This is a genomic window from Achromobacter sp. HZ34, from assembly GCF_002209485.1.
Lineage (GTDB): Bacteria > Pseudomonadota > Gammaproteobacteria > Burkholderiales > Burkholderiaceae_B > Bordetella_C.
Genome location: NZ_NJIX01000007.1, coordinates 227451 through 285121, shown reverse-complemented (window position 1 = coordinate 285121; position 57671 = coordinate 227451). Strand labels below are relative to the sequence as shown.

General features: G+C 65.7%; 45 protein-coding genes and 1 tRNA gene (2 of these 46 cut by a window edge). 23 read left to right on the top strand and 23 right to left on the bottom strand.

Translation table 11 applies throughout. The features are described 5' to 3' along the window. Positions 1–677 carry the 5' portion of an SMP-30/gluconolactonase/LRE family protein gene (locus CEY05_RS25620; protein WP_088600109.1) on the bottom strand. Its footprint begins 217 nt before the window's first position, so the window shows 677 of its 894 coding nt (coding positions 1–677); it begins with the start codon at positions 675–677; its stop codon lies off the left edge, out of view. 14 nt (positions 678–691) lie between these two features. After that, on the bottom strand, positions 692–1423 hold the full coding sequence (locus CEY05_RS25615; protein ID WP_088600108.1) for an RraA family protein: 732 nt from the start codon (positions 1421–1423) through the stop codon (positions 692–694). Positions 1424–1577: 154 nt separating this feature from the next. Between CEY05_RS25615 and CEY05_RS25610 the strand changes: the two genes are divergently transcribed. The 11 genes from CEY05_RS25610 to CEY05_RS25560 all read left to right on the top strand — a co-directional run bounded on the left by CEY05_RS25610 (position 1578) and on the right by CEY05_RS25560 (position 14280). Next, a complete protein-coding gene (locus CEY05_RS25610) occupies positions 1578–2384 on the top strand; it encodes an IclR family transcriptional regulator (protein ID WP_088600107.1) in 807 nt (268 codons plus the stop codon). A gap of 133 nt (positions 2385–2517) precedes the next feature. Continuing rightward, positions 2518–3330 carry an IclR family transcriptional regulator gene (locus CEY05_RS25605; RefSeq protein WP_088600106.1) on the top strand — a complete coding sequence of 271 codons (813 nt, stop codon included), beginning with the start codon at positions 2518–2520 and terminating at the stop codon, positions 3328–3330. A gap of 254 nt (positions 3331–3584) precedes the next feature. Further along, positions 3585–4865: an MmgE/PrpD family protein gene (locus tag CEY05_RS25600; protein ID WP_088600105.1), complete on the top strand. Its 1281-nt coding sequence runs from the start codon at positions 3585–3587 to the stop codon at positions 4863–4865. Positions 4866–4915: 50 nt separating this feature from the next. Beyond that, positions 4916–5398, top strand: a complete 483-nt coding sequence (locus CEY05_RS25595; protein ID WP_088600104.1) for a Zn-ribbon domain-containing OB-fold protein — start codon at positions 4916–4918, stop codon at positions 5396–5398. After that, positions 5395–6546 (top strand): thiolase family protein, encoded by a 1152-nt coding sequence (locus tag CEY05_RS25590; protein WP_088600103.1) that lies wholly within the window; start codon positions 5395–5397, stop codon positions 6544–6546. Before CEY05_RS25595 ends, CEY05_RS25590 begins: the two co-directional genes overlap by 4 nt. Beyond that, complete coding sequence (locus CEY05_RS25585; protein ID WP_088600102.1) at positions 6543–7772, top strand: CaiB/BaiF CoA-transferase family protein; 1230 nt, start codon at positions 6543–6545, stop codon at positions 7770–7772. The genes CEY05_RS25590 and CEY05_RS25585 overlap by 4 nt, the downstream gene beginning before the upstream one ends. Before the next feature lie 39 nt (positions 7773–7811). Further along, positions 7812–8792, top strand: a complete 981-nt coding sequence (locus CEY05_RS25580) for a tripartite tricarboxylate transporter substrate binding protein (RefSeq protein WP_233161706.1) — start codon at positions 7812–7814, stop codon at positions 8790–8792. Between the two features lie 44 nt (positions 8793–8836). Continuing rightward, positions 8837–9850, top strand: a complete 1014-nt coding sequence (locus CEY05_RS25575) for a tripartite tricarboxylate transporter substrate binding protein (RefSeq protein WP_158219425.1) — start codon at positions 8837–8839, stop codon at positions 9848–9850. 201 nt (positions 9851–10051) lie between these two features. Further along, a complete protein-coding gene (locus tag CEY05_RS25570; protein WP_198952905.1) occupies positions 10052–10570 on the top strand; it encodes a sigma-70 family RNA polymerase sigma factor in 519 nt (172 codons plus the stop codon). Further along, positions 10563–11564 (top strand): FecR domain-containing protein, encoded by a 1002-nt coding sequence (locus CEY05_RS25565; protein WP_088600099.1) that lies wholly within the window; start codon positions 10563–10565, stop codon positions 11562–11564. The genes CEY05_RS25570 and CEY05_RS25565 overlap by 8 nt, the downstream gene beginning before the upstream one ends. A 325-nt stretch (positions 11565–11889) precedes the next feature. Then, positions 11890–14280: a TonB-dependent siderophore receptor gene (locus tag CEY05_RS25560; protein WP_158219424.1), complete on the top strand. Its 2391-nt coding sequence runs from the start codon at positions 11890–11892 to the stop codon at positions 14278–14280. A 2-nt stretch (positions 14281–14282) separates the two neighbouring features. On the opposite strand, the gene CEY05_RS25555 is transcribed toward CEY05_RS25560, so the two are convergent. The 8 genes from CEY05_RS25555 to CEY05_RS25520 all read right to left on the bottom strand — a co-directional run bounded on the left by CEY05_RS25555 (position 14283) and on the right by CEY05_RS25520 (position 24958). Continuing rightward, the gene (locus CEY05_RS25555; protein ID WP_088600097.1) at positions 14283–15752 is read right to left on the bottom strand and encodes an amidohydrolase family protein; all 1470 of its coding nucleotides are present in this window, start codon (positions 15750–15752) and stop codon (positions 14283–14285) included. Then, the gene (locus CEY05_RS25550) at positions 15752–17359 is read right to left on the bottom strand and encodes an ABC transporter substrate-binding protein (protein WP_088600096.1); all 1608 of its coding nucleotides are present in this window, start codon (positions 17357–17359) and stop codon (positions 15752–15754) included. The genes CEY05_RS25555 and CEY05_RS25550 overlap by 1 nt, the downstream gene beginning before the upstream one ends. Positions 17360–17464: 105 nt before the next feature. Then, positions 17465–18712: a D-amino acid dehydrogenase gene (locus tag CEY05_RS25545; RefSeq protein ID WP_088600095.1), complete on the bottom strand. Its 1248-nt coding sequence runs from the start codon at positions 18710–18712 to the stop codon at positions 17465–17467. A gap of 3 nt (positions 18713–18715) precedes the next feature. Then, positions 18716–19405 (bottom strand): TetR/AcrR family transcriptional regulator, encoded by a 690-nt coding sequence (locus CEY05_RS25540; RefSeq protein WP_088600094.1) that lies wholly within the window; start codon positions 19403–19405, stop codon positions 18716–18718. Next, complete coding sequence (locus CEY05_RS25535) at positions 19392–20393, bottom strand: hypothetical protein (protein ID WP_088600093.1); 1002 nt, start codon at positions 20391–20393, stop codon at positions 19392–19394. The genes CEY05_RS25540 and CEY05_RS25535 overlap by 14 nt, the downstream gene beginning before the upstream one ends. Positions 20394–20489: 96 nt before the next feature. Beyond that, complete coding sequence (locus tag CEY05_RS25530) at positions 20490–21122, bottom strand: PQQ-binding-like beta-propeller repeat protein (protein WP_088600092.1); 633 nt, start codon at positions 21120–21122, stop codon at positions 20490–20492. Positions 21123–21154: 32 nt separating this feature from the next. After that, entirely contained in the window at positions 21155–22510 is a 1356-nt protein-coding gene (locus CEY05_RS31840) for a helix-turn-helix domain-containing protein (RefSeq protein WP_088600091.1), read from the bottom strand. A gap of 168 nt (positions 22511–22678) precedes the next feature. Beyond that, positions 22679–24958: a TonB-dependent siderophore receptor gene (locus tag CEY05_RS25520; protein WP_233161705.1), complete on the bottom strand. Its 2280-nt coding sequence runs from the start codon at positions 24956–24958 to the stop codon at positions 22679–22681. A 160-nt stretch (positions 24959–25118) separates the two neighbouring features. On the opposite strand from CEY05_RS25520, the gene CEY05_RS25515 reads away from it, so the two are divergent. Beyond that, positions 25119–26090, top strand: a complete 972-nt coding sequence (locus CEY05_RS25515) for an AraC family transcriptional regulator (protein WP_088600090.1) — start codon at positions 25119–25121, stop codon at positions 26088–26090. On the opposite strand, the gene CEY05_RS25510 is transcribed toward CEY05_RS25515, so the two are convergent. Both CEY05_RS25510 and CEY05_RS25505 read right to left on the bottom strand, forming a co-directional pair. Continuing rightward, positions 26087–27199, bottom strand: a complete 1113-nt coding sequence (locus CEY05_RS25510; RefSeq protein WP_088600089.1) for an HPP family protein — start codon at positions 27197–27199, stop codon at positions 26087–26089. The genes CEY05_RS25515 and CEY05_RS25510 overlap by 4 nt on opposite strands. Before the next feature lie 204 nt (positions 27200–27403). Beyond that, positions 27404–28048 carry an FMN-dependent NADH-azoreductase gene (locus CEY05_RS25505; protein ID WP_088600088.1) on the bottom strand — a complete coding sequence of 215 codons (645 nt, stop codon included), beginning with the start codon at positions 28046–28048 and terminating at the stop codon, positions 27404–27406. Positions 28049–28169: 121 nt separating this feature from the next. Between CEY05_RS25505 and CEY05_RS25500 the strand changes: the two genes are divergently transcribed. Further along, entirely contained in the window at positions 28170–29810 is a 1641-nt protein-coding gene (locus tag CEY05_RS25500) for a PLP-dependent aminotransferase family protein (RefSeq protein WP_088600087.1), read from the top strand. Positions 29811–29899: 89 nt separating this feature from the next. Here the strand turns inward: CEY05_RS25500 and CEY05_RS25495 are convergent, their stop codons facing one another. Then, on the bottom strand, positions 29900–30853 hold the full coding sequence (locus tag CEY05_RS25495) for a LysR substrate-binding domain-containing protein (protein ID WP_088600086.1): 954 nt from the start codon (positions 30851–30853) through the stop codon (positions 29900–29902). Between the two features lie 170 nt (positions 30854–31023). Between CEY05_RS25495 and CEY05_RS25490 the strand changes: the two genes are divergently transcribed. Then, positions 31024–34605, top strand: coding sequence for an ABC transporter ATP-binding protein (locus CEY05_RS25490; RefSeq protein ID WP_088600085.1), 3582 nt, complete (start codon positions 31024–31026; stop codon positions 34603–34605). A 60-nt stretch (positions 34606–34665) separates the two neighbouring features. Here the strand turns inward: CEY05_RS25490 and CEY05_RS25485 are convergent, their stop codons facing one another. Beyond that, positions 34666–36039 carry a DUF2167 domain-containing protein gene (locus CEY05_RS25485; protein WP_158219423.1) on the bottom strand — a complete coding sequence of 458 codons (1374 nt, stop codon included), beginning with the start codon at positions 36037–36039 and terminating at the stop codon, positions 34666–34668. Between the two features lie 354 nt (positions 36040–36393). Here CEY05_RS25485 and CEY05_RS31835 point away from each other — a divergent pair, with 354 nt between their 5' ends. The 3 genes from CEY05_RS31835 to CEY05_RS25470 all read left to right on the top strand — a co-directional run bounded on the left by CEY05_RS31835 (position 36394) and on the right by CEY05_RS25470 (position 41851). After that, entirely contained in the window at positions 36394–40242 is a 3849-nt protein-coding gene (locus CEY05_RS31835; RefSeq protein WP_088600083.1) for a hydantoinase B/oxoprolinase family protein, read from the top strand. A gap of 312 nt (positions 40243–40554) precedes the next feature. Then, the gene (locus tag CEY05_RS25475; RefSeq protein WP_088600082.1) at positions 40555–41523 is read left to right on the top strand and encodes a tripartite tricarboxylate transporter substrate binding protein; all 969 of its coding nucleotides are present in this window, start codon (positions 40555–40557) and stop codon (positions 41521–41523) included. A 252-nt stretch (positions 41524–41775) separates the two neighbouring features. Then, positions 41776–41851, top strand: a tRNA-Gly gene (locus CEY05_RS25470). A 491-nt stretch (positions 41852–42342) separates the two neighbouring features. On the opposite strand, the gene CEY05_RS25465 is transcribed toward CEY05_RS25470, so the two are convergent. Beyond that, positions 42343–43422: a zinc-binding dehydrogenase gene (locus tag CEY05_RS25465; protein ID WP_088600081.1), complete on the bottom strand. Its 1080-nt coding sequence runs from the start codon at positions 43420–43422 to the stop codon at positions 42343–42345. Between the two features lie 114 nt (positions 43423–43536). On the opposite strand from CEY05_RS25465, the gene CEY05_RS25460 reads away from it, so the two are divergent. Continuing rightward, a complete protein-coding gene (locus tag CEY05_RS25460; RefSeq protein WP_088600080.1) occupies positions 43537–44310 on the top strand; it encodes a helix-turn-helix transcriptional regulator in 774 nt (257 codons plus the stop codon). Positions 44311–45048: 738 nt separating this feature from the next. Here CEY05_RS25460 and CEY05_RS25455 read toward each other — a convergent pair. From CEY05_RS25455 to CEY05_RS25445, 3 genes are read right to left on the bottom strand one after another with little or no spacing between them, the layout of a single operon-like run. Next, positions 45049–46434, bottom strand: a complete 1386-nt coding sequence (locus CEY05_RS25455) for a DHA2 family efflux MFS transporter permease subunit (RefSeq protein WP_088600079.1) — start codon at positions 46432–46434, stop codon at positions 45049–45051. Continuing rightward, entirely contained in the window at positions 46431–46739 is a 309-nt protein-coding gene (locus CEY05_RS25450; protein ID WP_088600078.1) for a hypothetical protein, read from the bottom strand. The genes CEY05_RS25455 and CEY05_RS25450 overlap by 4 nt, the downstream gene beginning before the upstream one ends. A gap of 39 nt (positions 46740–46778) precedes the next feature. Next, positions 46779–47228 carry a MarR family winged helix-turn-helix transcriptional regulator gene (locus CEY05_RS25445; RefSeq protein ID WP_088600077.1) on the bottom strand — a complete coding sequence of 150 codons (450 nt, stop codon included), beginning with the start codon at positions 47226–47228 and terminating at the stop codon, positions 46779–46781. 417 nt (positions 47229–47645) lie between these two features. Here CEY05_RS25445 and CEY05_RS25440 point away from each other — a divergent pair, with 417 nt between their 5' ends. Next, entirely contained in the window at positions 47646–47894 is a 249-nt protein-coding gene (locus CEY05_RS25440) for a type II toxin-antitoxin system prevent-host-death family antitoxin (RefSeq protein WP_088600076.1), read from the top strand. Between the two features lie 145 nt (positions 47895–48039). Here the strand turns inward: CEY05_RS25440 and CEY05_RS25435 are convergent, their stop codons facing one another. After that, entirely contained in the window at positions 48040–48921 is an 882-nt protein-coding gene (locus CEY05_RS25435; RefSeq protein ID WP_088600075.1) for a hypothetical protein, read from the bottom strand. After that, positions 48914–49987 (bottom strand): type IV toxin-antitoxin system AbiEi family antitoxin, encoded by a 1074-nt coding sequence (locus tag CEY05_RS25430; protein WP_158219422.1) that lies wholly within the window; start codon positions 49985–49987, stop codon positions 48914–48916. The genes CEY05_RS25435 and CEY05_RS25430 overlap by 8 nt, the downstream gene beginning before the upstream one ends. A 389-nt stretch (positions 49988–50376) precedes the next feature. Here CEY05_RS25430 and CEY05_RS25425 point away from each other — a divergent pair, with 389 nt between their 5' ends. The 4 genes from CEY05_RS25425 (at position 50377) to CEY05_RS25410 (ending at position 54993) form a co-directional block, all read left to right on the top strand. Continuing rightward, positions 50377–51324, top strand: coding sequence for an N-carbamoyl-D-amino-acid hydrolase (locus tag CEY05_RS25425; RefSeq protein WP_088600073.1), 948 nt, complete (start codon positions 50377–50379; stop codon positions 51322–51324). A gap of 115 nt (positions 51325–51439) precedes the next feature. Beyond that, positions 51440–52399 (top strand): LysR family transcriptional regulator, encoded by a 960-nt coding sequence (locus CEY05_RS25420; RefSeq protein WP_088600072.1) that lies wholly within the window; start codon positions 51440–51442, stop codon positions 52397–52399. Between the two features lie 337 nt (positions 52400–52736). After that, the gene (gene hydA, locus CEY05_RS25415) at positions 52737–54209 is read left to right on the top strand and encodes a dihydropyrimidinase (RefSeq protein WP_088600071.1); all 1473 of its coding nucleotides are present in this window, start codon (positions 52737–52739) and stop codon (positions 54207–54209) included. 94 nt (positions 54210–54303) lie between these two features. Further along, positions 54304–54993, top strand: coding sequence for an aspartate/glutamate racemase family protein (locus tag CEY05_RS25410; RefSeq protein WP_088600070.1), 690 nt, complete (start codon positions 54304–54306; stop codon positions 54991–54993). A gap of 18 nt (positions 54994–55011) precedes the next feature. Here CEY05_RS25410 and CEY05_RS25405 read toward each other — a convergent pair whose 3' ends face one another. The 3 genes in view from CEY05_RS25405 to CEY05_RS25395 are tightly spaced (at most 4 nt apart) and all read right to left on the bottom strand, a layout consistent with a single transcriptional unit that may run on beyond the window. Next, a complete protein-coding gene (locus tag CEY05_RS25405) occupies positions 55012–56412 on the bottom strand; it encodes an amidase (protein ID WP_088600069.1) in 1401 nt (466 codons plus the stop codon). After that, complete coding sequence (locus CEY05_RS25400) at positions 56393–57283, bottom strand: polysaccharide deacetylase family protein (RefSeq protein ID WP_088600068.1); 891 nt, start codon at positions 57281–57283, stop codon at positions 56393–56395. Before CEY05_RS25400 ends, CEY05_RS25405 begins: the two co-directional genes overlap by 20 nt. Positions 57284–57287: 4 nt before the next feature. Beyond that, positions 57288–57671 carry the end of a polysaccharide deacetylase family protein gene (locus tag CEY05_RS25395; RefSeq protein WP_088600067.1) on the bottom strand. The gene runs 522 nt beyond the window's last position, so only the last 384 of its 906 coding nucleotides appear in the window; its start codon lies beyond the right edge, outside the window; it ends in the stop codon at positions 57288–57290.

Below are 57671 nucleotides of genomic sequence, written 5' to 3'. Positions count from 1 at the left end.
CGCATCAACTGCCCGGAGGCCACCATGCAATTCCACAGATAGCCTTGCGCATCGACCGTGGCGCCGTCCGGCCGCCCCTTCTGATGCGTCCAGTCCTTGAATACACGCCGGTTGGATATCGCGCCGGCGTCGATGTCGTAATCGAAGGCCCAGATCATCTGGTTGTGGGTATCGGCGAAGTACATCGTGCGGTCGTCGGGGCTGAAGCAGATCGCATTGGGCAGCACGAAGTCGTCGAGCATGGCCGTACAGCGGCCATCCGGATCCACGCGATACAGGACTCCCAGCGGTTCGCGCCGGGTGTCATGCATGCTGCCCACCCAGAAGCGGCCGCGCCGGTCGCATTTACCGTCGTTCAAGCGCATGCCTGCCGCGCCCCCCAGGGGATCCGCGATGCGGCGCGCCGCAACGCCCTGCTCCGGATCGAAAGTGAACAAGCCTCCTGGTGTCGCCAGCAACACGCCGCCTTTGTCACGCAGCGCGATGGATCCGGTGATCAGATCCGGATGCAGGCACTGCGCGGTATGGCGCCTGGATACCGGATCGTAGGACTGCAACGCGGGACGGCGGACATCCACCCACCACAGACGCCGCGTACGGTCGCACCACAACGGCACTTCGCCAAGAATGTCCGCGCTTTGTACGGCCACGGTGACCGGCAGATCGGCTTCCTGCATCCCTTGCTCCCTATTCACTTGTATTTGGTGGCGGCCAGCGTGGCCAGGTCGATGCCGGCGGCGATGTCGGCCTTCTGGCGGTTGTCGCCCGCATCTATCTTCTCGGCCTGCTCCAGCACCGCCGTCACGTGCGCAAAGGGGACGAACACCACGCCTGCCTCGTCCGCCAGCACCAGGTCGCCAGCGTCCACGGCCACGCCGGCGATCCTGACCTGGCCATTGATTTCCACGGTGCGCAGGCGCCACTTGCCGGTGATGGGCGTCACGCCGCGCGACCAGATCGGGAAGTCCCGTTCCCGACTGCTGTCAGGGTCGCGAAACGAGCCATCGATGACCGCGCCCGCGCAGCCGGCCCGATGGGCCACCGCGGCGGACTGCCCGCCCATATTGGAGATTCCCGTCAGTCCTTCGATGACGACGACATCGCCGGGAAGGGCCTGGTTATAGGCTTCGTGCTCGCCCATCATGCCCTTGCCGCTGGCGGCGGCCACCGAAGGATTCAGGCCACGTTCGACATTGCGCACCGTGACTGCCTGGCCCAGCATGCGGCGCGGCGCCAGCGTGGGCGCCAGCACGGACGCCGGAATCGCCCCGAACAGTCCCAGGTTGTCCATGGCATCGGACACGGTGCCGGTCAGGTCTTCGATGGCGGCGTAGCGCGCGAGGATCTCGGGCGCCAATCGCGGCAGTTCGGTCCGCCTGATCGCTTCCGCGGGGACACGCCCGGTCAGGGTCTTGCTGGTCATGGGGTCTCCTTCGGGGTCTTCCTCGAAGTCTTCTTCGGGTCTTCTTCGTTTCGAACGAAAGATAACGACCCGCCCGCGGAATCACTAACATTCCAAATGCTGGGACTTTTTCCTTTTCCCACTTTTTGCCGGGCCGTTGCGCTAAGCTCGCAGCGTGAAACGCGCCAAGACAAGCAGCACCGCGAGTGAGCCGGGCACCAGTCTGGGCCGGGCCCTGGCCGTGCTCGAATTGTTCACCCTCGGTCGTCCCGTCGTCACCGTCGACTACGTCACCGAGGTGCTGCGCTATACCCGTTCGACGGCCTACCGCTATCTGCAGGAATTGTGCAACGCGGGATTCATCACGCAGGCCGCGCCTGCCGTCTACAGCCTGGGTCCGCGCATCATCGAACTGGAGCGCCTGATGGCGCTGACCGATCCGCTGTACCGGGCGGGCCAGGAGGTGCTGGCGCCGGAACCGCAATCCAACACCGCGCTTCTGCTGCACAACCTCTACGAGGACAAGGTGCTGTGCATCTACAAGGCGGGCCCGGACGTGCTGGAATGCGGCGGGCAGCGCATCACCATCCGCCGCGCGCGCGGCATCCCGTTCCCCCTGTTCCACGGGGCGGCATCGCTGGCCCTGCTGCCGTGGCTGCCCTCGAACCGGGGCCTGCAAACCTATCTGCAAAATACCGCTGCCATCGCACGGGCCGGACTGGGTGACGATTGGGAAAGCTTCCGCCGCACGATGGCGGCCGTGCGCCGCACCGGCTATGCCACCAGCCACGGCACCATCACGCCACTCCTGAGCGGCGTCGCCGTCCCTATCCTGTCCCCCAGCGGCAGGCTGCTGGGCAGCCTCGCGCGCACCGTGCCGACGGAATCGCTCAACCCGGACAACGAAGTCGGGCATGCCAGGTCCCTGAACGTGCTGGCCCAACGGGTCGCGCAGGCCTGCGTCAACGCGTCGGCGCGCTGATGCGATAGCCACCGATGCGCCAGCCGCCCATGCCAGACTGATTCCACTCATCGGAATAGAATCGAGGATCCGCCCCCGCCTTGCTACCTTGGCAAGGGAGGGTGGGAGAGGTTATGTGGGGACTACAAGGCCAATGACAGCAACGACTTCGCAATCCAGTTCTTCAACCGCCGAGCGCCAGGCTGCAAGCAGCGGGACCGTCAGCCGGGTGCTGCAACTGCTATCGGTATTGGCGGACGCTTCGGGCCCGATCGGTGTCAAGCAGGTCGCCGAACAGATGTCATTGGCCCCTTCCACGGTGCATCGCCTGCTTCAGTTGCTGCGCAAGGAAGGCTTCGTGGACACCGCGAGCAACAGCCATCAGTATGCGATCGGAACCCAGTTCTACCGGGTGGCCGCTCGTGTGTATGCCGCGGGATCTCCGCACGACATCGCGCTGCCGCTGATACAGGCGATCGCGGACGAGTTTAACGAAACCGTGGTGTTCGGCCTGTACCAGCCGGTGCAGCGTAGTGTCACCTTCACCGCCAGTGCCGATGGCGGCCAGCGACTGAAGTATCACCTGGACATGCATACGCCGCTGTCCCTCGTCTGGGGCGCTTCGGGCAAGGCCATCCTGGCGTTCCTGCCTCCCGACATCGCCAGGAAAATCATCGAGAGCGAAGGCCCCTCTCCTGCCTCGGGCGCCCCCGTCCCGGATCTGGCGGACCTGGAGAAAGAACTGGCCAGGACACGCCGGCGTGGCTACGCGGTCACGGACGGCGAGAAGTTCCCCGATGCACGCGGCATCGCCGCACCCGTGTACGGCCCGCGCGGTGTACTGGGCTGTATCTGCCTGACTTCGCCAAAGTCGCGCATGCCCCATGGCGAGATCGCCCAGATCGGGGAAAAGATCGTGGCCCAGGCGGCGGTGCTTTCGCAAGCCCTGGGTGCTTCCGATCCCTGACACCCTATCCTTTTCCCTCATCTCCAGGCTAGCCATCGGCTGGCCTTTTTTTCGCCTGGCCGAAATGCACGCTAAGGGTGGCGACCGCGCAAACCCCGGCGTCGCCATGTCCATGATCCCGCGCATCGTGGGGATTGCCATTCGCCCACGCTCTCACTACAATTCCTCTCAACGAAATCGAATTCCGTTAAACGGAATCTCAGGAGACAACCGATGAATCGGATTTTTTGCGCGGAATTGCGGGTGTCGGGACAATGACGCTGGATATCCTCACGCTGAGCCGGCGCTCCGTCGCCGCGGCGACCGACGCCGCCGCCATGGTGGAAGAGATCGCCAGGAGCTTCATGGACACCCTGGCGGTTGCCCATGCCGGCCGCAACGAGCCTGTGTTGCGCAAGCTCGCGGCGCTGTACGGAGCAGAGCCCGCCATGCCGGAACACCAGGCCCTGTTCAACGCCACCGCCGCGCATGCGCTCGACTACGACGATCTGCAGTTCGCCAGCGTCACGCATGTGAGCGCGGTGATCGTGCCTGCGCTGATCGCCGCCGCGCACGCGGCGCCGTCCTGGCCGCAGCCCCGCGCGATGGCATCCGCCTATCTGGCCGGCCTGGACACGGCCAGGCAGGTCGGCACGGCCCTCGGTCCAGCCCACTATGCGGCCGGCTGGCACGCCACCAGCACCCTGGGGCCGCTGGCCGCGGCCAGCGCCGTGGCCAGGCTGTGGCAACTGCCGCTGGACCAGACCCGCGACGCGCTGGCCTTGGCCACCTGCCAGGCCAGCGGTACGCAGCGCAGTTTCGGTTCGATGGCCAAGCCGCTGCAGGCGGGCCTGGCGGCCAGCGCCGGCTTGCGCGCCGCGGCGTGGGCGCGCCAGGGCATCAGCGGCCCCGAACACCCCTTCGGGGCCGGAGGATTCGAGACCCTCTACGGCGGCCGGCACGACAGCAGTCCGGCGCCCGACGACGCGCCTTTCCTGGTGGACGTGGGCCGTAAAGCCTATCCCTGCTGCTATTGCGCGCAACGCCTGGTCGCCGCGGCGTTGAGCCTGCGGCAACAGCTGCAGGGAGTCGAGGGCGGGATCGCACCCCAGGCGGTCCGCAACGTCACGATCCATGCGCAGGAAGGCACGTTGCTGCCGCTGCGCATCACCCAACCCAGGGACGGCAACGAAGCCAAATTCTGCGCCGACTACGTGGTCGCCGCGGCCCTGCTCGATGGTGGCGTGGGCCTGCGCCACTTCGAGGCCGCCAGCCTGCAACGCGCCGACCTGGCCGCCCTGCGCGGCAGGATACGAGTGCTCCAGCATGGTCCACGCGCCGGCTCGATCGAGGATGGCGTCGTGTGGGCGCAATGCGAATTGGCCGACGGCCGCGTACTGCAAGGCGCCGAAATCAAATACTTCCCCGGGTCCACCCAGGCCCCGCTGACCGAGGCACAACTCGAAGCCAAGCTGCTCGATTGCCACGGCGGCAACGACGGCGCGGTACAGGCCTTGAAGCACACCGTGCGGCGTTGGCTGGGCTTGTCCGCATGACGCAAGCAGCGAACGACACGAACGATACGACGATACAAAGGAGACACTCGATGCATCTCAATGATCCTGCCCCGGTCACGGGATCGGGCTTCGACGATACGGCCAGGCCGTTGAACGACCTCGCCCCCGACGACACCCCCCGTTTTGAAATCGTCGACGGCAAGGTCATGCTGCGCGGCAGTGTCAGCCGCTCTTCCGGCTGCCAGACCTGGCCCCGACGCACCATCTGCCCGCAGACCGGCGCGCGCGACATGGAACCGCAGTTGTTCGGCCCCTACGGCATGCTGTATTCGTACGCGTCGATACACGTGTCGGCCACGCGCGCGGTGCCCTACACCCTGGGCTATGTCGATTTTCCCGACGGACTGCGCGTCCTGTTGCCCGTGCACTCCGCCGACGCATTGGCGGGCACGCTGCCATGCGATGTCCTGGTCGAACTGCACGTTGAAAACGACGCGGTGGTAGCCATACCGCTGCCTGGCGGCGAACAAGCCGGGCAAGCAACACGAGCCACGCAAGGAGCGCAAGCATGAACGCCCAACAGGCATACATCGTCGGGGCGGCCATGATCCCGATGGCCAAGTACAAGGACTCCAGCTACTCGGGCCTGGCGGTTCCAGCAGTGCTCAACGCCCTGCGTTCAGCGGGCGTCGAGCCTGCGCGGATCGAGGCAGTCGTGTGCGGCCACGCCTTCGGCGGCATGCTCACCGGCCAGCGCATCGCCAAGGACGTGGGCATCGGCGGGGTTCCCGTGACCAATGTGGACAATGCCTGCTCCGGCGGCGCCAGCGCACTGCACCTGGCCTGGAAGGACGTGACCGCTGGCCGCCACGACGTGGTGCTGGTCATCGGCGTGGACAAGCTGACGCAGTTCGGCGGCGGCACCTTGCCGCTGGTGGCCGAGGACCCAGAAGTGCAGCAAGGCATCGTCATGCCCGCCGTGTATGCCATGCGTGCACGCCGCTATCTGCACGAACGCCGCGCGTCGGTGGAAGATCTTGCGCGAGTCAGCGTCAAGGCACGCCGCCATGGCGCCCGCAATCCCTACGCCCAGTTCCGCAGTGAAGTCGGCATCGACGAAGTGCTGCGGTCCCGCCCTATCGCCGATCCGCTTACCCTGCTGCAATGCTGCCCCACGGGCGATGGTGCCGCGGCGGTCATCGTCGTCTCGGAGAAACTGCGCCGTCAGCTGGACAAGCCGGCGGTACGCATCGCGGCCTCCGTACTGCACTCCGGCACGGCCACCACGGGCTTCCGCGACATGCTGCGTCCGGAGATCACCATGCATTGCGCCACCGACGCCTATGAGATGGCCGGTTTCGGCGCCGAGGACATCGACGTGGTGGAACTGCACGACGCCTTCAGCATTGCCGAGCTGGTGTATTACGAAGCACTGGGCCTTTGCAGGAAGGGCGAATCGGCCGATTTCCTGCGCGATGGCAAGAGCACGTATGGCGGCCAGGTGGTCGTCAATCCCAGCGGCGGCCTGCTGTCCAAGGGGCACCCGGTGGGCGCCAGCGGCGTGGCCCAGGCGGTGGAAATCTACTGGCAACTGACGGGCCAGGCCGGCGAACGGCAGGTGCCCGATGCCCGCACCGGACTGTCGCACGTGACCGGCGGCGGCATCGCGGGCCTCGACCACGGTGCCTGCACGGTGCACCTGTACGAAGGACTTCGATGAACACCAGCAATCAGGCAACTGCGTCGGCATTACCGCTGCAAGGCTATCGGATCGTCGACCTGACGACTTTTCTTTCCGGCCCCTTCTGCACCCAGATCCTCGCCGACCTGGGCGCCGAGGTCGTCAAGATCGAAGCGCCGGAGGGCGATTCGTCCCGTGCCATCCCGCCGCACTTCCTGGGCGACGACAGCATGTACTTCATGTCGACCAATCGCAGCAAGAAGAGCGTCTGCGTCAACATGAAGGAGAAACAAGGACTGCGGCTGGTCCTGGACCTGATGGCGAAAGCGGACGTGGTGGTGGAGAATTTCCGCCCGGGCGTGGCGGCTCGTATCGGGCTGGACATCGACCAGATACGCAAGGACAACCCCCAGCTGGTGTGGGCCTCCATCAGCGGCTTCGGGCAGGTTGGTCCATGGCGCGACCAGCCCGCCTACGACATGATCGTCCAGGCGCTGTCCGGCGTCATGAGCCTGACCGGCGAGCCGGGCCGGCCGGCGGTCCGCCTGGGGATACCCGCGGGCGACATGGTGGCGGGCATGTACGCATCCATCGCCATCAATGCGGCCCTGGCCGACCGCGAACGCGGGGCGCCCGGCCGCGTGATCGACATTTCGATGCTGGATTGCCAGCTGGCCATGCTGTCGTACCAGAGCGCGTATGCCTTATACAGCAACGTCACGCCGCAACCGCAGGCCGCTCGCCACGATTCGATCCCGACCTATCGATCCTTCAAGGGCCAGGATGGCCGTGAACTGGTGGTGACGGCCAACACGGAAAAAATGTGGCGTGGCCTGTGCCTGGTGCTGGGCCTCGCTTCCTTGCCGGACGACCCGCGTTTTCTCAATGCACGCAGCCGCCTTGAGAACAAGGAAGCCCTGTGGCCGCTGCTCGAAGCCGCGTTCCTGCGGCAAGACGCGACCGACTGGATCGCGCCGCTGGTCGAGGCCGGCGTTCCGGTAGCCCTCGTGAAAACCGTGCCCGAAGCGCTGGACGACGCCAGGAACGGCGAACGGGACATGATCGTCCGGGTGTCGGACGACCAGGGACACAGCACCGAGCTGGTGGGCAATCCCATCAAGTTTACCGGTGCCGATCCCGTCGACTCGACCTTCCCTCCTGCCCTGGGCAACGACGCATTCCAGGTGCTGTCCGGCTGGCTGGGGCTGCCCCGGGAAGCCGTGCAGGGGCTGGTTGGCGCCCAGGTGCTGCATATGCGCTGTTGATCCTTCCTTCCTAACAAAAAACAATCAGGAGACAAAGCCATGACAATGACTCGTTTCATCAAGCAGGGGATGGCGGGCATCACGCTGCTGCTCGCCAACGCCGCGGCTCACGCCGCCGACGACTATCCCGTTCGTCCCATCTTCCTGGAAGTCGGCTTCGAGGCGGGCGGCCCCACCGATGTGGTGGCCCGCATCATGGCCAAGGCCATGTCCGCCAACCTGAAGACGTCGGTCATCGTCGAGAACAAGCCCGGCGCCAGTGCCTCGATTGCCGCCAACGACGTCATGCGTGCCGCGCCGGACGGCTACCGCCTGCTCGTGAGCACGTCGGTGCTGACGGTCAATCCGCTGCTGTACCCCGATCGCTACAAGTACGACACGGTCAAGGCGTTCGAGCCCGTCGGTAATTTCGTCACGCTGCCCATGGTGATGGTCACCAACTACGATTCGCCCTACAAGTCGGTGCAAGACCTGGTCGCCGATGCCAAGGCGCATCCATCCAAGGTCTCGTATGGTTCTTCCGGCGTGGGCAGTTCGGCTCATCTGACGGGCGAGATGCTGGCCACCCAGGCCGGCATCACCATGATCCACGTGCCCTACAAGGGCAATGGCCCGGCCTTGCAGGAAACGATAGCGGGCCGCATCTCGTTCATGTTCTTCCCGAGTGTGGGCATCGCCAACTACGTCAACAGCAAGCGCCTGCGCGTACTGGCCCTGGGCAGCAAGGACCTGCGCACGACCTTCCCCGGCGTGCCCACGCTGGACAGCATCGGGTATACGGGTTTCGAGGAAGGATCCACCTGGGTCGGGCTGCTGGCGCCGGCCAATACGCCCAAGCCCATCGTCGAGAAACTGAACCAGGCGGCCATCACGGCGCTCAATACGCCCGATGTCCGCGAGCAGCTTGCATCGCTCGGGGCGGTGGTCCAGGGCGATACTTCGGAGAACTTCCGGCGTTTCCTGATCGAAGACAAGACGCGCTGGTCGACCGTCATCCAGCACAGCGACTTGAAGCCATGACGCCAGCACGATATTCATCGCACATAACAAAAAGGAGACAACCCATGCGTTACGCCCTCAGCGCGGTCCGAAGCGGCCGGCTCCCGCAAAAATTCCTGGCCATGCTGGGTATCACGGCGACTTTGCTGGCCGGCCCGGGCGCTGCCCGGGCCGACGAGGCATCGGCTTGGCCCACGCGCCCCATCACGCTGGTGGCGCCATTCGCGCCCGGCGGCTCGACCGACATCCTGGCGCGGGTTGTCGCCGCGGGCATGAGCAAGGTGCTCAAGCAGTCCGTGGTGGTCGAGAACCGGGCCGGCGCGGGCGGCACCATCGGCGCTGCCGTGGTTGCCCGGGCCCGCCCGGACGGCTATACGATCCTGCTGTCCAACGTGACCTTGGGTTCGGCCGATTCGCTGTACAAGAATCTGTCCTACGACTTCATCAAGGATTTCGACCATGTGGCCTACCTGGGCGCGGTGCCCTGCGTGCTGGTGGCGAGCAAATCCCTGCCGGTGACAAGCGCGCCCGAATTCTTCTCCTATTTGCGCGCCCATGCCGGGCAGCTCAATTTCGGTTCGTCGGGGATAGGCGCGGCATCGCATCTGTGCACGCAGTCGTTCCTGAGCACCGGCGGATTCAAGGCCAACCATGTGCCCTACCGGGGGGCCGGTCCCATGATGGTCGACATCATGAGTGGGCGCATCGCCTTCGCGCTCGACACGGCACCCAATGCCTCGTCGCACATCCAGGGTGGCAAGGTACTGGGCCTGGCCGTGGCCGCGGACCAGCGCATCCCCTTGCTGCCCGACCTGCCGACCATCAAGGAGGCCGGCGTACCGTTCGAGATGTCGATCTGGTATGGCTTGGCCACGCCCAGGAACACGCCCAAGGAAATAGACCACAAGATCTATGAAGCGGCCCAGGTGGCATTGCGCGATCCGGAAGTGCTGAATGCCTATCGATCGCTCGGCGCTTCCGTCACGGCGGAAACGCAGCAAGCCTTCCTGGCGCGGGTCGAAGCCGACAAGGTGCGCTGGACGGGTATCGTCAAGCAGGCGGAGATCGAGCCGCAATAGGCAGCGCGTGGCCCGCGAGTGGCCTGTGCGTGGCCGGGCCTTGGCCGGATTGCCGACCGGGTCGCTTCCGGCAAGGGCCCCGCGGTCCTTGCCAGCCTCTCGCCTGCGGCGAAATCGCCACAGCGGCACAGAGATCCCTGGCGTTCCACAATTGATAACAATTATCATTAATGCTCTCGTATGGAAGAGCGGTGATCAATCGTGGCAGGGTTCGACTGGCCGGTGGGGCAGGCATCCGTGGATGCGCTTTACCGGAATCATCATGGCTGGCTGCAGGGCTGGCTGCGCCGCAAGCTGGGCAATGGCTGCGACGCCGCCGACCTGGCGCACGACACGTTCGTGCGCGTGCTGCGGGGCCGCAGCCAGGAGACCATCCGCGAACCCCGCGCCTACCTGGCCACCATCGCGCATGGACTGGTCGTCAGCCACTGGCGCCGCAAGGCGCTGGAAGATGCATGGCTGGAAACGCTGGCCGCGCAGCCTGAGCCGGTCGCGCCATCGCCGGAACAACGCGCCCTGATCCTGGAGACACTGGAACAGATCGCCGCCCTGCTCGACGGCCTGCCCGACCGCGTCCGGGAAATCTTCCTGTACTCGCAGATCGACGGCCTGACCTATCCCATGATCGCCAGCCAGCTCGGCATCACGGTCAATGCCGTGCAAAAGGCCATGACGCGCGCCGTCACGCAGTGCTACAAGGCGCTCTACCTGCATGGCTGACGTCATCGCGGAACACATCGTCGAGCAGGCGGTGCATTGGTATGTGCGCCTGGCGTCCGGCCTGGTGACGGTGCAGGAGCGTGCCGATTTCGATCACTGGCGCGCGCTGCATCCGGACCACGCCCAGGCCTGGAACCGCCTGCAGGACATGGGCGGCCGCCTGCAGGACAGCGCGGCGCGGGTCGCGCCACCGACCACCCACGCAACCCTGGCGCGGCTGGCCCTGCTGACGAAGCGACGGCGTGCGCTCAAGCAGCTGGCGTGGCTGGGCGCGGGCGGAACCTGTCTGTTCCTGGTCCAGAAGCAGGTGCCATGGCGCGGCGAATTACTGGCGGCGCTGGCGGACGTGCGCACCGGCACGGGCGAACGGCGCAGCCTGGTACTGGCTGACGGGACACAGTTGCGCGTGAACACCGCCACCGCCGTGGACCTGCGTTTCGACGCGCAGGAGCGACGCCTCGTCCTGCGCCGCGGTGAAATCATGATCGCCACCGCCAAGGATGCCGCGAACCGCCCCTTCGTCGTGGCGACGGCCGACGGCGAACTGGTTCCCGTCGGCACGCGCTTCACCGTAAGGCGCGATGACGACACCGAACGCCCCTACACCCAGCTCGCGGTCATGGAAGGCGCGGTCGACGTGCACCCAGGCGCCGGCGGCGGTCCCGCATCGGCACGCATCCCAGCGGGCCAGCAGGTGCGCCTCACGCCCGCGGGCGTGGAGCAACCCGTGCCCCTGCGTGAAGAAAGCCAGGCCTGGATCGACGGCATGTTCGTCGCCGAAGGCATGCGACTGGCCGACTTCCTCGCCGAATTGAGCCGCTACCGGCGTGGCCACCTGCGCTGCGCGCCCGAGGTGGCCGACCTGCGCATCACCGGCGCGTGGCCGCTGGATGGCCCCGATGCGACCGACCGCATCCTGGATGCATTACCACGGCGACTGCCAGTGGACGTGCGCAGGTACACGCGTTACTGGGTGACGGTGGCGGCGCGCTGACTACAAATATTTACATTTTCCCCAGGCAGTTTTTGCGGACCTGCGCGGCCTCCTCATGGAAGCCCTCGGGATACCTGCCTGTGCAAGACCGGCCACGCATCGCCGGCCGCGCCTGGCCAGCCGTTCCTGACTGCCGATTCCCGCGGGCACCCTGACTACATCCATCCGTTGAGGAATCCGCACCATGGCCGCCAGCCGGGCACATCGTTCTTTATCTTCGCCATCACGCAAGGCACGACGTGCCCGTAATGCGTGCCAAGCGCAGCCGCCGCAGGCATCGTTCGATCGCATAGCCCGCTTCGCCCGCCTGATACTCTGCGCAGCCTTGGCCGGCGCCGCCAGCCTGCCGCTCGCTACCGCATCCGCCCAGCCGGCGCCATCGGCCACCGCGGTCCGCCATGATTTCGATATCCCGCAAGGCTCGCTGGATCAGGCATTGAGCCGCTTCGGCCGCCAGGCGGGCACCGCCATCTCCGTGAATGCGGCGCTCACCGCCGGCCTGCGCAGCCCTGGTGTGCGCGGCAGCTATTCGGCAGCCGACGCCTTGGCGCGCCTGCTCGCCGGCACCGGCTTGCAGGCCGTGCAGGACGGCGCCGGCGAATACACCTTGCGCGCCCTGCCCGGTACGGCGGCCAGCACCGGCGCGGCCACCCTGCCCGCCGTGCAGGTGACCGGCACGGCCGACGCGGCCGAGCGTTCGAATCCGCCCACCACGGTGGGTTCGAAAACACCGCTGACACAGCGCGAGATTCCGCAATCGATCAGCGTGGTTACGCAGGCGCAGATACAGGATCGCAACCTGATGGACATGAACGATGCCTTGCGCAAGACGCCGGGCATCGTGGTGACGCCTTACCGCGATGGCCGCGCGGACCTGTTTTCGCGCGGCTTCCCGGTCGACACCATGCAGCTGGACGGCCTGCCGATCAGTTTGAACATGACCGAGAACGGCCTGCTGACGCCCGATCTCGCGATGTACGACCGGGTGGAGACCCTGCGCGGTCCGGCCGGCCTGTATAACGGCTTCGGCGGCCCGGGCGGCACCGTCAACCTGGTGCGCAAGCGTCCTCTCGACGACCTGGCCGCGACGGCCGAGGTGCGCGTAGGCACGGATCACGAGTATCGCGGCATGGCCGATGTTTCCACGCCGTTGAACGACGCCAAGACCCTGCGGGCGCGGGTGGTCGGCTCCTATGAGAACACCGACCTGTACCAGGACTCGACGTACAAGCGGCCCGGCCTGTTGTACGGCGTCGTCGAGGCGGACCTGACGCCATCGACCACGTTGAGCATCGGCGCCAGCTACCAGCGGCTGACGATGCGCTCGATGTCCGAAGGCTATCCAGCCTATACGGACTACCGGCTCATCCAGCATCCCTCGCGCGACTATATCGGCAGCAGCACCGACGGCATGCGCTACGAGTCGAACTCGGCCTTCTTCGATCTGGAACACAAATTCGGCTCGGACTGGCGGGTGAAGCTGAGCGGCACCCACCTCTACAACACCGCCTCCATGAAAGGCACCTATGCCTGCTGCGGCGGCGTGGATCGCGCCACCGGCCTGAGCAAGATATCCTGGGGCGGTGGATCGAGCGGCAACAACACACAGGACGTGATGGATGTCTTCGTGGATGGCCCTTTCGACCTGGCCGGACGGCAGCATCACCTGACCGTGGGCATGAACTACCAGCGGTCGAACAACTATATCCGCAACGTCTACGGCGACCTCGGCAATTACGTCGACGTCAACGACCCCGTCGAACTGCCAGGCTATAGCGGCGCGCCGCTCACCAGCTATGCGCTGCGAACCGTCACGACGCAGTACACCACCTACGCCAACGCGCGCTTCAAGCTGGCCGATCCGCTGACGCTGGTGCTGGGTGGCAATGCCATGTGGTGGCGCGCGTCGGTGCGTCCGGTCGCGGACCAGAATCCCTTCGACACACCCAATACGCGCGACAGCGTCGACGGCCGCATCACGCCTTACGGCGGCCTGCTGTATGACATCAACCAGACCTATACGGCTTATGCCAGTTATACGAGCATCTTTTCGCCGCAATCGGCACGCGACAAGGACGGCAAGCTCATCAAGCCGATGCAGGGCGATCAATACGAAGTAGGCTTGAAGGGAACGTACCTGGACGGCAAGCTCAACACCAGCGTCGCGCTGTTCCAGCTCACCGAGAAGAACCGCGCCGTGGCCGATCCGCGCGAGGACCCCTACTCCGGCATCTCCATCGCCCAAGGCAAGGCACGCAGCCGTGGCGTGGAGGCGTCCGTGTCGGGTGAGGCTTACCGGGGACTGGACCTGTACGCGGGTTATGCCTACACCCACGTGAGCGTCGCGGACGCGGACGACGACGGCGGCTCGAACGGCCTGGGCGCGCAGAAATTCACGCAGATCGCACCCAAGCACACCTTCAAGCTATGGGCCAATTACCAATTGCCGGGGGAATGGCATCGCTATAGCGTGGGCACCGGCCTGAACGTATCCAGCAGCTATTACTACGACGATGGCGTGGGCCGCCTGACGCAGCCGGGCTACATGACGGCGGACCTCAAGCTGGGCTACCAGATCAACGATCATCTCGATGCCTCGCTCTACGTCGCCAACCTTTTCAACAAAAGCTACTACGAGAGCGTGGGCTCGACGTGGAACCAGAACTTCCTGGGGGCGGCACGCACGGCGATGCTCACGCTGCGCTGGAGGATGTAGCGTCAGCCCGGCGTCCGCCGCAACACCTGCCCGGGCCGCGCACCGGTTGCCCGGCCGTCGCGCCACACCGCCTGGCCATTGGTCCAGACCGTATGGATGCCGGCCGCCGCGGCCACGGGTTGCGCGAAGGTGGCCCGGTCTTCCACGCGCCCGGCGTCCAGCAGGACGAGGTCCGCCGGCGCGCCTTCCCGCAGGACGCCACGGTCGGCCAGGCCGAAACGGGCCGCGGTCAGGCCGGTCATCTTGTGGATCGCCTTTTCCAGCGCGAACAGGCCCAGGCCGCGCACATAGTGGCCCAGCACGCGCGGGAACGTACCCCACAGGCGCGGATGCGGCTTTTCGTCATGAGGCAGGCCGTCCGAACCGATCATGGTTTCATCGAACTGCAGGATACGCTGCACGTCGGCATCGTCCATGCGGAAATAGATCGCGCCCGCGGGCAGCAGGCGGTCGACGGCCTCATGCAAGCCGCAGCCCAATTCCCGCGCCACTTCGTCCAGGTCGCGCCCGGTGTATTGCGGCAGCGTCCGCGACCAGGTGACGATGACGCGTGAAGCGCCGTCGACCAGGTCATGCGTCAGGATCGTCGACGACGCGTTGTACGGATAGCAATCCAGGCATATGGCCTGCCGCTTCATCTGCTCGCTTATGCGAGCAAGCGTCTCGACCGAGCGGCCGTGGTTGGCCGTGCCCACCACCTTGTGATGCGAGATGACGACGGGCACGCCCAAGGCCCGGCCGACCTGGAAGCTTTCTTCCAGGGATTCCATGACGGTATCGCCCTCGTCGCGCATATGCGTGCAGTACAGCCCCTGGCGCGGGCTGAGCGGACGGCAGACTTCGATCACTTCTTCGACGCTGGCGGCGGCCGACGGCGCATAGGCCAGGCCGGTGGAGACACCGATGGCGCCGGCCTCCAGGGCCTCTTCCACATGCGCCCGCATGCGCGCGATTTCGCTGCCGGTGGCAGCACGGCCGATGTCCGCCATCTCGATGACACGCAGATTGGTGTGCCCCACGAGCATGGCGCAATTGGTGGCCGCCGGCTGCGCGCGCAAGCCGTCCAGGTAGTCACGGAAGCGCGGATAGCGGTACCAGCGGCCGCTGCCGTCCAGCAGGTCCAGAGGCGGCACGGGAACGCCGTCCTTCAGCGGCGGCATGGGGGCGAGCGAGATGCCGCAATTGCCGCCGATGACCGTCGTGACACCCTGGCTGACTTTCGGCGCCATGTCGCCGTCGGACAGCATGACCCGGTCGTCGTGCGTGTGGGCGTCGATGAATCCGGGCGCGATGATCAGACCGCGCGCGTCGATTTCCTCGCGGCCGCGCACGCCGGCCAGGTCGCCGATGCGTGCGACATCAGCGCCGTCAATGGCGACGTCGGCCGTGTAACGCGGCGCGCCAGTACCGTCCACCACATCCGCGCCGCGGATCACGATGTCATGAATCTTGCCGGAAGCGACGCCGCGCATCACTTGGCCGCCTTCTTGAGATTCCAGAACACGGTGACCGGGGCCGGCAGGATGCCGGACAGCCTGGTGCTGTACGCCGCCGGAATCTGGAACTGGCCCAGGGGCGCGACGACACCCTCATCGATCGCCAGTTTCTGGATCCGCGCGGCGATCTGCTTGCGCTCGGCTGGGTCGGCCGCCTGGGCGTACTTCACGCGCAGGGCTTCGATCTCCGGTACGTCGGGCCAGCCGGCCCAAGCCTTCGTGCCGTTGGCCGCCAGGGTGGTGTTGCCGAAGGGATCGCCGCTGCTGGCCAGGATGCTGTATGTCGCGAAGATGTTCCAACCGCCCTCCGCCGCCGGCTTCTGGTTGTTCTGCTGCGTCACCGCGGTCTGCCAATCCATGGCCTTCATCTTCACGTTGAAGCCGGCCTTGCGCAGCGCATCGCCGATGACCACCGGCTGCGCGGACACCATGGCGATATCGGTCGGCTGCAGCAGCACCACGGGCGTGCCGTCATACCTGGCCTCCTTGAGCAGGGCCTTGGCCTTGTCGATGCTGGCCGGGATCACCCAGTCGGCGCCGTAATCGTTACCATTGGGATTGCCGCAACCCATCACGGCCGCGCAGGTCTTGTAGTACTTGGGATTGCCCACCAGGGCCTTGAGCACGTCCTCCTGGCCAACGGCCGCCAGCGCGGCCTGACGTACCAGCTTGTTGTCGAACGGCGGGTGCAGGTGATTCATGCGGAAGTAGGTCCACGCGCCCAGCTTGTCGATCACGTCCACCTTCAGGCCGTCCTGGTTCTCCACCATGGGCAACAGGTCGAAGGGCACCTGCTGGACGAAGTCCACCTCCTTGTTGACCAGGGCATTGATCGCCGTCATCTGGTCGGACATGCCTACCCACTCCACGCGGTCGACGTTGACCACCTTGCCGCCGGCCGTCCAGCTGGGCGGCTCGCTGCGCGGCACGTAGTCCTTGTTCTTCTCGTAGACCACCTTCAGGCCGGGGCGGAACTCGGCCGTCACGAACTTGAAGGGGCCGGAGCCGATGAATTCCGTGATGGGTTGCGACGCAGGCGTGTCGGCGATGCGCTTGGGCATCATGAACGCCGGCCGCGAACTGATCTTCGACAGGCCTTCGAGCAGCAGCGAGGTGGGCTGCTTGAGGACGATGCGGAAGTGAGTGGCGTCGATGGCTTCCATGCTCTGCACCATGGTCACCAGGACCTGTCCGGTGGCGTCGACACTGGCCCAGCGGTTGATGGACGCCAGGCAGTCTGCCGCGGTGACCGGCTGGCCGTCATGCCATTTCAAGCCATCGCGCAGCGTGAAGGTGTAGGTCTTCTGGTCATCGCCGACCTGCCAGCTGGCCATCTGCGGCTGCACCTTGAAGTGCTCGTCCAGGCCCAGCAGCGTGTCGTAGATCATGTAGCCATGATCGCGCGTCAGGAAGGCAGTGGTCAGGATGGGATCCAGCACGCGCAGGCCGGACTGCATGACGGCGGTAACCGTCACGGGTCCGCTCTCGGCCCGCGCGGCGGGTGCCGCCAACATGGCGCCCGCCAGGACCCCGGCCACGCAGGCATGGCGGACGCTGCGCAGTAATTCGAGTTTCAGCTTCATGATGGATACCCTTGTATGAAAGTGGGCCCGGCTATGCTGCCGGTTGAAGGCTCAGGTGGAGATCCGGCTGGCGCTCCAGGTGCGGCATGCTTTAAACGATACTGGTCAATGAAGCTTGAACAAGCCATCGGCGATGGGCGAGGGCCGCCGCGCGATGCGGTCCGCCAGCAGCCCCGCGCTGCCCGTGGCCAGCGTGAATCCCAAACCGCCGTGGCCGGCGTTTATCCACAGATTGCGATAAGGCGTAGCGCCGATGAGCGGCTTGCCGTCGGGACGTGCCGGCCGCAGCCCCGCCCATTCCACTGGCGCGCCGATTTCGTTGAGCCGGGGCAGATAGCGGCGCACCTGTGCCTTCAGCCCCGCAATGCGGCGCGCATCCACACCTGAGCAGGCCGAGCCGATGTCCACCATGCCTGCCACGCGCAAGCGATTGCCCAGCCGGGCGTACACCACCTTGTTGTGGACGTCGCTGAGGCTGGTGCGCGGCGCCCGGCTGGACTCGCTGAGGTCATACGTCAGGCTATAACCCTTGAGCGGATAGATCAGCGGATCGAAACCCAATTCGCGGCATATCCCCTGCGCGCCCACGCCGTTGGCGATGACATAGGCTTCAGCCTTTAGCGCGCCGGCACTGGTATCCGCGGCGGTGATTCGCCCCGCCTCGGTGCGCAAGCCGTTCACCCGGGTGGCGAATTGAAAACGCACGCCAGCCTCGCGCGCCAGCCAGCCTTGCAGGGCGCCGCACAAGGCCAGGCAATCGCCCGCGTCCTCGCTTGGTGTATGGATGCCGCCCACCACCCGGTCGGCGATGTCGCTCAAGGCGGGTTCCAGCGCCAGGCATTCCGCGCGCGACAGAGCCTGCTGCCGACAGCCGAGGCCGGACTGGTAATCCATCAGGATGCGCGCTTCCTTGAAGGCCTGGCCGTCCTGGTAGACCAACAGCTTTCCGCTGGACACGAAATCGAACTGCAAGCCCTCGCGCGCCACCAGTTCGTGCATGAGACGGCGGCTGTGCAGGCCCAGTTGCAGCAGCTCGGCGGTGCTGCGGTCGGCCGTGTCGCGCCGGCAGGCACGCAGGAAACTCAAGGCCCAGCGCCACTGCGCGGGATCGGCTCGCAAACGCAGGCGCAGCGGCGAGTCCGGCTGCGTCAGCCACGCGGGCAGCTTGCGCAGGACACCCGCATCCGCCAGGGGGGCAACGAAGCTATAGCTCAATTGCGCGCCATTGGCCTGGCTGGTGCCTATGCCGGCGCGCGCCGCACCATCGACCACCGTGACGGCATGTCCTTCGCGGGCCAAGGCGTAAGCCGATGTCATGCCGATGATGCCGGCGCCGATCACGAGGATGTCCATGGGTCAGGCCTGTTTACCGCTGGCTGGCGGGCTTGGGGTCGGGGTCGGGCCTGGGTCCGGCCGCGTGCGCGCCGCCTCCAGATCGGACAGGGGCGTGTCCTGCAGGTCTTGCGGCAGATTGCCGACCATGCTTTCCAGCGCGGCATAGATGCGCGACCAACCTTCGTTGGTGCGCAGCGGCACGCCCAGGAAATGGCTTTCCGTCTTCGACCGCAGCATCAGGTACAAGACGCCGGCCAGCATGATGCCGACCTGCGCCGGCACGTCGGCTTCGTCGGTCAGCCCATCGACCCGATCGATGAAGGCACGCGCGGCGCGCTCGCGGCGGCCGGCCAACTGCGCGGTGACCTCATTGCTTTCGATCAGCTCCCAGCGGCGGATCTCGCGCAGGGTCTCGTTGCTGCCCAAGGCCTCGATCTGCGCATGCAGCATGGACAGGATCAATTCGGCGGGTGGGCGCGGGCTGGACTCGCCTGCCTTGAGCAGGTCGGAGCGGCCGGTCCAGTAATCCTGCTCGCGCATCCAGGCCATCAGCAGGCCAGGCAAGCCATTGAAGTAACGGTAGATCAATTCCTTGCTGACGCCCGCCCGCTTGGCGATGGCGTTGACGCCGACGCCGCCCATGCCCGTCTCGCGGATCTGGTCTTCCAGCGCCTGCAAGATCTGCCGTTCAGTCTGCTCACGCCGCGACATCGCTACTCCTTCCGGCCAGCAGCAAAGTGTTCTGCGCCGGGAGATCCACGGGACAGGCCGCGCCCGCGTGGATCCGCACATAGAGTTCCGTCGCGGTCACGCCCAGCAGGACGCCGTCGCGTCGCACATCGGTCTTCAGATACACCGCAGTGCTGATGCGATCGAGCGCGGCCAGGCGGGGATTGGCGGTGTCGATGGCGACGATGGCGCCTTGTGCGTCCACGTGCACGCAGTCCCGGGCCGCGGGCATCAACGGCACGGCGTGGCGCAAGGTGATGAAGCGGGGATCGGTGTCATTGCCCTGCAGGCGCGACCAGGCCAGTTCGCCCAGTTGCGCGGCCAGATCGCCGCGGGCATAGATGGAGTTGTGCAGCAATCCCAGGCTGGCTGTCGGCGTAACGCGGCTGAACTCGCCCAGGTCGTCGCGGCGCGACACGCGGGCGCTGTTGGCCATGCCGAGGCGGCCATGGACATCGATGGCGACCAGGCCCGCATCCCATTCGGCATGTGATTGCAGGACGGCATCGACTGCCTGCTGCGGAGTGGGTGCCTGAGAGGCCTGCCCCCACGGGGACCGTCCCTGTGATGCCTGGCCGCGGGACGCCTGGTCCGCGCGCGATCCGGCCAATCGATCGACTGCCGCGCGATTCAGCGCCACGCCATCCACGCCCGGCAGATTGGGCAGGCGGTGCCCGGTTACCAGGCCCACGCCATCGGCGCCCGCCAGGAACTGCGTCAAGGGCTCAGGACGGTCGGGGCCGCTGGAGATGATCGCGGCCACGCGTGCGTCCCGCCACCCCGCGGGCAGGTCCAAGGCGCTGACGCCACCGCGTTGCGTGACGCGGTATTGCACAGCACCCGCCGCGTCGAGCACCGCCATGACGGCGAAACCGCCGATGGCGCCTCGCCCCAGCAATTCTGCGCCCAGCACCGCTTCATACACCGCCGCGCCGGCATGGTCGCCGAACGCCGCAACGCCTATGGTCATGGAGCATCGCCTCGAATGTGACCACGCGGTCACAAGACGATGCTAGCACCGGGTTTCGCGGCCTCACAAGCCCGGTGAAAACCCGTATATCGCTCCCTAGATGGGCCGGCGCACCGCGCGGATCTTGCCGCTCTTGCCGCCGCCGCAATAGAACAGGTCGGTCCCATTGGACTCCAACCCCGACACATGGATGCCGTCGGGCAGCGCCATGCTCGTGTGTACCGCGCCATTCTCCGGATCGATCCGGCGCAGCTCGCTGTGGTCGTCTTCCCACGTGCCGTGCCACAGCTGGCCGTCCACCCAGCTGACGCCGGTCACGTGCCGGTCGCAATCCAGCGTGCGCAGGACCTTGCCGTCGGCGGGATCGACCTGCAGTATCTTGCGGTTCTGATAAAGGCCCACCCACAGCATGCCATCGGCCCAGGCCATGCCGGAAGCACCGCCGGCGCCTGGCGCGGGGATGGTGCTCACGACCTTACCGGATTGCGGGTCGATCTTGCGGATATGCTCGCCGTCGATCTGGTACAGGTAACGGCCGTCGAACGCCGTTCCGGCCGTAGCCGGGATATCCAGTTTGCGCACGGTCTCTCCGCTTTCAGGATCGAGGGCTTGCAGATGTTCGCCCGAGGCGAACCAGACATGCTTGCCGTCATAGGTCAGGCCGTGCACGGCGGACACGCCCGGCAGGGGGCCATACTCACGTACCAGTTCAGCGTTGGATCGTTTCATGTGCTCGCTCCTTGGGTTGGGTTGAGTTCATGCTACGCGGCGGCCAGGGCGTCCGTGAGTAAAAAGTTTGTCGTGATATCGGCGTAGCGCGACGCGGTCCAGCGCCTGGCGCGGCCGCGCCCGAGTGGCCGCGCCCTGCCCTGCGCGGCCAGGACATCGAGGGCCCGTTGCAAGGTGCGCTGGCTGACGCCCAGCGCCAGGGCCAGCGCCGAACTGGACCAGGCTTCGCCGTCTGCCAGCAGCGCCAGGATGCCGGCGTTGGGCGTTTCGACGGGCGGCGTCAGGACGGCGACGGACGCCGGCGCCGGCCGGGCATCGCCCGTGGCCGGGCCACGACGCTGGCGCGAGGATGCTTCCCTATTCGAGACCTGGCCTGCATGGTGGGCTGGTACATCGTCATCCGCGACTCGACCTGCACGATGGGCCGTCTTGCCTTCCCCTTCCAGCGCCAGCGCGTAGCCGGCGGCCGTCGCGCGGATGCCGGCCAGGGGCCGCAGCGCGGTGCGCAGGCGGCCGATTTCCACGCGCAGGCGGGCGCGGTAGGATTCATCCGCCGTCTTGCCACGGAAGAGGCGCTTCACCAATACGGCGCGCGCCACGTCTTGCGGCCAGGCTTCGCCCAAGGCACGGGCCAGGTCGAACAGCGTGGGCCGGCGTGCCAAGGCCACCAGGACCGACCCGCACTGCACCACGTGGCGACAGCCGTCGATGATCAACGTGGGGGTCTGCAACAATGCCTCCACGTCGTCCAGGCGCAATGGCCTGGCAACGCCCTCCGCCAGCAGGCACGCGGCGGGCGCGTCGACAGCGTGCTTGAGTTCATCCACTTCGGCCGTCAAGGTGGCGATGCCGGAGCGTTGCGCGGCCAGGCCGGCGCGGCGCAAGGCCAGGCGCGCCGCCTTCGCGCGTATCTGGCGCAACGCAATACCGGCCAGGACCAGGGCATGGACCGCCTGTAGCGCGGGCGGCGCGGCGGCAGGATCGATGGCCAGGACAGCAGCCTGGGCCTGTTCGACCTCACCGGTCAGCAGGCCACGGCGTGCCTGGAGCAGTCGCACGTACTGGGCGTTGGCGCGGTCGCCGTGGGCATCGAACACGGCCTGCGCGTCGTCCAGCGCTTGATCCAGCCCTGTCAGCTTGCGCGTGGCCAAGGCGATCTCGGCTTCGACCAGGCGGCAGCGCGCCTGGGCCACGGGGGCCTTGGCGCCGAAGGTCCGGGCAGCGCGGCGTACCAGCTTGCGGGCCCGTTCCATGTCGCCGATCTGCGCCATGGCGATACCCCGCAGCGCCAAGGCGGGTGCGTCGTCGCGCAAGGCGACGCGGTTCAGCGCGCCCAAGGGATCGCCCGCGGCTAGCGCGCGGGCGGCGGCTTCGATGCTGGGATCCATCCGGCCTCCGGCGAGTGCCGCGTCCACGGCAGGGCGCGGGGTGGCACCAATCTAGCACAGGGCGGTTGGGGACCGAAGGCCATCGCCGTTGGACAGGGCAGATGGATCCGGGACGACAATTCCCGGCCCGGACTCCAGGAATCTGCCGCTTCAGCGCGCGGCTTCAGGTCACCAGCGATAGCGCAGGTTGGCCAGCACCGTGCGTTCATTGCCCCAGTAGCACGCGGTGGGACCGGGGCAATTGACCACGTATTTGCGATCGAACAGGTTGGACACGTTGAGCGACACATCGGCGCCGCGCAAGGCGGGCGTCATACGGCTCAGGTCGTAACGCAATGCCGCGTCCACCAGCGTCACGCCCTTGATTTCAGCCACGTTGTTCAGGTCGCCATAGACGCTGCTGCGATAGCGCACGCCGGCGCCCATGCCCAGGCCCGCCAGCGGCCCTTCCTGCAGCGTGTAGTCCAGCCACAGCGCGGCCTGGTGCTTGGGCACGAAGATCATGCGGTTGCCCACCTGGCCCACCGTATCCGTGGCGTTGGTCTTGGTGATTTCGCTGTCGGAATAGGCATATGACGCCGTCAGGTCCACGCCCCGCGCCAGGCGCGCCTTGGCTTCCAGCTCCAGGCCCTGGATACGCACCTGCCCCGTCTGCACGCTGTAGCTGGTGTTGACCGGATCGGGCGCACTGACGTTCTTCTGCACGATCTGGAACACCGATGCGGTGTACAGGCTTTCGGTACCCGTCGGCTGGAACTTGATGCCGGCTTCGTATTGCTCGCCCGTGGTCGGCTTCAAGGTCTCGCCGGTGCGCGTGGTGCCGGCCACCGGCTGGAAGGACGTGGAGTAACTGAGATACGGCGTCACGCCCTCGTCGAAGCGATACGCCGCGGCGACACGGCCGGTAAAGCGGCTCGCATGCGATTTCAAACCGGTATCCGTGCCGCTGGCGAGCCAGGTATCGGTGTGCGTGCTGGTCCAGTCCTGCCGGCCCGCCAGGGTCAGGCGCAGCTTGCCGAAATCGGCCTGGTCCTGGACATAGAGGCCGGCTTGCTCGCGTTGCTGATTGATGATGGTGGCGTCGGGCGGGGCATGCAGGTCCAGATTGCCATAGTCCGGATCGTAGAGGTCGAACAGCGCGTAACTCCTGCCCGACGTCAGGATCTGCAGCTGGCTTTCGACGAAGCGCGACTGCTCCCGCAGATAGTCGAAGCCCAGCGTCACGGTGTGCTGCGACTCGCCCAGCTTGAAGTGGCCGTTGGCCTGGTTGTCGATCTGGAAGGTGCGCGCCTTTTCCGGGAAGGCCCAGGCATAGCGGACGGCCTGCGTGTCGGTGGCCATCAGGCCGATCTGCGTGCGCCGCGAGTTGGTGTCCACATTGCTGACCCGTGCGGTCTGCCGGAACGACCAGGTATCGTTGGCACGGTGATCCAGGGTGTAGCCGAACAGGGTCTGGCGGTTGGTGAAACGGTCGTAGTCCGGATCGCCGACAAAACGGTCGCGCGGGATATGGCCCTTGGAACTGGCCTCGACGGTGCCCACGTAGGGCAGCACCGGCGCGCCGCCGCCGCCGCTGGCTTCGATGTGCTGGTACTGGGCCGAGATATTCAACTGCGTGTCCGGCGACAGCTTCCATGTGAAGCTGGGCGCGATGAACACGCGCTTGTCGTCGATGTGGTCGTACTGCGTATCGGTACTCAAGCCCAGGCCGGTGATGCGGTACAGGAACTTGCCGTCTTCATCGACAGGCCCGGAAAAATCGAAGCTGGGCTGCACGCGCCCATAGCTGCCGGTCTGGAAGCCGACTTCGTTCAGGCGCTCCTCGGTCGGGCGCTTGCTGGTCATGGCCACGATGCCGCCCGGGCCGCTTTGGCCGTACAGGCCCGACGACGGCCCTTTCAGGACCTCGATGCGCTCAAGGCCATAGGCTTCGACACGCGGTTGCGCGTATCCGCGGATGCCGAAGGGCAGCACCAGGCCATCCAGATAGCGCTGCGGCGTGAAGCCGCGCACGGTCAGCCAGTCATACCGTACGTCGGTGTCGGCGTACTGGCCCACCACGCCGGGCGTGTAGCGCAGAGCCTGGACCACGGAATTCGAGCCCTGCTGGTCCATTTCCGTGCGGGTCACCACGTTGATCGTCTGTGCTGTGTCCAGGATGGAGGCATCCGATTTGGTGCCCGAGCGCGTACGCGTGGCGGCGTAGCTGTCACCCAGGGTGGCCGACGCGGCTCCCGTGCCTTGCACCGTGACTACCGGCAGCGTGGCGGTATGGCCGGCGTCCGGGGGGGTGGTCTGGGCCTCTGCGATGCCGCCCCAGGCGGATGCTCCCGCCAGCAAGACGACCAGCGCATGCCGCGCGTAGGTCGGTGTCCAACCAGCACGCCCTTGGGCGGCGACGACAGCGAGTGCGGACTCGCGGATCAATTCAGGATGCTGCTCGCGCACGCGGATTCCCCAACACTTAGAAGAAATAAACGATAATCATTGCTAATTCGGATCGGAATCATTACAGGTTTTTTCAGCCGCCGCTGACGGATTCGCGGCCGCCATCGACGGATTCCGGTCTACGCCACAGTTTTTTCCTCGGTAATTAGTGCTCGGTACGATGTCCCTTCCCGCAAGTCTCTACAGCGCGCCCCGCCTGGCCCATGAGTGGTGGCGTGATACGTTGCCCACGGTTCCCACCTCCGCGGACTGGGAAAAGACCATCGCCCTGGTCGAGCGCATCGACGAAGGCGTCAGCCTGGTCGTACTGAAGGGCCGCCCGGCGTCCACGCTGTGGCTGCCGGCGCCCGGTACCGCCGTGGCAGGCATGCAGATATGGCTGTCGGACGGCTGCCAGGTGGGCTTCGACCAGGGGCCGCAGGCGCTGCCGCGAACGGGCGATCTGGCCCTGTTCGAACACGCGGGTCCGGTGGGCAGCCTGACGCGCATTCCGGCGGGCGCCGATGTGCATGTGGTGGATGTTCGTTTCACGCCCGCGGCGCTGCGCATGCATGGCGCGCTGGAATGGGCCGCCGGCCTGCAATCCCCCGACGCGCGCGACTACAGCGTTCCCGCCCAGGGCGGCATGCTGGCCATGCGCGCGGCGCCAGCGCCTTTGCTGGCGGTCGCGGCCGGCATGCTGAAGCCGCCGGTCCAGAGCCGGCAGGCGCGGGCACTGTGGCGGCGAGCCCGCGTGTACGACATGCTGGCACTGGTCACCGACCTGGTCGGCGTGCGCGGCCCGACGCCGGAGCCGCTGGACGCCGAGACCATGAAGCGGCTGGATCTGGCGCAACAGACCTTGCGCCAGGACCTGGGCCACCCGTGGGCGGTGGCGGGCCTTGCACGCCATGTGGGCCTGCCGGAAAAGCGCCTGCAGGCGGCGTTTCGGCTGGGGGCCGGGATGTCGGTCTATGCCTATCTGCGCAAGCTGCGCCTGGACGCCGCGGCCGATCTATTGCACGGCGGCGCCAGCGTGACCGACGCGGCGATCAGCGTGGGTTTTTCCAACCTGAGCCATTTCAGCAAGAGCTTCCGCGACCGCCACGGCGTGCCGCCCGGCCTGTGGCGCGAGGCGTCAGGCGCGGCCTAGGCGGCCGCGCCGCCGAAGGGCGCGCGGCCCAGGGCACCGAGCAGATCGGTCTGCGAGATGATGCCGGCGACCCGGCCCGCTGCATCCGTGACGATGACGGCGTGAGTGCGGCCATCGGTAAGTATCGGCAGCAAGGCGGCAGCGGGTTGGTCGGCGGCAGTGGTCCGGGCCGACGCCAGGATGTCGGCCACCGTCGTCGCCGGGCGCAGCAGATCGCGCAGGCCGACGGTACCGAGCAGGTAGCCGTGTTCGTTCAGTACCGGCAGCGTGCGGATGTCATGCCGCAACAGCAGTTCCTGGGCTTGCCGCGGCGTGGCATCGGGACGCACGGAGATGATGTCATGCGACATGATGTCGGCGCAGCGCAAGTCGGCATGGGAGCGCACCAGCGCCTGCACTTCGATTTCGTGCAACAGCTGCTGCAGGTCATCCGGGGCTATGTCGAAGGTGGTGCCCAGCCTGGCGAGCGCGGCATCGATGTCTTCCTGGCGCGGCCCGACCCGGTCGACAGGCGCGGGGTCGGTGGTGCCATGCGGATTGGCAACGGGTACCGGCTTGTGGGGATACGCCCGTCGCGTCAGCCGGTGGAAGAAAATGCCCAGCAGCACCAGGATGCAGGAGTTCAGACCCACCGGCACCAGGGGAAACAACGCACCCCATTTGGCGACGGCGGGGCCGCCCAGGGCCACGGTCAACGCGGCGGCGCCGCCCGGCGGGTGCAGGCAGCGCGCGATCGACATGGCGCCGATGGCGAAGGCCACCGCCGCACCGGCGGCCATCACGGGATTGGGGATGATCTGCCCGACGGCATAGCCCGCGAAAGCCGACAGCGTGTTGCCGCCGATGATGGACCAGGGCTGGGCCAATGGGCTGGAGGGCACCGCGAACAACAGCACCGCCGAGGCGCCCATGGGGGCGACCAGCAGGGGCAGTGCCGGGCCATTGCCCAGCATCACCGCGCAGATCAGGCCGGTCAGGCCGATGCAGGCCAGTGCGCCCAGGCAGGCAACGACGCGTTCACGCGCGGTCGCGCCTGCGAGCATGGGACGGAAGAAACGCAGTCGCCCGGTGGACGACGCCTTGGAAGAAGTATGGTGCAGCGGATTCATGGCGTTATGAACTGCCGCGCAGGTGGGGGGTATGAAGCCTGCCTTCGCAGTTCTGCCCGAATGAGGGGCCGGCGGATTATTGTGGATTAGCCAGCCATAAGCAAATAAACCGTCCGGGCCGTGGGCGGTTTTCCCATCGCCGCCGCCCCGCCGGGGGATGAAAGGCTGCCTGGATTTTCGCGGCCCCTGCGCGCCTCTGCCTGGTCAGGCCACCTGCACCATGGTGAGCGCGGGTGCGGCGGCACGCGCGACGTCGGCGGCGATCGCGGCCTGGGCCCGCGCATGCGCTTCGGCCAGGGCTTGGGCGCCGCGCACCGTGCCTTCCACGGCGTAGAAGCTGATGTTCTTCAGCCCTATCGTGCCAAGGATGGCGCGCAGGTAGGGCGTGAGGAAATCCGGCTGCCGTGCCAGGTCGCCGGAGAATTGTCCACCGGACGAGATGGCGACATAGACGGGACGATCGCTCAATCGGCCCACCTTGCCTTGCGGCGTGGCATCGAAGGTGACGCCGATGCGCACCACATGGTCTATCCAGGACTTCAGGCCGGAGGGCACGGTGAAGTTGTGCATCGGGGTGGCGATGACCACGCAGTCCGCCGCCTGCAGCTGGCAGATCAAGGCCGCCGAGCGGCTGAGCGCGCCGTGCCCGAAGCCGTCCGCCGACAGCTGCATGCGGCCGCCCAAGGCATCGGCGTAGTCCACATCGGGATGCGCCAGGGCGGACACGTCGCACTCGGTCACCGTGGCAGTGGCGTCAGTGGCGCACAAGGTGTCGACCAGGTGTTGCGACAGGCGGAAGCTTTCCGCTTCGGTGCCGCGGGGGCTGCAGCTGATTCGCAAGATGTTCATGCGGAGGATTCCTTACGGACGTTGCCTGCTGAAAAATGGGTTCATCACGGGATGACAGGATGAATGGTAGAAGCTTCATGCCATAATCCAAAGAACCATAAACGCGCATATGGACTAGGCCATGAGTGATTCTTCCGTCCTGCCGGCCGCGGAGGCCGAGGACGACGCTCATCTATATCGGCAGATCTACGACCGCTTCCGTGGCGCTATCGCGGCAGGCACGCTGAAGCCCGGCGACCGCATTCCTTCGGCGCGGGCGCTGGCCAAGGAGCTGGGCGTAGCGCGCGGGACCGTGGAACTGGCCTACTCCCTGCTGGCCGCCGAGGGCTATGTGCAGGCGCGCGGCCAGGCGGGGACCATCGTCACGCCTGGCTTGCAGGTGCGGCCCTTGGCAGCCGCAGGGGTGGCAGCCGCAGGGGTGGCAGCCGCGGGGGCGGCGGGCGCGGGGACGACAGGCCATCGCGCCGGCGCGCCGGCTCGCCCAGCGGCGGGGCGTTACCGCAACAGCGATGGGCCCGTTTCCGCGCTCGCCTATCCGCCGGCCAGCGCGCCCTCGCCGACCGCCGAGCACGGCATTCCCGCCGCGAGCAATCACGTTACGGTGGGGCTTACGACAGTGGGGCTTACGACAGCAGGCCTCCCGCCGGCTGGCCGCATCGTCGACATGCCGGCCATTCCTCCGTTCCAGATGGGCCTGCCGGCACTCGATGCGTTTCCCCGCAAGATCTGGGCGCGCCTCGGCGCACGCCATCTGCGCGCGGCTCAGCCGCCGGACCTGGCCTATCCCGCGCCCGGCGGCCTGGCCAGCCTGCGCCAGGCCATCGCCGCGTATCTGCACATGGCACGCGGCATCGCCTGCGCACCAAAGCAGGTGTTCGTCACATCGGGATATAACGCCAGCATGCAGCTGGCCGTGCACGCCTTGCTGCAACCGGGCGCCCGCGCCTGGGTGGAAGACCCCGGTTATCCCCCGACCCGCGCCCTGCTGGCGCAGTTGAACATCCCTGCCGTGCCGGTCCCGGTGGATGACGACGGCCTGGACGTGGCGCGCGGCATCGCCCGGGCCGACGACGCCAGCCTGGCGGTGGTGACGCCGGCACATCAAAGCCCGCTCAGCGTGTCGTTATCGCTGCCGCGGCGCCAGGCCCTGCTGCAATGGGCCGAACGGCGTTCGGCGTGGATCTTCGAGGACGACTACGACGGCGAATATCGCTACGTCAGCCGTCCCCTGCCCGCGCTGAAAAGCCTGGATCGCGGTGGCCGCGTGCTGTATGCAGGCACGTTCAGCAAGGTGATGTTCCCCAGCATCCGCCTGGCGTATCTGGTGGTGCCGCCAGAGTTGTGCGCGCGCTTCGAGGACGTGGCTCGGGTCACGGCGGGGGGCGTTCCCTGGCTGACCCAGGCGGTGACGCAAGCCTTCATGGCGGAAGGGCATTTCGCGCGGCATATCCAGCGGATGCGGCGCCTGTACGCGCAACGGCGCGCGGCCTGCGCGGCGGGCCTGGCGCAGGTCCTGGGCGACCGCATGCACGTCGAACCGCAGCCTGGCGGGATGCATCTGCTGTTGCGGCTGCATGCCGGGCAAAGCGACCACGCCCTGGTTGCACGCATGCTGGAACATGGCATGTATGCGCAGACGCTTTCGCAGTGGTACAGCGAGGCGCCAGCCGGCGGGCAGGGCCTGCTGGTGAGTTTCACCAACGTGGAAAACGAAGCGCAGGCCGTGGCCCTGGCCAGGAAGATACGCGCGGTGATGCCTTAGCCTGGACAGGATCCATGGCCCTGACCCTGATGCCCCGGCTCAAACCCGAAACCTGAGCCGGGCTTGCGGCGCAGGCGACGGCGGCCATCTCAATCGACCGTGCGTTCGCCGGCCTCGTCCAGCAGGAATTCCACCAGGGCGGGCAGGGCCGTATCGATGGGCCGGTTCGGCCGTACACGCATCACGTAGCCCCACGAGCCGTTCAAGCGCAGCTCCGGCATCAGCGCCACCAGGCGGCCGCTTTCCAGCGCTTCGTCCACCAGCGGCGCGCGGCCCAGCGCGATGCCCACGCCCGCGCCGGCCGCCGACACGATGGTGGCCATGCCGCTCAACATCAACGGCGCCTGCGATTGCTTGTCGCCCAGGCCCAGGCGCACGCGCCAGGTATCCCAGTCGGTTTCGGGGCTGTCGACATGACGCTCCTCCAGCCAACGGTGTTCCAGGAAAACGCCGGAATCCGAGCGGCGCGCGGGCGGCACCAGGTCCGGATGGCAGACCGGCACCACGGTTTCCGTCATCAACAGGATGTCGCCGGCCACTGAGTCGCGCGGCCCGCCCGGCTGCACATGCAGCAGTGCCATGTCGATATCCTGTGCCTGCCAGGCTGGATCCTGGCTGGCGTGCAGATGCACCTGGATCTCGATGTCCGGATGCAGTTCGGCGAAGCGGCCGATGCGCGGCGCCAGCCACAGGGCGGCGAGCGATGGATTGGCCGACAGGTTCAAGCGATGCATGCGGCGGCCGCGCGCGCGCATGCGTACGTCCCGGCAGGCGCCCTGCAGGAGGGTCAAGGCCTGTTGCACCGATGCCAGCAAGGCAGCGCCCGCTTCGGTCGGCTCGGCGCGCCGGACCGTGCCGCCGCGGCGGAGCAAGGCGGTGCCCAGTTCGGCCTCCAGTCCCCGCAACTGATGGCTGACCGCGCTCTTGGTCACATTCAGCTCAACCGCCGCACGGCTCAGGCTGCCCAGCCGCGCAACGGCCTCGAAAGCGCGCAAGGCGGCCAAAGGCGGAGTACGAGAAGAGATGTCGTCGGCGAGGGACATTTGATGGAAAGGTTGTGGAGATTGCTGGTATCCGGGGGACAAAGGCCCTGCCCCCCTTCCCTCTGCCCCTGGGCAAGGGTTGAGTTTACTTCAACCCATGATTGAAAAACTATCGCTTTCGGCCAACCCATTGTTCGGGGAAGATGCCACCGCATAGAGGGAGCAAAACCATGTATTTCGACTCAAGACTGTGGCGTCTCACGGCCGGTCTGCGTGCCGGCATGACCGGCGGCATCCTGCTGGGCCTGTTGGCCCTGGCAGCGGGCATCGCCCGTTATATCTTCCTGGGCCAGATCCTCGCCCGCGTATTCGCCGGCGCACCGACCGCCGAATGGATCACCCCGGCCATCGCCGCCGCAGCCATGATCGTCCTGCGGGCCCTGCTCGATCACCTGCGCACCACGCTGGCCAATCGCAGCGCCGCCCAGGTGCAGCAGGTGCTGCGCGCACGCCTGTTCGACCGCATCGCCGAACTGGGCCCGGCGTGGCTGGGCAGCCAGCGTACCGGCGGCGTGATGCTGACGGTCGTCGACGGCGTCGAGCAATTGCAGACCTTCTTCGGCCAATACCTACCGCAACTGGCGATCTCCATCGCCGCGCCCTTCGCCATTTTCGCCGCCATCGCCTGGTGGGACGCGCCGACCGCGGCGGTGCTGCTGCTGGCCGCCCTGCTGTCGCTGTTCGGGCCCATGGCCGTGCACATGCTGGATCGCCGCGCCAGCCTGGCGCGCACACGCGCGCTCAATGCGTTTGGCGAAGACTTCCTGGATGCCGTCCAGGGCCTGCCCACGCTCAAAGCCTTCGGCCAGGGCAAGACCTGGGGCAAGCGTCTGGCCGAGAAGGCCCGCGAACTGTCCAACCATACCTTCTGGGTGCTGTCCGTCAGCCTGTTGACGCGCGGCATCAGCGACCTGGGCGTCACCCTGGGCGCGGCGCTGGGGCTGACCCTGGGCGTCTGGCGCGTCAGCCATGGCGCCATGAGCGTGGAAGCGCTGCTGATCGTCCTGATGGCCGGCACGGAAATCTTCCGTCCCTTGCGCGATCTGCGCAGCGTCCTGCATCGCGGCATGCTGGGGCAATCGGCGGCGGCGGGCATCCATGCGCTGATGGACGCCACCCCGGCCGCATCGGCCGCGCCCATCCAGGGCGGCCAGAAGCCGGCGACCATCACCCCTTCCATCGAATTCGATGCCGTGGAGTTTTCCTATACCCCGCAACGGCGTGCCCACCACGGCCTCACCTTCCGCATCGCGGCGGGCGAACGGGTCGGCGTGGTCGGGCCCAGCGGCGTGGGCAAGTCCACCATCGTGCGGCTGCTGCTGCGCGAGCACTTGCCGCAAGGAGGCGCGATCCGCATCGGCGGGTATGACATCGCCACGCTGGACGGCGAAACGCTGCGCTCGCAAATCGCCCTGGTCAGCCAGGACATCACCTTGTTCCATGGCACGATCGCCGAGAACCTGCGCCTGGGCCGGCCCGACGCCAGCGAAGAACAGCTGCGTGCCGCGGCGCGCGCGGCGAATATCGACGACTTCATCCTGTCGTTGCCGGATGGTTATGCGACGCGCCTGGGCGAACGGGGCCTGCAGCTGTCGGGTGGACAGCGCCAACGGGTTGCCATCGCCCGCGCCCTGCTGCGCGATGCGCCCATCCTGATTCTCGACGAAGCCCTGTCTTCCGTCGACGTGGAGAACGAGGCCATCATCCAGGAAGCGCTGGACAGGCTGATGGTGGGCCGCACGACCATCATCCTGGCGCACCGGCTGGCCAGCGTCATCGGCGCCGATCGCTGCCTGGTGCTGGACGGCGGCCGTGTGGTCGAGGAAGGCAAGCATGGCGTGCTGATGGATCAGCGCGGCCTCTATTACGCCTTGATGCACGAACAGGCCGCGGCGCACGCAGCCGCGCCGGACGTTGCGGCGCCGGCCGGCGCACGGCCTGCTGCTGCCGTCACCGGCGCAGTCGCCAGCGCAGCCAACGGCAACGTTGACTCACCCACGGCGCCGGGCCAACGCGCCTTGAACGAAGACGCTGCGCAGGTCGGCTGGCGTGGCATCATCGCCACCCTGATGTCCGTGGTCCGCCCCTGGCGCGGCACGTTGATCACCACCATCCTGCTGGGCGTCGCCCGCGTCGCGGCCTACATCGGCGTGGGCGCGGTCAGCGCCCTGGTGGTCGCGGCCGTGCGCGATGGCCGGCCCACCGGCACGCTCATCGTCGCCCTGCTGGTGGTCGCCCCCCTGGCCGCTTTGTTCCACTGGCTGGAGTCGTGGCTGGCGCATGCGATGGCGTATCAACTGCTGGCCGATATGCGCGTGAAGCTTTACGACAAGCTGGAACGCCTGGCGCCGGCCTATCTGCTGCGGCGCCGTTCCGGCGACCTGGTGGCCCTGGCCACGCAGGACGTCGAGATGATCGAATACTTCTACGCCCACACCATTGCGCCAGCCATCGTCTCGGTGCTGGTGCCCTTGAGCGTGCTCGGTTTCCTGGCCGTGTACAGCTGGCCTGTCGCATTGGCGCTGCTGCCCTTCCTGGGCTATGCCATGCTGTCGCCGGTGCGTGGACGGCGGCGTGTCGACGCGCTGGGCGCCAGCGCGCGCCAGGCCTTAGGCGAGATGAGCGCGCACGTCACCGACACCATCCAGGGCTTGGGTGAGCTGCAGGCATTCCAGGCCACGGCCCGGCGCCGTGCCTCATTCCTGGAAGTCGCGCAGGCTTATGGCAAGCGCAGGCTGGAGATCCTGGCCGATCTGTCGGCACAGACCGCGTGGTTCGAACTGGCCATGGGCCTGGGCGGCGTGACCGTGGCGGTGGTCGGCGCGTTGCAGGTAGCAAGTGGCGGCCTGTCGGCTGGCATGCTGCCGCTGCTGGTGTTGATCGCGGTGGCGACCTTTCTGCCGGTATCCGAGATTTCGCAGGTGTCGCGCCAGTTGGCCGATACGGTGGCGGCGGCGCGCCGTCTGCATGTGGTGCACAGCGAGACGGAGCCGGTGACCGATGGCCCCTTGCCGGCGCCGGCTTCGCCACAAGGCTTGTCGATCGCTTTCGACAAGGTGACCTTCACCTATCCTGGCGCGGCCGCCGCGACGCTGCGCGACCTGAGCTTCGCGGTGCCTGCCGGCGCCACGGTGGCACTGGTGGGTGCATCGGGCGCAGGCAAGAGCACGGTGGCGAACCTGATGCTGCGTTTCTGGGATCCGCAGGCCGGCAGCGTGAAGCTGGATGGCGTGGATCTGCGCGAGTTGAATCTGGATGCCTTGCGCGAACGGGTGGCGCTGGTATCGCAAGACACGTATCTGTTCAACGACACCTTGGCCGCGAACATACGCCTGGCCCGTCCTGGCGCGACCGATGCGGAACTGGCCGCGGCTTTGGACCAGGCCGCCCTGACCGATTTCGTGCGCCGCTTGCCGGAAGGATTGGACACGCGCGTGGGCGAGCGTGGCATGCAGTTGTCGGGCGGGCAACGCCAACGCATCGCCATCGCGCGAGCGTTCTTGAAGAATGCCCCGGTGCTGATCCTGGACGAAGCCACCTCGCATCTCGACACACTGAGCGAAACCCGTGTCCGCTCGGCGCTGGATGCGCTGATGCAGCACCGCACGACGCTGGTCATCGCACATCGCCTGTCGACGATACGCGATGCGGACCTGGTGCTGGTCCTGGGACGCGGCGGCCTGCTGGCCAGCGGCCGGCCGCAAGAGGTGTTGGGACGCGAGAGTTTGTATGCCGGGTCCGGGATCAGCTGAGGGCTGCCTTACACCGTGACTCCGTGGACAGCCGCGGGACGCCAGGGCACCGTGGAACACTCAACGGTCCTGGCAATCGAGCAATTCGCGCACGAACACCGCGTCCAGGCTGATGATCTCGTTGGTGCTCATTGGCTTGCCGCCATACATGATGTCGCAACCTTCGAGAACGATGTGCATGGCCTGCCCATCGGGCGGCAGATGGCGGCCGAGTTCACGGCCGGACAGGCGGATGAAGGTGCGGTCGTTCGGCAGCGCAGCGTCGCGCTTCATTCCGCGCATCGACTCGGCCAGCAGAAGCGCTGGCGTGGCCATGCTCTTCTCGACGAAGGAAGCCGGCTCCAATCCCGTGACGAACTTGGCGTTTTCTCCGTCATCGTTCTGCGCGATGCATTCCGGCTTCCCGCTCGACCTGGATGCCAGCACGAAGAACTCGCTGTTCTTGAAAGCACTTTTGAACTCCGCTAATGGAATCAAGGGCAGAAGGAATTCCAGCGGTGCCTTTCCTCTTGCCTGCTTCCTTGTCAGCGGATCGTCATACGTCACATCCAGGGACGCTTTCGAGCGATATTTCTCGATCAGCGAGCGCAGCGACGCTCCTTTGCCATTGGCAGGCGTAGCCGTTTCGGCAGGACGACCCACGACACGCGTATAGACCAGGAGCAATGCCAGGCCCAGCGAAGCGATTACCGCGATTTCAGCGGTGCTCCAGTTGGCGCCCATGCCTTGCTCCGGGATATGTAATCGATGCCCGGCCGGCAAGATCGCCAGTTCCGCAAGCACATGGATGTCACCGACGCCCGTTCTATCGACCCGTTTTTTATCCACCCGAACCTGGCCCGCCACCGCGGACAGCGCCTCCTGCGCGGCATCCATGTCCGCGGCATTGGCGTCGACGGAGAAGCTGACTATCCAGTCGTCGCCGAACAGCATGCGTTCCGCATGCCCCGTCCTTTCGCTGGTGTACGCCCATTCAAGCTCGCCGGTCCGTTCGTCGAAAACCGGTGGCTGCAACCACGACAGGGGAAACGGATCGAAATTGACCGCGCTTTTCGTGGACACCACCTTGTGTTGTTCGAGCGCTTCCAGCAGATCGTCGGCATGAATACTTTCCTTCAGTCCGGACGTCTTGACGTTGGCGAAGTAAGCGACGTCGACCTGGATCAACCAGCGGGCGCCGCACTTTGTCACCCTGCCGGCACGCTGTAGCGGCATGGACGTCGCCCGGGTGGCAAGGGCGGTTGCGTCTTGCGGCGTCAAATAAACGTAGTCGTCAGGTAGCTGCAAGGTGATCCCCGGCCCAAGCGTCTGGGTGCCTGACTTCCAGGGGGCACCGATAAGCGAATCGATGTCGGCCTTGCTGTGCGTCCCATCGTAAAGCGCGTTGAAGCAGGACGCAGGCAGCGTGGCGGCAGCGCCATTGCAGCAGGCCATGGCCAAGAGACAAACAGCAATCCAGCGAGGAGCCAGCTTTCCATATCTATGCATTTCAGTTTCTGCCATTCATCAGCCGTGAGGCGATCACCGCTGCGTTCGACGCATTCGGAGGAGGTGGGCGATGAGTGGGCGGCGATCCTGAGGCGGTTCCACCAACTTCATCCCCGGTGCGTAACCTGCGCTCGAATCGACGGAATGGCTATGAGAACTGTCTTCTGAACCTCACCGTTGCGGATCGGATCGTTTATCGGTTTTTGACGTGGCGGATTCATTACAATCCCTTTCTTTCCGCGGGCGTATGCGTTTTACGCCGCAGCGGGAACGGATATAGACGGATTTCAGGAGCAAGGCGTGGCGCAGTGGGCAATCGGCATCGACATCGGCGGAACATTCACGGACCTGGTCGCCCAGGACCATGACAGCGGGGGGCAATACAGCCTGAAGGTATTGACGACCCATGCCGATCCGACACGGGCAGTCATCGACGGCGTGGGCCGCCTGATGCAAAGCTCGGCCATCGCGCCGGCCGACGTCAAGCGCGTGGTGCACGCCACGACGCTGTTCACGAACGCACTGATCGAACGGCGTGGCGCGCGTACCGGCATGCTGCTCACGCGCGGCTTCATGGACATCATCGAGATGGGCAATGAGCGCAAGTACGATCTGTACGACTTGCAGCTCGACCGCGCCGTGCCCCTGGCGCCGCGCGATCTGCGTGGCGAGGTAGGCGGCCGCCTGGACGCGACCGGCGCCGAACTCGAAGCGCTGGACCTGGACACCGCGTTGGAGACCGTGGATCGCCTTGTCGACGCCGGCATCGAGTCGCTGGCCATCTGCCTGCTGCACGCCTATTTGAACGACGACCATGAACGCCGCCTGGCTGACGCCATCGCGCGCAAGCATCCGGGCCTGGCGCTGACGCTGTCGTCCGAAACCGCGCCGGTGATCCGCGAATACGAACGCATGTCGACCACGCTGGCCAATGCCTATATCAAGCCGATGGCGCAGCAGTATCTGCGCACGCTAGCGGCCGGCCTGGGCGGCCTGGGCCTGGACGCCGATGTGCTGATGATGCTGTCCAACGGCGGCCTGGCGCATCTGGACGACGCCCGCGCGCAGCCGATCGCGTTGTTGGAATCGGGCCCGGCGGCCGGCGCGATTTCCGCGGCCCACCATTGCTTGCGCGAAGGCCAGCGCGACCTGCTGGCCTTCGACATGGGCGGCACCACCGCCAAGCTGTGCCTGGTGGAGGACGCCCGCCCCGCCATCGCCTTCGGCTTCGAGGCAGCCCGCCGCAAGCGTTTCGCGGAAGGCAGCGGCATGCCCATCAACATCACCACGGTGGACTTGATCGAGATCGGCGCGGGCGGCGGCAGCATCGCCCATCGCGACGAACTGGGCCTGCTCAAGGCGGGTCCGCGCAGCGCGGGGTCCGAGCCCGGCCCCATGTGCTACGGCCGCGGCGGCGACGCGCCCACCGTGACGGACGCCAACCTGACGCTGGGTTATCTGAACGCCGGGTACTTCGCCGGCGGCACGCTGGCCATCGATGCGACGCTGGCCGAGCAGGGCTATGACAAGCTGGCCCGCGAACTTGAGCGCGACCGCACGGCCGTGGCCTGGGGCGTGCACGACATCGTGGCCGAGAACATGGCGGCCGCCGCGCGCGTGCACGTCGCGGAACGCGGTCGCGATCCCCGCCACTTCATCCTGGTGGCCACCGGCGGTGGCGGTCCGCTGCATGCCTATTACGTGGCGCGCAAGATCGGCGTGCGCACCATCATCTGCCCGCCCGAAGCGGGCGTGGCATCGGCCTTCGGCCTGCTGGTGGCGCCGGCGCGCGCCGACCGCTCGCGTACGGTCAGCTTCAAGCCCGCCAGCGATCCCATCGAGAAGATCGAGCAGGCCTATGCGGCGCTGGAAGACAACGCCCGCGCGTCCCTGCAGTCGCTCGCGGACACCTTCGGCCCCATCGCGCTGAAGCGCCGCGCGGATGGCCGCTTCATCGGCCAGGGTTTCAACCTGACGGTGGATCTGCCGGCCGGTCCCTATCGCCATGACGATGAGGCGGGCGAGCAGGCCTGGCGCACCGCGCTCGACCAGGCTTTCCGCAGCGAGTACCAACGCAAGTTCGGCCGTACGCCGCCGGACGTGCCGATCGAACTGGTCAATCTGCGCGCCACCGCCGAAGCGCCGCCGCGCCAGCCCTTCGAGCCCGCGCCGCTGCCCGCTGGCGCCGTACCGGCGCCGCATGCGCGCCGGGCGGTGTATTTCCACGAGGAACGCCGCTACTTCGATACGCCGATCTACCGGCGCGAGCAGCTCGCGCCCGGTTTCACGGCGGCTGGCCCCTTGCTGGTCGAAGAAGCCAGCACCACCTTGGTGGTCGGGCCGCTGGCGCGCGTCACGCTGAGCGTCAACGGCAATCTGGTGGTCGAGATAGACGCGGCGACGGGGGATGAGGCGTCGAGGCACAGGACCTCGGAAAATGAGGTTTCAAGCAGCGCGGCTGCGACGAACGAGGCGGCAACGTCCGTGAGCGACGTCGGCGGCGCGGGAGCCGCTGGGTCCACGGGCGCGGCGCCGCAGCGTGCGGTGGCTCCCGCCGCCGATCCCATTTTCCTGGAAGTCTTCTGGACGCGCGTGCGGTCCGTGGTCAGCGAGGCGGCCAAGCTGATCGTGCGCACGTCCTTCTCCACGCTATCGTCCGAAGCCAACGACTTCGCCGTGGTGATGACCGACTCGCGCGGCCAGACCCTGGCGGAAAACGCTGGCGCCATCCCGTCCTTCATCGGCACGCTGGGCAAGACGGTACGCGCCACCCTCGCGCGCTTCCCGCTGGACGGCATGCGCGACGGCGACGTCTACGTCACCAACAATCCCTGGATCGGCACCGGGCACCTGAACGATGTATGCCTGGTCAAGCCCATCTTCCACGACGGCCGCGTCATCGGCTTCGCGGCGACCGCGGGCCACGTGCCCGATATCGGCGGCAAGATCCGTTCGGTCGACGCGCGCGAGCTGTATGAGGAAGGTTTCCACATGCCGCTCATGCACTTTCTGCGCGCCGGCGAACCTGACGAGACCTTGCTGACGTTGTTGCGCACCAATGTGCGTACGCCCGAACAGACCACCGGCGATATCTGGTGCCACGTCGGGGCGACCGAACTGATCGCCGGCCGTGTCGCCACGCTGTTGGGCGAATACGGCCTGGAAGGCGTCGACGACCTGGCCGATGCGCTGTTCGATCGCAGCGAGCAGGCCATGGGCAAGGCCATCACGGCGCTGCCCGAAGGGGTCTATGAATACGGCATGAAGACGGACGGCTTTGCCGAGCCCTTCCACTTCCAGGTGGCGGTGCGCGTGGCGAACGGCGAGATCGAATGCGACTTTGCCGGGTCTTCCGCGCAACAGCCGCGCGCCATCAATTGCGTGCTGGCATACACCGAGGCGATGACGCAGTACGCCATCAAGAGCCTGCTGGTGCCGGAACTGCCCAATAACCATGGTTTGTTCCGCCCTGTGCGGACGCTGGCGCCGGCCGGCTCCATCCTGAATCCGATCACGCCGGCGCCGGTGGGCGGGCGGTCCTGCACCGGCCACTATGTGCCCACGGTGGTATTCGGTGCGCTGTTCGCGGCCCTGCCCGGACGCGTCATGGCGGGTGTCGGTTCGCCGGTGTGGATCACCAATATGAGCGGCGTGCGCGCCAATGGCAAGCCGTTCGCCACGGTGCTGTTCTACAACGGCGGCATGGGCGCGACGGCGGGCAAGGACGGCGCCAACGTGATGTCCTGGCCCAGCAACATCTCGCCCACGCCTATCGAAGTGGCCGAGCGGGATTCGCCGCTGTTGTTCCGCTACAAGAAGCTGGTGGCGGGCTCGGGGGGTGACGGGGCATGGCGCGGCGGGCTGGGCGAGGAGGTCTGCTACGTCAATCGCCATCCGACGCCTTTGGCGGTGGTGTTCCTGACCGAACGCATCCGCATCGCGGCGCCGGGCCTGGCGGGTGGCGGCGACGGCGCGCCGGGCGCGGTGTTGATCAACGGCGTCGCCATCGACTCCCGCACGCCACAGGTGCTGCAGCCGGGCGATGAAGTCACCCTGCGCACGCCCGGCGGCGGCGGCTATGGCGCCCCCACCGACCGCGACGCCGAAGCAACGGCCCGCGACGCGCGCATGGGCTACACAGACGCGTGATCACGTGAGCGCGGCGGTGGCGGTCCTGGCGGTGGCCAAGCTGCGGCGTAGCCCCGTTGGCCCCAGCACGCCGGCCATGGGCTCCGTGTGCCCTACCCGGGGCAATTGGGGGGTGGCGGAGCCACCCCCCTAAAATCCCTCGACGTGCCGCATATTTCATATGCTTATAACGGAGCGCAATGAAATAATTAATTACCATATGCGGCAGCGCATCAAAACAAGCACCGGTGCGCCATTCGCGACCGCCTGAAGGCCCACAGCCCGCAGGCATACCTGTAAATACCTGGATCCATATCCCGGGGGATCTCCACCATGACGTCTATCCGCAAACTCCTGACCACGGCCACCGCCGCGGCCGCCCTCGCCTTCAGCGCCGCCGCCAGCGCGGCGTTTCCCGACAAGCCCCTGACCTTGGTGGTCGGCTTCTCCGCCGGCAGCAGCATCGACATGGTGGCGCGCACGGTGGCCAGCAAGCTGTCGCAGAAGATCGGCCAGTCCGTCATCGTGGAGAACCGCAACGGCGCGGGCGGCAACGTGGCCGCCGACTATGTGTCCCGCAGCAAGGCCGATGGCTACACCATGCTGGTGGTCGCCAACAGCATCGCCATCGCCCCGGCCCTGTACCCCGACCTGAAATTCGACACGCAGAAGGATCTGCGCGCCGTGGCCTACGTCGGCATCGGTCCGGTCATCCTCAAGGTCAACAAGCAGCGCGGCTTCAAGACGCTGGCTGACCTGGTGGCCTATGCCAAGGCCCATCCCGGCGCGCTGAACTACGGTTCTTCCGGCATCGGCGGCACGCCGCACATGGCGACGGTGCTGTTTGACGAAGTGGCTGGCATCTCGATGACCCACATTCCCTACAAGGGCGGCGCCGATGCCTTGAGCGCGCTGCTGGGTGGCCAGGTCGACGTGTTGCTCAACCCCCTGCTGGGCGACGCCGCCAACGACCGCGTCACGCCGCTGGCCATCTCCGGCGAGAAGCGTTCGCCCTTGTCGCCTGACGTCCCCACCTTCGGCGAGCTGGGTTATCCCAAGTACGACCTGGGCGTGTACTACGGGCTGATGGCGCCGGCGGGCGTGCCGGCGGACGTGGTGGCCAAGGTCAATGCGGCCGTCAACGAGACCCTGGCCGATCCGGCCATCGTCGAAGCGTTGACCACCCGCAGCGGCATCGTGCTTAAGCGGGAGACCCCGCAGGAATTCCAGCAGTTCATCGACAAGGACATCGCGCTGTGGAAGGACGTGGTCCAACGCAACCGCGCCGCGATCGAAAAATAAGCGCGGACGCGGCAGACTGTTTGCGCCGCCGCCTGCCCGGCCGGGGGCACCGGCGCCGGCCGACGCCGGTGCCGGTGCCAGTGCCAGTGCCAGTGCCGGCGCCATAGCTACAGCCTCCGCATCAGGAGCGATGCACAGCGGTTTAGTATTTTGATGCCAGGGCTGGTGACAAAACAAAAAAAGCATGTATAATCTTTTTCTCGCCGCTTTTCGAAGCGGCGAATTTATCGAAGCGACAGCAACGATAAATATGCGGGAGTAGCTCAGTTGGTAGAGCGCAACCTTGCCAAGGTTGAGGTCGCGAGTTCGAGACTCGTCTCCCGCTCCAAATTCAGAGAAGGCCGAAAGACTATGTCTTTCGGCCTTTTTGCTTTGGGGTCGACTTTCAGGGCTGATGCCAATTGCCGCCGAGCTTGGAAGTCTTCTCACTCAGTTTGAAATTCATCAGACCAGACAAGGCCGGGGGCCAACGGAGTTACATCACCACAGAAGCCTTCGCGCTGTGCAAGGTCTAAGTCCCTTGCCCCAAAGTATTACCCTCGTGTTTTGCGGCGGCCCAAGCCTGCCGATGGCGGCCTTCGACCCCTGGCGGTCAATCGACTTTCTCAAAAGCGGCCGTTCCACGCAGCTTCGCAAGTGGCCATGGTCGACGGTCGCGTAGCCAATTTTGTTTTTGTCCTAGATTTCGCATCAAATTCGCGCCGCAAGTTCTCGTCAACCCAATTTCAGTCAGATCGGTAAGGCGCGACCGGGCGTGGCGTTGTCTAAGGAAAGCCGGCGCGCTGGCATCGCGTGGCCGAAGCGCTAGATCAGCGGGGTTTATGGATGGACGACCGTCATCCTGAACGGGCCGCCATTCTCCGCAGCATGACTAATAGCTTCGTTCACGTCTTCGAGTTTGAAGGACGTCACGTCGAAGTGACCGAGATCGAGCAGACCGCCGCGAATCATGCTGGTCATAAGCGTGACCGCTTCCGGCGGATACATCCATTTGCCCCGTACGGTGATGTCATTGCGCATGATCCACGGATAAGGCAAATCGAGACCGTCGCCGCCGAGCATGCCGACACCGCCCATCAACACAACACGTCCGTAGGGCCGCACGGCCATCACTGCCGCGCGCACCGTCCTGGTGGTAGCAGATGGCGGCAGCAGGTCCATTACACAGTCGACAGGGGCTCCGGCAGCCGCCCGCATCCGCTCCCGATCATCGTCCTCGTTGCCAGTCAGCTTCACTGTACGGATACGCTCGCCGAAGCGCCTTTGCAGATCCGCGAGCACGCGTTCATTGCGGCCCGACGCGACCACGCAGCGCACACCCATTGCGAGGGCAACCGCTACGCACGCGCTACCGAAGTTGCCGGTTGCTCCACTCACAAGCAAAGTCTCTCCAGCCTTCAGATTCGACGCAAGCAGCCCGCCGTACGGAACCAGCATTGTGTTGAGCGCGCACCATTTCGCGGCGGCGGCGGGACCGATTTCACCAATGCGAATGGCGTTCTCGGTTGGCACGCGCATCTGTGCGGCGAATGGGCCGTGGTGGAAATGGCGCGCGAGTCGCAGGCCGCCGTCGCCGCGTGCACTCCAGCCCTGCAATGTGATGTCGGGCGTGAGCGCGTCGTCGCGTGAACGAACGGTTGGATCGCAGAAAACCCAATCGCCTGTTTTGAGATGCGTGGCGTCGGGGCCGAACGCACGCACGCGCCCGATTGCCCCGCAGCCAGGGACGAGCGGCAACTCAATCGCGTAGCGGCGCTCGCCGCTGAACACTTCTCGCGCATACGACAGTACTGGCGCGGCAACGACGTCGACGATTACTTCGCCGGTGCCCAAGGAAGGATCTGCTATATCTTCAATCGCAAGCGGCTCGCCGAGTGTCTTCAAAATCGCTGCTTTCATCTGAATTTCCATTGATGGTAGTCGGACAAGGCCATTCTGACAGGCGTAGAATCGATAACAAGGCCTAGTACTATCCTGGGATTTGTGCGTACCTGCTTTTGGAGAAGGACGGTCATGACAACAGCGAGCCGAAGGGAATTTGGCGATTTCCTGCGCTCACGGCGCGAGAAGCTAAGTCCCGAATCGGTGGGACTCAATGACGGGCGGCGGCGTCGCACGCCCGGTTTGCGCCGCGAGGAAGTCGCGGAACTCGCGGGCATCGGCGTGGACTGGTATGTGCGGCTCGAGCAGGGCCGCACGGTGAGTCCGTCCGATACCACGCTCCAGGCGCTGGCTCGCGCGCTGCGGCTCGGCAAAGTCGAGGCGGCGCATCTGCGCGCACTGGCACGCAGCGGCGATCGGCAGCCGTTCACGTGCGAGAGAGTGCCGGGACCCATCGCGAATCTGATCGCGACACTCGGGCTTCCCGCGTATGTCACGGGTATGCGTTGGGATCTGCTGGCCTGGAATGCCGCAGCGTCCGACCTGCTTGGCTTCGACCGTCTTGCCGAAGCGGATTGCAACATTCTGGTGTTCATGTTTATCGAACCGGCCTCGCGCCGGCTTTTCGGCGCGACCTGGACTAGCGAGGCGCGTCGCATGATCGCGTTGTTTCGCGCAACGCATGATCTTTATGCCGACGATCCGGCATTTGTCGAACTGGTCGAACGACTGCGCGCGCACAGCACCGAGTTCGCGAAATGGTGGAACGCGCACGATGTTCGCGGGGGCGCGTCCGGGCAGAAGGTGCTGACCCATCCTGAGCGCGGCGCGCAACGCTACGACTACGCAACGTTTCAGGCGAACGACGACCCTGCGTTGAAACTCGCGATCTACACGCCCGCGTGAATCGAACTCACCACGCGCAACGCGTCATCATGGCGAGGTCAGTCAAGCCGGGTATCGGATAGGCTCGAGCCACCGACGACAATGGGACGGGTCAATTACCCCGCATGTTTTTCATCGCTGGACGTTCGTCGACGATTAGTGGTCAGAAGCCGGGCGCCCGTTTATGGCCGGAAGCGGAGGTTCCGGGAGTCCGGGACGTATCGCAGAGTACTGCGCTGCCGCAGATTGCGATCTTCGCGAAAGGGAAAAATTCCAGGGTACGTGAACTATTTCCGAAAAAATTCCAAATTAGTGAACGACTAGTTCCATCCCATAAGAACGAGATTTGGGTAAGTGATTGATTTGTATAGGATGGAAATTTTACCGTTGATGAACTTCGACAGTAGCCTAGCCTGTCGACTGAAAGTCGCTTGCAGATTCTTCAGGCGGTACAAGATTCGTGGCACCACGCGACCCCGGGTTGGCTAGCCATCCTAGCCATCGAGGACGACGCCCCGATTGTTCGGTATTGGGCGACTCGTGCGGCTACTCTCAGACCACCAGCCAGCGAGGGACAAGCGGGTGGCCTATTGGATCTCGTGCTCCCCAAATTGACGGAAGAAGAGGTTCGACTATATGAGAAGGTGAGAAGCGATCCCTCGGATCTAGTGCGTCTGTGTGCAGAGCGCGGCGTCACCCTCACGTACAAGACTTTGAGTAGTGAATCGCAATTCCGCTGTCGAAATTCGTCCCCTCGTGTCATCCTCTGCCGCTCATGCGCCCCGGCAACCGCATCGCCGTCACCGCCATCACCGCATGCAACATGGCAAGCAGCAGAAACGTTGCCTCCCACGCGTTCAACCCGACAAGCGTCGGGTGCGCGCCGAGCAACTCCGCCAACACCAGCGCGCAGAGCGTCGTCAAGGTCGGCCCACCGAGCCGCTGCAGGATGTTGAGTGTCGTGTTCGACATTGGCAGATTGCACTGCTCGACCGACGCGTAGGCCGCCGACATCGCCGGCAGCGCCGTCGCGCCGAGCCCGGCGCCGCGCACGAACAACGCCGGCACGAACGTTGCGGGCTGCAGCGGGCGTGAGGCCAGCCACACCAGCATCAACGTCGCGGCAAGCGACAGCAACGCGCCACCGGTCGCGACCGCACGACCGCCGAAGCGCCCCGTCAGAAAACCGAGCAGCGGAAAAGCGACCATCATTCCCAGACCGAGCGGCGCGAGCAGCCAGCCCATCGCCGCGGGAGAACGGCCGCACGCCTGGATGAGAAAGAGCGGAATCAACATCAGCCCCGCGAACATCACACCGTTCGACAGGAACTGCACAACCGCCGCCACCGCGAACGTGCGGTTGCGAAACTGGCTCAGATCGATCAGCGCCCGCCCAGCCTTGCGCACTTCCACCCGCAAAAAAACGACGAGCAACACGACGCCCGTAACCATCGCGACGATGCCCACATGCTGCCGGATGCGCTCTGCGCCGAACAATATCAACGCGAGTCCAGGCGACAGCAGAACCAGACCGAGCCAATCCAGTTCGGCCGGCCGAAGAGCTTCGCGATCGTCGGGCAGAAACAGCACCGACAACACCAGCGCCAGCACGCCGACAGGCAGGTTGACGAGAAACAGCCAACGCCACGACGCATGGTGAAGAATGACGCCGGCGATCACCGGACCGAGCAACGGTCCGAGCAGGATCGGCACGGTTGCATAGCCGGCCACGCGTGTGAACTGGTTACCCGCCGCGCGCTTCATCATCAGCTGAGCCATCGGTGCGAGCAGACCGCCGCTCGCGCCCTGCAACAGACGGAAGCCGATCAATGCATCAGCCGACCACGCCAGGCCGCACAGCAGCGAACTGAGCGTGAACGACGAGAAGCACCACAGGTAGAGCGCCTTGCCGCCGATCCGGTCGATCAGCCAGCCGTTGAGGGGCAGCACCAGCGTGAGCGCGAGCAGATACCCGCTCGTCACCCACTGAATGGCGGGCAACGTGGCATGGAGATCCTGCGCGAGACCCGACAGCGACACGTTGACGACAGTCGCATCGAGTTGCGCGAGCAGCGAGCCGAGTACGGCGACGGCGGTAATTTTCCAGACCAGCGGATCGAGCTGATCGCGTTGCGTCGCGCTCAAAAAAGACCTTCGCGACGCACACGGCCGAAATGAACCGATGTGAAAGCACCCATGACTAGCACGCCGACGAGCAGCGCCGCGCTATCGACGTTCGCGCCGGGCGCGAACGGATGGTGGACCAGCAGCGCCAGACCGATTAATGCGTTCAACATGCCCCACAGGAAATTGACTAGCGGCGACGACGGCCCCTTGCCATGCGGCGTCGAAAACGGAGAAGGGAACACTTCGCCGCGCAGACCTGCGGTGAGATGCGGCATCGCGTTGCACAGGAAGGCACCCGCGAAAAAGATCGCAATGAAGCTCATGGTTCGTCCTTTCAAGGAAAGCTGGAGAAGCCGGAAAGCCTAGGGAAGCGTGGAATCGCCGAGCCGCATGATGAGTGGAATGGCCGCAGCAAGCGTCGCGACGTCCTGCGGATCGAACTGTTCGAGCTTCGCCAGCAGCCATTCGCGTTTGGCCGCCGTGCGCCGCTTGCGCTCGTCCAGCCCTTTGCGCGTGATCGCGAACAGGATCTGGCGGCCGTCCGTGGGATGCGCTTCGCGCTCGACGCACGCCTCTTCTTCGAGGCCCGCGAGGATGGTTTTCATAGACTGCGGCTTCATCGATTCGGCGCGCGCGAGATCCGCGGTGGTCATCGGGCCTTCACGTTCCAGCCGCGCGAGCACGCTGGACTGCGAAAGGTTCAGGTCGCCGGGATTGGTGCTGCGCAGCCGACGCAAAAGCTGGCCGACAGCCAGCGTTAGATCGGAGACGACGCATTCCAGCGGCGGAGTGGAATTACGGGAGCGAGCCATGTGTGAAGCGTAAATCAAGACAGATTAACTTGCAAGTTTGCCTATCTAACTGTGGACGCGAGCTACAACGCGCGCATTCATCCGGAATGTATGTCGGATCGTCGTCCGGCTGATTTTCGGTGCGAAGTTGACGCTCGAATGCTTCGTCCGGGGAGGCGGCAAATGGCAGATGGTGGCCGATAGCCGACGTTCGTCCGGGCGCTGCTAGACAATCGGGTGGACGGCACATTTCGACGAGGCAGGACCAATCCTAATGACAAGAATCTGCTAAGACATTGATTTTCTTGCAGAAGAAAATCCATCCCGCTGGAACTCGACAGCTGACACAAAGCTGCGTCAGGACAAAGCGCCCTATGGGCCTCGCACTGATTCCGCTCTAATGGTACTGACTCGGCAGACTTGCATAAGGAGGCCGAAATGCAAAATTTGAATGTCAACGAGGCAGGAGCTCGCTTCGACGAATTGATTGATCGAATGCAGCGAGAGCCGATCCAGGTCACACGGCGCAACCGTGCCATAGGCGTCATGGTGTCTGCTGAGGATCACCATGCAATGCGTGAGTTTTATGCGGATCGGTTGCGTCGCACCTTGAAGAAAAGTGCCGAGGAAGCAGCCGCACGTGGCTTGACAGTCGAGAGGCTCGAACAGCTGCTAGCCAATGATTGAGCGCGCCGTCGTCGAGCGCCTGGTGCAGCCAAAAACGCCTGTTCTCATCCACAGGCTATATACGGCCCGCCGACGCTAAGGCCAACGACTACACGCAACTTGGCATCCAATCCGAAGGGGCAGCGTTACTTTGAAGTTCCCCCCTTCAACGCCCAACCCGCGCACGGACCAACTGCACAAATTCGGTGACCAGTCCGCTGACTTGGCGCAGTTCCAGCGCGCGCGCTTCTTCGTCAGCGGTTTCGTAGAACTGGACGTAGCGCCCAGGTCCGTCCTTGAGATAGCCGTCCGTGTATCGGTCGGAGCAGAACTTCTCTTCCAGCGTCGCAAGCGCCAACTGGAGCGGCTCGGCAAACTGTCCGGCGTTGAGCCTTGCGGCGTATTGCTCTGCGATGGATGTTGGCGCACCGTCGTAGTTCCGCAAAACGTGCACCACATCCGCGACGTCCTTGGGCTCGTGCCGGTGCTTCATTGCCAGCGCCTTCAGCGTCAAGAATGCCGCGGCGTCGGCGTGTCGGATGGTCTCCGTCGAGATGCCCGCGCCATCAGGCCTTTGGAAGCGGATGGTGTGGGTAACAAACCAGTCCTTGGTCATCCCCGCGTAGGGAATCCTGCACGCAGAAATTTCCTCGCCATCCAACGATACGAGTCCCTTTTCTTTCGGGTTGCCGGTGTCTACAAGGAACTCGACGACAACCGGTACGGCATTGGTCACCAGTTGCCATTGCCAACTGCTCACCTTTCCGTCCTTTTCGAGACGCTGGAAGCCCGCCTTCTTCAGTTGGTTTCGCAGTGAGCTGTAGTCTTCGCCGGCCATCAACACTTGAACGTCGAGCACGATGTCCACATCGGTCGTGCCGACGTGAGCGGGTTCAGTCGGCGCCAAATAGCGAGGCACAAGCCCACCAATCAAACGCAGGCTCTCCTTGAAGCTTCCGAAGGCTTCAAGGAGCAAGCCGAGCGTGACCTCGCAGGCGAGAGTCACCTTGTCGTGATAGAGCGCCGCCCTGTCGTACTTTTCAGCCATTGGCCATTTCACCCAACTTCAGCGCCCGGCTCCTGAACTCGGCTGCGAGTTCTTTATTCCTACCAACGCCATCCAATAGGTCGAGATACATCACGAACCGACTTGCAAAGTGAGCGTTCCACCTTTCTGGATGTGCGTCGCCGAACATCAGAGATGCGCCAGCCCGCTCGATGAAGGTGACGTTCCAGCCCTTCTCCGCCGGTTCGAGCTTCAAGTCGGCAGCCCACTGCTCGCTGACGCCCGTCGGCACGATGATAGTCACGCGGTCGACGGCTGTCAGATGCGGAGTGACCGTATTGGCCGCTGCGGCGCCAGTCATCAGCCATCCGTCGAACTCAGCGAGCCGTTCAAGCAGGTGATCGACAATTCCACCGGGGCCGCTGGCGTAGGCATACCAGCGAGTGCGCCTTTCCTGGGGCAGCCTTGTCTTCCAGACCTGGGCCCAGGCATCGAGCAGCTGTTCCGGACGGATGAGCCTGCGTCTCAGCGAAGGACCGGAGCCCGTGACGTCAACCCAGGCTTCCCGTTCGAACTCCTGCATGGTTGTCGACACCGTGAACGGCGATGTGCCTGCCATGGCCGCGAGGTCCGCACCCGACACCCACGCCTCCTCACCCTCGCGTCGCCAGTGTTCCAGCAGCGCATGAACCACCTGCTCCCGAGCGCCAGTGAACAGGCTTCGGATCCTGCGCTTCTCGACCGGCTCTTTCCTCTCCCGCTGGATGTCGATGTGCCTCAGACCATACCTGAAGTAGAGCGTCCCCGAGGACTCCTCGTAGAAGTTGATGTGCGCATCACGCAGCAACTCCTGGGCACCGCTGCTCAGAAAGCTGGCGACCAAAATTGGCACTTCGTCGGCTCCAGCCAAATACTTGGCACGCGCAACGAATTTTTCCAGCAGCATGCGGGCATCGCGCGGGTAAACGCTGTGCTTGACCTCTATGCCGAGCGCGGCGGCCTTCTTGTCGGGGCCAAGGGTCGCATGCACCAGGAAATCAAGTCCTAGTCTCCTTCCCTCCGCATCAAACGGCTTTTCCTCTTTGCAGTCGACAACCCGCAGCCCCATGACTTGGTCAAGGGCGTCGAGAAAGAGCCGAACGAGGACACTCGATACATTTGGCATAATGACTATATTAGCTGCACAGCAAATCTTTTCAAATAGCTAAGTTAGCGATTAGCAGGAAATTTGCTGGACATAGTCCTTGGCGCTCCGCTGCCATCGAACATCGTTCGCTGCCTATAACCAGTTGTTATCCCCCGCCCCGGTCGGCACGCCACTTTTCCTTTTCTGATCAATGGCTTGAAAGATGTACAACCGTGCAAGAGAAGTCCTCCGGCTAGTGGATTCCCCCTAGCTGCCATGCCGATCCGCTTGGCTCACACTGGCGCCCTGTCCTTCCCGGGCGCGCCAAGCCAGCGCGCTCAATTCCTTATCCTTGAAAATTCCGGATCACCATGAGCCGCATCCTTCGCGCCGCCGCCGCCCAGCTGGGCCCCATCCAGCGGGCCGACTCCCGTCCCGCCACGCTCAAGCGCCTGATCGACCTGCTTGAAGAAGCCGCGGGCAAAGGCGCCCAGCTCGTCGTCTTCCCCGAACTGGCCCTGACCACCTTCTTCCCCCGGTGGTTGCTTGAGCCGGCCGAACTGGAGGGCTACTACGAGTCCGCCATGCCCAATCCCAACGTGGCGCCGCTGTTCGACCGCGCGCGCGAACTGGGCGTGGGCTTCTACCTGGGCTATGCGGAAAAGACCCCCGAAGGCCTGCACTACAACAGCGCCATCACGGTCGGCCCCGACGGCAAGATCATCGCCAAGTACCGCAAGGTGCACCTGCCGGGTTCGGTCGAGCCGCGCCCCGGCGCCAAGATCCATCAGCTGGAAAAGCGCTACTTCCTTTACGGCGATCTGGGCTTCCAGGCTTTCTACGGCCCCGAAGCCTGGGGCGCGCCGGTGACCGGCATGCTCATATGCAATGACCGCCGCTGGCCCGAAGGCTGGCGCAGCTATGGCCTGCAAGGGACCGAACTGATGTTGATCGGCTACAACTCGGCGGCCTACGATCCCAATGGCGGCAGCAGCGAGGACCAGGCCCTGCGCACGTTCCATTCGATGCTGGCAACCCAGGGCAATGCCTATATGAATTCGACCTGGGCCATCAGCACCGCCAAGGCCGGCGTGGAAGACGGCTTCGGCCTGATCGGTTCGAGCTGCATCGTCGACCCCAACGGCGTGGTAGTGGCGCAGGCGCAAACCCTGGAAGACGAAGTGATCGTGGCCGACCTCGACCTCGACGCCTGCAAGCAGGGCAAGGAAAAGATGTTCAACTTCGCCAACCATCGCCGCCCGCAGCACTACCAACGCCTGGTCGACCAGGTGGGGGCGGAACTGCCGCCCAAGCCCTGACGCTGCAACGGCGCGCGGCCAGAACGGCGCGTCGGTCCGAAAGTCGGAGATAATCGATGTGCCGGTCGCGTACCGGCACATTTTTTTATCCGGCCCAGCAAGCTTCAGGACACCGATGCCCGATCGTTCCCAGCCCCTGCCCGGCGCGTCCTTGAACCTGCGCCAGATCGAAGTCTTCCACGCCATCATGGCCACCGGCTCGATCAGCGAGGCCGGGCGCCTGCTGCACGTTTCCCAGCCCGCCGTCAGCCGGGCCCTGTCCACCATCGAACAACGGGTGGGCTTCGCCCTGTTCGAGCGGATCAAGGGCAGGCTGCACCCGACGCGGGAAGCATCGCAGATCTTCCTGGCGGCCGAATCCATCCACGCGGAAGTCGCACAACTCAACGAGATGATCGGCACCCTGGCCGCGCAGGGTAGCGGCGTGCTGCGCATCGCCTCAACGCCCAGCTTCGCCGAATGGCTGGTACCCGAGGCAGTCGGCCTGTTCATCAAGCGCTACCCTGAAGCGTCGATCAAGTACCGCCCCCAGAGCATGGACGCGCTGCTACCGCAGCTGCTGCTGGGGCAGGTGGACGTGGCCGTCTCCACGGTCGACCCGGACCACCCCACCCTGCAGACCCGGTCGCTGCCGCTGGGCCAGATCGTCTGCGTGCTGCCGCGCCGGCATCGCCTGGCCGACGAACCCGTCATCCGGCCCGACATGCTGGTCAACGAGACACTCATCGGCTACGGCTCGCACACGCCGCTGGGAACGCGGGTGCAGTCCTTCTGGAACACCGTCAATCTGGCGCCGAAGATCGAGGTGCGTTCACCGCAGACGGCCTGCGCCTTCGTGCGCTCGGGGGTAGGCGTCGCCCTGATCGATACCTACGGCGTCACGGCCAGCCTGGCCGCCGATACGTGCATCAAGCCTATCGAGCCGGGGGTCGCGCTGAACGTACACGTCTCGTACAGCCGCACGCAGCCTATCGGATCGCTGGGCAAGGCCTTCGTGCGCATCTTCGAGGGCATACTCAAGTCACGCTACGAACCCTGGATAAGCCAGCTGACCCAGGCCACGCGGCAGCCTTGATTTCGCAGCATTGAGTTCACAGCCCTGACCTCACAATCCTGACGCCACGGCCCCGGCGTGCCCGCACGCCATGCCTGCAACCTGGTGGCGCAGCCATGCCACACAGCCATGCCTATTTGTGGCGCGGCCATGCACCAGCGTTATGGCCTGCGCCGCAGCGCCCCGCCCGTCGCCCCGATTCCTGTTTGAAAACAGGCGCTTGCCACGGTCCCGCGGATATGGCCCCGAGCCGGGATTGGTAGTTTCCCATAGTGATTCCCCTGGCGCTGGCGCGCATCATGGACGGCGAACCCTTCCGTGCCCGGGAAGCAGCAACGCCCACGCCATCGACATCGCCATGCAGAACTTCGATCTCACCATCCACAACGGCCGCATCGTCACCGACGTCGACGAGTTCGATGGCGACATCGGCATACGCGACGGCAAGATCGCGGCAATCGCGCCCACGCTGCCCCAAGGCACCCGCCATATCGACGCCAGCGGGCGTCTGGTGATGCCCGGCGGCATCGACAGCCATTGCCATATCGAGCAGCTTTCCAGCATGGGCGTGATGTGCGCGGACGACTGGTACAGCGCCAGCGTCTCGGCTGCCTTCGGCGGCAACACCACCATCGTGCCCTTCGCCGCCCAGCACCGCGGCGACTCGCTCAAGGACATCGCCGAGCGCTACGCCGCCTCGGCCGCCGCCAAGTCGGTGATCGACTACAGCTACCACCTGATTATCACCGACCCTACGCCGCAGACGCTGGAGCATGAGCTGCCGGCGCTGATTCGCGCCGGCATCACGTCGTTCAAGGTCTTCATGACGTACGACAAGATGAAGCTCGATGACAAGCAGCTGCTCGACGTGTTCGCCGTGGCCGCGCGCGAAGGCGCCTTGCCCATGGTGCACGCGGAAAACAATGATGTCATTGCCTGGATCGCGCGCCATCTGCTGGCCGCCGGCTACACCGCGCCCAAGTACCACGCGGTGGCGCATGACCCCAATGCCGAGGACGAAGCCACGCAGCGCGCCATCCGCCTGGCCGCGGTGCTGGAAGTGCCCGTGCTGATCGTCCACGTGTCCACCCAGGGCGGTGCCCAGGCCGTCCATGCGGCACGTGCGGTCGGCGCGCCGGTGTTCGGCGAGACCTGCCCTCACTATCTGCTGCTGACCGCCGACAACCTGGACCTGCCCTCCACCGAGGGGGCCAAGTTCTGCTGCAGCCCGCCGCCGCGCGATCCGGCCTCGCAGGAGGCGCTGTGGCAGAGCCTGCAAAGCGGCGGCCTGACGCTGCTGTCGTCCGATCATGCGCCCTACCGCTACGATGAGACCGGCAAGATTCCTCATGGGGAGCAGACTACCTTCAAGCAGATGGCCAATGGCATGCCGGGACTGGAAACGCGCATGCCGCTGCTGTTCTCCGAAGGGGTGGGCAAGGGGCGCCTGACGCTGCAGCAGTTCGTCGCGCTTACGTCGGCCAATCATGCGCGCATGTATGGGATGTACCCGCGCAAGGGGGCGTTGGCAGAAGGCTCGGACGCTGACATCGCCATCTGGGATCCGGAAAAGACCGTGCGCATCACCTGGGAAGAGCTGCACGATGCGGTCGGCTATACGCCCTACGAGGGGCACGAGGTCAAGGGTTGGCCCACCACCGTCATCAGCCGCGGTGAAGTGATTGTGGATGGCGGCAAGCTCGACGCCGGCCGCGGCCGTGGCGCCTTCATCGCGCGCGGGCAGCCCGGCCCTTTGGCCGAACCACGCGAGCCCAGCCCGCGCGCAGCGTTCCTGCGCAAGATTTTTCCGGATACGCAGGGTGGTGTTTAAGGACTTCTTTTAAAAAAGTGCGGCAAGAAAAGGGAGTGTCCGACATGCATTGCCGAACCGTATTACCGATACGCCTACCGCCAAGGAATTCGCCATGAGCGCCAGCACGTCCGACGACCATCCCCGCATCGTCGTCATCAACCCCAATTCCCTGACCGCCATGACCGGCGCCGTCGCCGACGCCGTCTCGGTATTCGCGCGCCTGCCCGTGCGCATCGACTGCCTGACCGCGCACGACGGCCCGCCCGGCATCGAGAGCCAGCTGGATTCAGACTTGGCCGTCGGCCCGCTGTTCAAGCTCGCCAAGGAACACGCCGCCGACGCCGCCGCCATCATCATCGCCTGCTTCAGCGACCCCGGGCTATGGGCCCTGCGCGAGCACTTCCCCTTCCCCGTCCTGGGCATAGGCGAAGCCGGCATGCTGACTGCCATGGCCACGCGGACACGTATCGGCGTCATCGCCGCCACGCGCCAGTCGCTGCCGCGCCACTACCGTTATTTTTCCCTGATGGGATTGGAGAAGCGCGTAGTGGGCGAACGCGCGCTCGACCTGCACCTGACCGATCTGGAGGACGAGGAAAGTACCTTCAAGCGCCTGGCCGAAGTGGCCTGCACCCTGCGCGACGAAGATGGCGCGGAAGTACTTGTAATGGGCTGCGCTGGCTTCGGCCGCCAGCGCGCGCGCCTGGAGCAGGCTTGCGGCCTGCCGGTGATCGAACCGTCGCAAGCGGCTGTCGGCATGGCCGTCGCCCAGATCTTCGCCGGCGCCCACGCTTCGAAGTAAGCGGGGCCTCGACCTAACTCAGGCCTCGGCGTAAAGATGCGACAGCGCGCGGGCGATACCTAGCACCTGCGCGTCCTCCCCCTGCCCGGCGGCGATCTGGATGCCGACCGGCAACGCCATATCCGGCCACTGCGCCGGGATCGTCACGGCGCACTGGTCGTAGACGTTGACCGGCCGGGCCTGCAGCGACACACGGGCATTGAAGCGCATGACGGCCTCCACGCTATCCAACGATGCAAGGGGCGGCGCCAGGCAAGGCGTGGCGGGCGCGATCCACCCATGCAGTCCCCGCAGCGCCACGCGCGCCCGTTCGGCGAGTTCAACCCGCAGGCCCAGCAACTCATCGGCACGCGCCTGCGTCATCGACATCGCCGGCGCCATTCGTGCCTGCGCGACCGGGTCGAGCAGGCCGTAATACCGCTTGAGCAAACCCTTGCCCAGATATTCGCGCAGTTGGTAAGGCACCAGCTCCGCATAGATGGCGCCGATCCGGTCCAGGCCGGGCAGATCGATGGGAATCAGCGTCACGCCCGCGCGCAGCAGGCAGGACAGCACGCGGCGCCACGCATGGTCGACCGGCCGGTCGAGGTCGGAATTCATGGTGTCGCACACCCCCAGCCGCAGTTGCGACAACGTCACCGGGGCCGGCGCACAGCCCGTCATCGCGCGCACCGCCAGTTCGGCCAGGCCGACGTCCTGCGCCAGCACGCCGACGCTGTCCAGCGCCGGACTCAGCGGATAGACGCCTTCGCACGACACCAGCGACGCACTGGACTTGTAGCCAACCACGCCGCACAAGGCGGCCGGTATACGCACCGAACCGCCGGTGTCGGTGCCCAGCGCCAAAGGCACCAGCCGGCCGCCCACCGCGCAGGCAGAGCCACCGCTGGAGCCGCCCGTTGCGCTGGCATCCGCATAGGGCAGCGGGTTGCGGGGCATCGGATGGCCGAGGTTGTAGTTGCCCAGCGCGAACTCGGTGGTCCGCGTCATGCCGATCAGCAAAGCCCCCGCGGCCTGCAGGGCGGCCAGCGCCGGCCCGGGACCGCGCGCATCCACCGGCACGGGCAGGCGCGTGCCGGGCCCCGTCGGCATGGGCGGCGCGCAGAACAGGGACTTGGCGGCGAAGGGTATGCCTTCGAGCAGCCCGGGCCGGCCTTGCGCCATGGATTTCCGCCAGAAGGTCGACGCGTCGGGTGGGTCGTCCCAGGCGCCCGAAGGCGTTGCCGCATTGGCGGCCAGCGCGGTCTGCAAATCCAGGTGATCGAATGCACCCAGGTGCGCGTCACCCTCGGCCGCGCAGGCCACGGCGTCGCGCACCCGGCGTTCGCGCTCCGGTGCGCTCAGCCGCCAGGCGAATGCGGCTGGGCCCGGCGCGCGGCACTTGAAGGGAAAGACCGGATCAGGCGGCCAACTGGACATCGGCGGGCAGCGCCTTGTAGTACGCCGCGATGTCGCGCGGCAACGTCACCCACACGTCCGGATGGTTGACGATGCGCCGCAGCGCTTCCCGCAGGCGGCGCGCACGGAAAGGCTGGCCCATGATGAACGAGTGCAGCGAGATCGCGCATACCAGCGGCGTGTCCTGCGCCCGGTCCAGCATTTCCTCGAAGTTGTCGACGATCATCTCGGCATATTCCGCCGCCGTATTGCGCCGGTACACGACCGCGGGCTGGTCGTTGAGCTCGATGGGATACGGCACCGACAGGATACGGCGCTCGCCGGCCCTGACCCAGAACGGCTGCTCGTCGCAGATACCCCAGTCCAGCGTGTAGTCATAGCCCGCATCGGCCAGCAGATCGGTGGTGTTCAGGCTGGGGGTGAGATACGGACTCAACCAGCCGGCCGGCTTGACGCCGTCGGCCTGCGTCATATAGTCCGTGACCTCCTGCACCATGGCGCGTTCCTGGTCGATCGGCATCTCGATCTGGCGCTCGGCGTTGGAGCGGCCATGCGCGATCAGTTCATCGCCGCGTGCGCGGTGCGCGGCGATCAGGCCGGGGCAGTGCTCGTAGTTGGCCGAGTTGGCGATCACGCCCACGGGCATGCGCAACTCGTCGAACAGTTCGATCAGGCGCCAGCCGCCGATGCGGTTGCCGTAGTCGCGCCACAGCCAGCTGCGCTGGCTCCATGGCAGCGTCTGGCGGTCCAGGTCGACCCCGCACTGCACGCCATAGGGAAAGTGTTCGATATTGACAGCGATATAGACCGCCAGCTTCTTGCCTTGTGGCCAGGTGAACTTGGGGCGGGTGGGAAGATCGGAATGGGGAAAACGTCCGTGGGAATCCAGCATGGTGTCAGTCTCCGGAAATGCTGCCAGGCACCACACCGGCCGGCAGTGCGGCGCAATATTTGGCGATCTCGCCAGGCGTGGTCAGCCAGAACTTGTCGCGCGACTTGAAGATGTGGTCGAGCACGCGGCGGAAGGCGCGCAGCCGATAAGGCTGGCCGATGATGAAGGGATGCAGGGCGATGCTGAATACCAGCGGATGCTTGGACGATTCGGCGAGCATTTCGTCGAACTGGTCGATCAGCATGTCGCAGAACTCGCGCGCGCCATGGCGGCGAAACACCATTGCCGGCGAGTCGTTCAGCTCGATCGGATAGGGCACGGACAGGATGGGGCCGGAACGCGTCTGCATCCAGAACGGCTGGTCGTCGGCCGGCCACTCCATGACGTA

What these genes read in the sequence shown, in the direction of transcription:
- CEY05_RS25460 (WP_088600080.1), top strand. Translation starts at nt 43,537, where the DNA reads ATGACAACAGCGAGCCGAAGGGAATTTGGCGATTTCCTGCGCTCACGG.
- CEY05_RS25490 (WP_088600085.1), top strand. Translation starts at nt 31,024, where the DNA reads ATGTATTTCGACTCAAGACTGTGGCGTCTCACGGCCGGTCTGCGTGCC.
- CEY05_RS25475 (WP_088600082.1), top strand. Translation starts at nt 40,555, where the DNA reads ATGACGTCTATCCGCAAACTCCTGACCACGGCCACCGCCGCGGCCGCC.
- CEY05_RS25505 (WP_088600088.1), bottom strand. Translation starts at nt 28,048, where the DNA reads ATGAACATCTTGCGAATCAGCTGCAGCCCCCGCGGCACCGAAGCGGAA.
- CEY05_RS25410 (WP_088600070.1), top strand. Translation starts at nt 54,304, where the DNA reads ATGAGCGCCAGCACGTCCGACGACCATCCCCGCATCGTCGTCATCAAC.
- CEY05_RS25605 (WP_088600106.1), top strand. Translation starts at nt 2,518, where the DNA reads ATGACAGCAACGACTTCGCAATCCAGTTCTTCAACCGCCGAGCGCCAG.
- CEY05_RS25425 (WP_088600073.1), top strand. Translation starts at nt 50,377, where the DNA reads ATGAGCCGCATCCTTCGCGCCGCCGCCGCCCAGCTGGGCCCCATCCAG.
- CEY05_RS25500 (WP_088600087.1), top strand. Translation starts at nt 28,170, where the DNA reads ATGAGTGATTCTTCCGTCCTGCCGGCCGCGGAGGCCGAGGACGACGCT.
- CEY05_RS25545 (WP_088600095.1), bottom strand. Translation starts at nt 18,712, where the DNA reads ATGGACATCCTCGTGATCGGCGCCGGCATCATCGGCATGACATCGGCT.
- CEY05_RS25495 (WP_088600086.1), bottom strand. Translation starts at nt 30,853, where the DNA reads ATGTCCCTCGCCGACGACATCTCTTCTCGTACTCCGCCTTTGGCCGCC.
- CEY05_RS25580 (WP_233161706.1), top strand. Translation starts at nt 7,812, where the DNA reads ATGACAATGACTCGTTTCATCAAGCAGGGGATGGCGGGCATCACGCTG.
- CEY05_RS25445 (WP_088600077.1), bottom strand. Translation starts at nt 47,228, where the DNA reads ATGGCTCGCTCCCGTAATTCCACTCCGCCGCTGGAATGCGTCGTCTCC.
- CEY05_RS25585 (WP_088600102.1), top strand. Translation starts at nt 6,543, where the DNA reads ATGAACACCAGCAATCAGGCAACTGCGTCGGCATTACCGCTGCAAGGC.
- CEY05_RS25435 (WP_088600075.1), bottom strand. Translation starts at nt 48,921, where the DNA reads ATGGCTGAAAAGTACGACAGGGCGGCGCTCTATCACGACAAGGTGACT.
- CEY05_RS25615 (WP_088600108.1), bottom strand. Translation starts at nt 1,423, where the DNA reads ATGACCAGCAAGACCCTGACCGGGCGTGTCCCCGCGGAAGCGATCAGG.
- CEY05_RS25595 (WP_088600104.1), top strand. Translation starts at nt 4,916, where the DNA reads ATGCATCTCAATGATCCTGCCCCGGTCACGGGATCGGGCTTCGACGAT.
- CEY05_RS25430 (WP_158219422.1), bottom strand. Translation starts at nt 49,987, where the DNA reads ATGGGGCTGCGGGTTGTCGACTGCAAAGAGGAAAAGCCGTTTGATGCG.
- CEY05_RS25530 (WP_088600092.1), bottom strand. Translation starts at nt 21,122, where the DNA reads ATGAAACGATCCAACGCTGAACTGGTACGTGAGTATGGCCCCCTGCCG.
- CEY05_RS25575 (WP_158219425.1), top strand. Translation starts at nt 8,837, where the DNA reads ATGCGTTACGCCCTCAGCGCGGTCCGAAGCGGCCGGCTCCCGCAAAAA.
- CEY05_RS25535 (WP_088600093.1), bottom strand. Translation starts at nt 20,393, where the DNA reads ATGACCATAGGCGTTGCGGCGTTCGGCGACCATGCCGGCGCGGCGGTG.
- CEY05_RS31840 (WP_088600091.1), bottom strand. Translation starts at nt 22,510, where the DNA reads ATGGATCCCAGCATCGAAGCCGCCGCCCGCGCGCTAGCCGCGGGCGAT.
- CEY05_RS25550 (WP_088600096.1), bottom strand. Translation starts at nt 17,359, where the DNA reads ATGAAGCTGAAACTCGAATTACTGCGCAGCGTCCGCCATGCCTGCGTG.
- CEY05_RS25515 (WP_088600090.1), top strand. Translation starts at nt 25,119, where the DNA reads ATGTCCCTTCCCGCAAGTCTCTACAGCGCGCCCCGCCTGGCCCATGAG.
- CEY05_RS25590 (WP_088600103.1), top strand. Translation starts at nt 5,395, where the DNA reads ATGAACGCCCAACAGGCATACATCGTCGGGGCGGCCATGATCCCGATG.
- CEY05_RS25465 (WP_088600081.1), bottom strand. Translation starts at nt 43,422, where the DNA reads ATGAAAGCAGCGATTTTGAAGACACTCGGCGAGCCGCTTGCGATTGAA.
- CEY05_RS25600 (WP_088600105.1), top strand. Translation starts at nt 3,585, where the DNA reads ATGACGCTGGATATCCTCACGCTGAGCCGGCGCTCCGTCGCCGCGGCG.
- hydA (WP_088600071.1), top strand. Translation starts at nt 52,737, where the DNA reads ATGCAGAACTTCGATCTCACCATCCACAACGGCCGCATCGTCACCGAC.
- CEY05_RS25510 (WP_088600089.1), bottom strand. Translation starts at nt 27,199, where the DNA reads ATGAATCCGCTGCACCATACTTCTTCCAAGGCGTCGTCCACCGGGCGA.
- CEY05_RS25540 (WP_088600094.1), bottom strand. Translation starts at nt 19,405, where the DNA reads ATGTCGCGGCGTGAGCAGACTGAACGGCAGATCTTGCAGGCGCTGGAA.
- CEY05_RS25450 (WP_088600078.1), bottom strand. Translation starts at nt 46,739, where the DNA reads ATGAGCTTCATTGCGATCTTTTTCGCGGGTGCCTTCCTGTGCAACGCG.
- CEY05_RS25405 (WP_088600069.1), bottom strand. Translation starts at nt 56,412, where the DNA reads ATGTCCAGTTGGCCGCCTGATCCGGTCTTTCCCTTCAAGTGCCGCGCG.
- CEY05_RS25555 (WP_088600097.1), bottom strand. Translation starts at nt 15,752, where the DNA reads ATGCGCGGCGTCGCTTCCGGCAAGATTCATGACATCGTGATCCGCGGC.
- CEY05_RS25440 (WP_088600076.1), top strand. Translation starts at nt 47,646, where the DNA reads ATGCAAAATTTGAATGTCAACGAGGCAGGAGCTCGCTTCGACGAATTG.
- CEY05_RS25565 (WP_088600099.1), top strand. Translation starts at nt 10,563, where the DNA reads ATGGCTGACGTCATCGCGGAACACATCGTCGAGCAGGCGGTGCATTGG.
- CEY05_RS25420 (WP_088600072.1), top strand. Translation starts at nt 51,440, where the DNA reads ATGCCCGATCGTTCCCAGCCCCTGCCCGGCGCGTCCTTGAACCTGCGC.
- CEY05_RS25485 (WP_158219423.1), bottom strand. Translation starts at nt 36,039, where the DNA reads ATGGCCTGCTGCAATGGCGCTGCCGCCACGCTGCCTGCGTCCTGCTTC.
- CEY05_RS25400 (WP_088600068.1), bottom strand. Translation starts at nt 57,283, where the DNA reads ATGCTGGATTCCCACGGACGTTTTCCCCATTCCGATCTTCCCACCCGC.